Here is a 55,809-nt window from a genome sequence, read left to right as displayed (position 1 = left end):
AGGCGTTCGATGCACCGGACGGCTTCGGCGAAGCGGCTCAGGCCGTGTTCGAGCGGGCGCCGGGCTTGTCGGATGTCGCCGCGCCTCCGCAGGCGGATGTCCGCCCGGCGCCCGAGGTGGGGGACGCGATCGACCACCCGCTCGGTGCCGCACGGGCCCAGATCCACGAGACCTACATCCTGGCCCAGACCCGGGACGGCCTCGTGATCGTCGACCAGCACGCCGCGCACGAGCGCCTTGTCTACGAGCGGATGAAGGCCGAGCGGGCGCGCGGCGGCATCGCCCGGCAAGGCCTGCTGATCCCGGACGTGGTCGAGATGAGCCCGGACGCAGCCGAGCGGCTCGTCGCCGCCGCTCCGGACCTGGAACGGCTCGGCCTCACGATCGAGGCGTTCGGCAGTGGCGCCGTGCTGGTCCGCGAGATGCCGGCCGCCCTGATCGGCGCCTCGATGCGCGATCTCGTGACCGACATCCTCGACGCGCTGGACGCGAGCGGAGACGAGGAGGGTGGCGGATCCGCCACCGAGGGCGGCCCGCTCGGCCGGCGCCTCGACGCGGTCCTCTCGCGCATGAGCTGCCACGGTTCGGTTCGCGCAGGGCGGCGCCTGCGGCCGGAGGAGATGAACGCGCTCCTGCGCGAGATGGAGGCGACCCCGAATTCCGGCCAGTGCAACCACGGCCGCCCGACCTCGATCGAGCTGAAGCTCTCCGACATCGAGCGGCTGTTCGGCCGCCGGTAGATGAGCCATGCAGCCTGACCTGGGACAGCCGGTCCCGAAACCGTCTCTCAGCGACGTCAGTCACAATGGACCCCGCCGCACGGGAACCGGGTTCGGTTGGGGTGCGGATCGGACGGCGGCCGAGCCAAGGGATCACGACCTAGCCGCCCATCTGCGGGACCAGCCGATCGCGGAGGCTCCCGAGGCATCATCGGGCGTGCCGGTGTGACAGCCCTCGGCGCAAGACACCCGTGGGACTTCGTTTCACCTTGCGGTTGCCTCCGCCGCCCTCGATCGTGGACAGACGGTGACAGAGCACGCGCTTCCATCCTGAAAGATACCGGTCCCCCACCGTCCACAGGCACCTGCCGGAGCCCGCGACCATGGATTTCACGATTTCTCCCCGCGTCGAGGATTACCGCGCGCGGATTACGGCCTTCGTGGATGCGCATATCCTGCCGCTTGAGGCGGACCCGGCAGCCTATGACGGCCACGGCAACATCGGCCTGAAGGAGCTCGCCCGGTTGCGCGGCCTCGCCCGGGAGGAGGGGCTGTGGTGCCTCCAGTTGAAGCCCGAGACTGGCGGCGGCGGCCTCGACAAGGTCGGCATGGCTGTCTGTTACGAGGCGATGAACCGCTCGATCTTCGGGCCGGTCGTGTTCAATTCGGCCGCCCCGGACGACGGTAACATGATGGTGCTGGAGCGCGTCGCCACGCCCGCCCAGAAGGAGCGCTGGCTCGCCCCGATCGTGCGCGGCGAGGTCCGCTCCGCCTTCGCCATGACCGAGCCGCATCCCGGCGGCGGCTCAGATCCGGGCATGATTCAGACCCGGGCGGAGCGGCGTGGCGACACCTATGTGGTCACCGGTCGCAAGTGGTACATCACCGGCGCAGAGGAGGCCGCCCACTTTATCCTGATGGCGCGCACCTCCGACGACGCGCGGAAGGGCCTGACCGCCTTCCTGTTCCACAAGGACCAGCCCGGCTGGGAGATCCTGCGCCGCATCCCGATCATGGGACCAGAGGAGCATGGCGGCCATTGCGAGCTGCTGTTCGACGGCCTGGAGATCCCGGCCGAGAACGTCCTGATGAACGAGGGCGACGGGCTGAAGCTGACTCAGATCCGGCTGGGGCCGGCGCGGCTGACCCACTGCATGCGCTGGCTCGGCCTGTCGAAGCGCTGCGTCGAGATCGCCCGGGCCTACGCGGCCGAGCGGCACGGCTTCGGCGTCCGGCTCGCCGACCGCGAGAGCATCCAGCTCATGCTCGGCGACCTCGCCATGCGGATCGAGATCGGCCGCCTGCTGGTGATGAAGGCCGCCTGGGCGCTGGACCAGGGCAGCTTCGCCCGCAAGGAGGTCTCGATGGCCAAGGTGCACGTGGCCAACCTCATTCACGCGGCCGCCGACATCGCCATCCAGATCAACGGAGCACGGGGCTATTCCACCGACACGCCGCTCGAATGGATCTACCGCTACGCGCGGCAGGCCCGGCTGGTGGACGGAGCCGACGAGGTCCACAAGATGGTGCTCAACCGCAATCTCGAGGCCGAGGGCGATTCCTTCTGGACTTGGGATGTCGGGGCGTGACGTCGGTCTCGGACGTTGGACTTCGCTCTGGGTGGTTTCCCGCCCTTGGCTTCGTCCCGAAGCCGGCCGGCACCGCGGGATGAGGCCACGACGCGCAGGACCGTGTGTCGCGTCCGGCACCTTACGCAGTAGACAGACCCTCGAACCCCGGCAGCGGCGAGGAGCCCCGAAAACATGACGGATGTCGTAATCACAGGCGCGGTGCGCACCGCGATCGGCACTTTCGGCGGTGCGCTCGCGGCGGTCCCGCCCTCGGAATTGGCGGCGCGCTGCGTCGCCGAGGCTCTGAAACGGTCCGGGACGGCGCCCGAGGCTGTCGGGCACGTGGTGTTCGGCCATGTCATCCCCACCGAGCCGCGCGACGCCTACATGGCCCGCGTCGCCGCGATGGAAGGCGGCGTGCCCAAGGAAGTCCCGGCGCTCACGGTCAACCGCCTGTGCGGCAGCGGATTGCAGGCGATCGTCTCCGCCGCGCAGGCGATCATGCTGGGCGACGCGGAGATCGCGGTTGCCGGCGGCGCGGAGAGCATGAGCCGGTCGCCGCACCTCCTGAAGGCCGGACGCACCGGCCAGCGCATGGGTGATGTCGCCCTGGTCGACTACATGGTCGGCGTGCTGAGCGACCCGTTCGGCAACGGCCACATGGGCATCACCGCCGAGAACGTGGCCGAGCGCTATGCCGTATCCCGGGAGGCGCAGGATGCCTTCGCGGCGGAGAGCCAGGCGCGGGCCGCCCGGGCGATCCGCGAGGGCCGGTTCCGCGAGCAGATCCTGGCCATCGAGGTTCAGCGCAAGCGTGAGACGGTGGCGTTCGACACCGATGAGCACCCAAAGCCGACGAGCGCCGAAGACCTCGCCAAGCTGCGCCCGGCCTTCTCCAAAACCGGCAGCGTCACGGCCGGCAACGCGTCGGGCCTCAATGACGGTGCTGCGGCTCTCGTGCTCGCCAGTGCCGCCAGGGCGGAGCGTGACGGGTCGCGGCCGCTGGCCCGCATCGTTGGCTACGCCCACGCGGGCGTCGACCCGTCCGAGATGGGCATGGGGCCGCGGCCGGCGGTGCAGCGCCTGCTCGAGCGTACCGGCCTGCGCGCCTCCGACTTCGACGTGATCGAATCGAACGAGGCTTTCGCGGCCCAGGCCTGCGCAGTCTCCCGCGCGCTCGACCTCGATCCCGGCAAGGTCAACCCGAACGGCGGCGCCATCGCGCTCGGGCACCCGATCGGCGCCACCGGCGCGATCATCACCGTGAAGGCGGTCTACGAGCTGGCCCGAACCGGCGGCCGGTACGGTCTCGTGACCATGTGCATCGGCGGCGGCCAGGGTATCGCCATGGCTATCGAGCGGCTGCACTGAGATGGCCGACCTGTTCGATCTCACCGGCCGGCACGTCTTGGTGACGGGCGCCTCGAGCGGCCTCGGCCGTCACTTCGCCGGTACGCTCGCGCGCGCCGGCGCGCGCCTGTCCCTGGCTGCGCGCCGCGCCGAGGCGCTCGCCGAAACGGTCGCCCGCGTCGAGCGGGATGGCGGTGAGGCTCACGCGGTCGTCATGGACGTGACCGATTCCGCGAGCGTCGAGTCGGCACTCGACGCTGCCGAGGCGCGCTTCGGCCCGGTGGCGGTGCTCGTCAACAATGCCGGCGTCACCGCGACGAAGCCGGCCCTCGACCTCGATGAGGCCGAGTGGGACTCGGTCCTGGACACGAATCTCAAGGGCGTCTGGCTCGTCGCGCAGGCGACCGCACGACGCATGGTCCGGGACGGATCGGGCGGCAGCATCGTCAACATCGCGTCTATCCTCGGGCTGCGGGTCACCGGCGGCCTCGCCCCCTACGCCGCCTCGAAGGCCGGCGTGGTGCAGCTCACCAAGAGCCTTGCGCTGGAATGGGCGCGCCACGGGATCCGGGTGAACGCCCTGGCCCCCGGCTACATCAAGACCGAACTCAACGACGCGTTCTTCGAGTCGGAGCCGGGCAGGGCGCTGATCAAGCGCGTGCCGCAGCGGCGGCTCGGCGAGGCGTCGGAGTTGGACGGGCCGCTCCTGCTGCTCGCCTCGGAGGCCGGCTCGTACATGACCGGCAGTGTCGTCGCGGTCGATGGCGGCCACCTGGTCTCGGGGCTTTAGCTGATGCAACAGGCGCGGCTGCGCGACTGGATCGCCGGGCATCTCGGCTGTCCCGACCTCGTCATCGAGGAGACTCGCCCCCTGGGCGGCGGTTCGATCCAGGAGAACCGGCTTGTCCGCTGCCGGATCGGCGATGCGGCGCGCGCCTTCGTGCTGCGCATGGATGCCGCCGCGACGATCGCGTCCAGCCGAACTCGGGCGGAAGAGTTCCGCATCCTGGAGGCGGTGTGGAAGGCGGGCGTGCGGGTTCCCGAGCCGGTCGGCTTCTGCGCCGACCCGGCCGTGGTCGGCGCGCCCTTCGCGTTGATGGGACTGGTCGAGGGTGTGGGCCTCGGGCCGCGCATCGCCAAGGATCCGACCCTCGGCGGCGATCGGGAGCGCCTGGCCGAGAGCCTGGGTCGCGAACTCGCCAAGATCCACTCCGTGCTCGACCCGCGCGATCCGGTGCCCGCACCGTTGGCGTTCCTCGGGACGCCCGAGCCAGATCCGGCGCTCGCAGAGATCGGCCGCCTGCGCGCGAGCCTCGACGGCATCGGTGCCCGACGCCCGGCGATCGAGTGGGGCCTGCGCTGGGGCGAGGTTCGCGCGCCCGCCTGTGCGGCGCCGACCCTCGTGCACCGGGATTTCCGCACCGGCAACTACATGGTCGACGAGAGCGGCCTCACGGCGGTGCTCGATTGGGAGTTCGCCGGCTGGGGCGATCCCGCGCAGGATCTCGGCTGGTTCTGTGCCGCCTGCTGGCGGTTCGGCAGGCCTGACCTGGAGGCCGGCGGCATCGGGTCCCGGGCTGCCTTCTATCGCGGCTACACGGCCGAGAGCGGGCGCGCCGTCGACCCGGCGCGCGTCGCCTATTGGGAGGTGATGGCGCATCTGCGCTGGGCGGTAATCGCCCTGGAGCAGGGCGCCCGCCACGTCTCCGGACGGGAGTTCTCGCTGGAGCTGGCGCTGACCGGCCGGATGGTGCCGGACTTGGAGCGTGCGATCCTGCGGGCGACCGCCCCCGAGACCTGGAGATGAGCATGCAGGACGACCCCTCCGGCGCCGCCCTCCTCGACGCCGCCCGCCGTGCGCTGACTGAGGAGGTCGCCCCCGGGCTGACCGGCCGGCCGCGCTACGTCGCCCTGATGGTCGCCAACGCGATCGGCATCGCAGCCCGTGAGATCGAGCGGGCGGACCGACTGCGCGAAACCGGCGCGCGCGTCCTCGACGGGGCTGACGGATCCGGCGATCCGCTGGCCGGTCTCGTCCGGGCGATCCGTGCAGGCGCGCGCGACGCCGACACGGATCTCCATGCCGCCCTGAGCAACGCCGCGGAGGCTGCCGCCGAAGTCTGGAAGCCGACCGCCCGCGGCGCGTGACGGGTCAGAGCGCCCGGGCCTGATCGCGCAGCACGAATTTCTGGATCTTGCCCGTCGAGGTCTTCGGAAGAGGTCCGAACACCACGGTCCTGGGCACCTTGAACCGGGCCATCCGCTCCCGGCAGAAGTCGATCACCTCCCGGTCCGATGGCGCCAGGGCCCCGGGCTTGATCTCCAGGAACGCGCAGGGGCTTTCGCCCCAGGTCGGATCCGGCCGCGCCACCACGGCCGCCAGCATCACCGAAGGATGGCGCATCAGCACCTCTTCCACCTCGAGGCTCGAGATGTTCTCGCCGCCCGAGATGATGATGTCCTTCGCCCGGTCCTTGATCTCCACGGAACCATCCGGGTGCCAGACTGCGAGGTCTCCGGTGCGGTACCACCCGCCGGCGAGCGCCTGCCCGGTGGCGTGTGGGTTGCCGAGATAGCCCTTCATCACCGTGTTTCCGCGCAGCCGGATCTCGCCGACCGCAACGCCGTCCCGCGGCACCGGCCGGTCCGTCTCGGGATCGGCCACGACGACGCCGTCGAGGGTCGTCAGCGGGACGCCCTGGCGGGCCATGCGGGCGTAGCGGTCCGCATCGGGCAGCTCCGCCCAGTCCGGCTGGGCGAGGCAGACTGTGGCGGGGCCGTAGCTCTCGGTGGCGCCGTAGAGATGCGTCACCTGGAAGCCCAGCTCCTCCATGGTGCGGATGATCGTCGAGGACGGCGCCGCCCCACCCACCGCGCAGCGCACACGCTGTGGAAAGGACACCCGGTCGGCGACTGGCGCGTGGGCGATCATCGAGAGCACGATCGGCGCGCCGCAGAGATGCGTGACGCCGTGCTCGGCGATCAGCCGGAAGATCGCCGCCGGCTCGACCTTGCGCAGGCAGATCTGGGTCGCACAGGCCGCGACGCTCGCCCACGGGTAGGACCAACCGCTGCAATGGAACATGGGTAGCGTCCAGAGATAGACGCTCTCCTCGGTGAGCCCGAACGTGACCGCATTGCCGAGCGCCTGGAGGTAGGCGCCGCGATGGCTGTAGACCGCTCCCTTCGGATCCCCCGTGGTGCCCGACGTATAGAGCAGGCACAGGGACTGCCACTCGTCCTCGGGGCCAGGCCAGGCGTAGTTCGGGTCGCCCTCGGCGAGCAGGGTCTCGTAGGGGATCCCACCCGCGATGCCGCTTGCGCCGATCTCCACCACCAGAATCGGCCGCGCGGCGTCGGCCAGCGCCCGCGCGGCCAGTGCGCCGTATTCCGCCTCGACCACCAGCACCTTGGCGCCACCGTGATCCAGAGAGAACGCGATGGTTGGCGGATCGAGGCGGGTGTTGAGGGGGTTCAGCACGGCGCCCAGCATCGGCATGGCGAAATGCGCCTCAATCATCTCCAGCACGTTCGGCGCGAGGATCGCCACGGTATCGAGGCGCCCGATTCCGCGCCGCGCCAGACCGGAGGCGAAGCGCCGGCAGCGCGCGTACAGGTCCGCATAGGTCAGGTGTCGTACGCCGTCGATTACGGCGATCCGTGTGCCGACCGACGCGGCGGCGCGGGCCAGCAAGCTGGCGGGCGTCAGCGGGACATAGTTGGCCGGCGTCCGGTCGAGCCCGGTCTCGAACGGGTGACGGCCTGACTCCCGGGCCCGCACGGGGGGCGGATCTGTCTCCGTCATCGTTCTGCCTTCTGATCGGGCGGCGGGCGTGGCGTTCGCTCCGGCAGGAGAAGATTTCGCGTCTGCACGGGCTGTCAATCGGCAGGACGGTTACAGGTCGCTCCGGCCATCGTCCCGTCGACGCGGCGGCGAAGGCTGTGACGGCCGGTCGAGGCGCGGTCCCGGGGCTGTTCCGCCACCGTGCTCTGTTGACGGGGGCGCGCCTCTGACGGATGCCCGTCCGGCGACCCATCGGGACGGGCCCATCGGTCAGCGCTCGGGAGACGCTTGTGGAGAACGACAACCTGCCGACTTTCCCGACGCAGGCCGGGCGCGAGATGGCCGAGGCCGGCGTGGCGCGGGCGCGCGAGGCCTACGAACGCTTCGCCGAGGCCGGGGAAATGGCGCTGAACGCCTTCGAGGCCTCAATGGCGCAGACCTTCGAGGGCTGGCGCTCGGTCATGGGCTCCAGCCGCGAGACGGCGCACCAGCTCTCCGACAGCACCGTCGCGGGGGCCCGCAAGATGCGCGAGCAATGGGATGCCGCCGGCGCTCGGCTCTACAACGCCTGCGAGGACAATGCCGGCCACGCCATGGCGGCCATGCGCGAGATAGCCCACCGCATGCTGGTCGCGTCGGACACGAATGTCCGCGCCTCCCTGGACTTCGCGGAGCATCTGGCGAAGGCGGCCGACGCGCGGGAGATGGCGGCCCTGCACGTCGCCTTCATGCAGGCCCAGTCGCGGCGCCTCACCGACCAGATGGTGGACCTCCACCAGACGACCAGCCGCCTGGCGCGCGAAGCCGCCGCGCGCACGGAAACCCCGTGATCCCGCTTGCAGCCGGCCGGACGGTGCACTGTGCGGCCGAGCCGATGCCGCGGCTCGACGATCTCGGGCGCGCCGACGTGCCGTTCCGGACGGGCCACTTCTCGGCCTACGCGCCGCATGACTTCCACCGCATCGCCTATGTCGAGTGGGGCGACGCGGACAGCCCGCACGTGGTCATCTGCGTCCACGGCCTGAGCCGGCAGGGTCGGGATTTCGATCCGCTCGGCTATCGGCTGGCGAAGATGGGCTACCGGGTCGTCTGCCCGGATCTGCCCGGCCGGGGCATGAGCGGATGGCTTAAGGACCCGGAGCTCTACGGCCTGCCGCAATACGCCGCCGACATGGCCGCGCTGATCGGGCATCTGCGGATCGCCGGCAAGGTCGACTGGGTCGGCACGTCCCTGGGCGGCCTCACCGGCATGGTGCTGGCCGCCTCGGCCAACACGCCGATCGGCCGCATGGTCATCAACGATATCGGCCCGTTCCTGCCCTGGGCGCCGATCCGCCACATCGGCTCGCGGCTGCGCGACGCGCCCCGGCTCCACCACAACCTCGCCTCGGGTGAGTCGCGGCTGCGCACCGTTCTGGCGCCATTCGGGTCGCTGACCGACGAGCAGTGGCGCCACATCGCCAAGCACAGCTTCTTTCCCGAGCCGAACGGCGGCTGGCGGCCCCACTACGACCCTGGAATCGGCGACGCCTTCCGGCCCGGCCGGGTCTACAGCGTCAGCATGTGGCGCGACTGGGACGCGATCACCTGTCCGGTCCTGCTGCTGCGTGGCGCGCACTCGGAACTGCTTCTCGCCTCGACGGCGGACGAGATGACCCGGCGCGGTCCGCCCACGGAGCGCGTCGAGATACCCGAATGCGGTCATGCGCCCGCGCTTTTGGACGACTCGCAACTCCGGATCGTCACCGATTGGCTCGGCCCGGCAGCATGAGCGCCGCGTCGGTGATACGGGGAGGCTTCGACAGGGGTCCGGCCAGACCGGATCAGGATCGGCGCACGGGCCGCCAGATCAGGCTCCGTCGCATCACTGCAGCGGCAGGCAATCGCTCGACCTCAACACAGGTGCGAAAGCTCCCGTTCGCTGGGAGCCGATCACCTGGATCTGACGAATCCCGATTTCCTTACCGATTTGACCGCATCCACCGCCGAAATGCTGCGGCAATGCTAACGCGCAGGATCGCGGAAGCGTGACCATACGTTGCGCGCACGGCTAAGCTGTGGCAATAACATGCGTCACGTCTGGACCTCAGCCGGGCGATGCTGCACCTATGAGTTGTGAGCGGCGGCTGAGATCCGCACGGATCACGCCTGACGCAATCGAAGAGATCCGGACTTTCCCTCATGTCGACTCCCACCCCCAAGCCGAAGCAGACCACGGCCATCGATCACGGGGTCGGCAGCCGCATCGCGTTCCTGCGTGCGGCCAACGGGTTGAGCCAATCCGCGCTGGCCAGCGCCCTGGGCGTCAGCTTCCAGCAGGTTCAGAAATACGAGACCGGTAAGAACCGGGTCGGGGCCGGTCGCCTCCAGGCGATCGCCGAGCGGCTCGGCGTGCCGGTGTCGAGCTTCTTCGAGCCAGAGCCGGAGGCCGCGACGGAGAACGGCCCGGCTCTGCTCCGGGTCGCGGGCGCCGTGGAGCTGCTGCGTGCCTACAACCAGATCTCGGACGACCAGATGCGCCGGGACGTCATCGCGCTCGTGAAGTCCGCCGCGCGGATCGGGCACAACGCCGCATCGGCGGAGAAGGCACCGGAGCGGTCCACGACCAATGGTGCCGCAACGGCGAAGCCCTGAGGCCGGAATGGATTGACCGGCTCCGCCGCGCGGCTCACACGGCGTCGCTCGCTTCTGAACAGGCGGGAGGACGCCGATGACCGCGCCACGACCGACGAACCTCTTCGCCGACCTGCCGCTCGACGTGCCCGACGAGGTTGTTTCCGTGCTGCACGCGGCGCCGGGGTTGCGGATCGAGCGCATCGTCTCGAACGGACAGGCGAGCCCGCCGGGCTTCAATTATGATCAGCCGCATGCCGAGTGGGTGGCGGTGCTGGTGGGCTCGGCCGATCTGCGCTTCGCCGACGAGTCGACATCGCGCCGGCTCTCGGCTGGCGACACCGTTCTGATCGAGCCAAACCGCCTGCACCGGGTCGAGCGCACCGACTCGCCCACGATCTGGCTGGCGATTCATTTCGGGCCGACGGTCGAGGCGGCGGATTCGGGCTGAACCGGAGTCAGCCGCCGAAGCGCGCCAGGGTGACGGCGGTGTCGCCGTAGACGCGCCGTTCCAGCTCGGTGAAGCCTTCGGGCAACGCCAGTTGAACGCTCTCGGCTTCCTCCACGACAGCCAGGGCGCCCGGCACCAGCCAAGCCCCCTCGGCCGCACTCGCAAGCGCCTTCGGCGCCAGTCCGCGATTGTAGGGCGGATCGCAGAAAACCACGGAGAAGGCCCCGGTCGTGCCAGAGGGCCCCAGGCGCGTCGCGTCCCGGCGGAAAAGCCGAGTCACACCCTCGGCGCCCAGCGTTTCGATGTTGGACCGGATCACGGCGCGGGCCTCGGCGCCCTCGTCGACGAGGACTGCATAGGTCGCGCCGCGCGATAACGCCTCGAAGCCGAGCGCGCCGGTGCCCGCGAACAGGTCGAGCACGCGGGCCCCGACGACGGCGTCGTCGTAAGCGTGCGTCAGCACATTGAACAGCGATTCGCGCAGTCTGTCGGATGTCGGACGGATCGCGTCGGTGCGCGGCGTGGCGAGCTTACGGCCACGCCACGCACCGCCGACGACCCTCATCGGCCTCTGGACGGCGGACGGCCCCCGCCGGGCTTCGCGCCGCCCCGGAAGCCGCCGGGCCGACCGCCCGGCTTGGCTCCGGCTCCCTTGCCGGCGAACCCGCCCGGCTTGCCGCCTGGTCGTGCCCCCGGACGGGATCCGCCCCCGGGCTTCTGGCCGCCGAATGCCGGCTTGCCGCCGGCTGCTGGCTTTTGTCCCCGGAAGCCGCCTTTACCCCGCGGTGCGCCCTCCGCCGCAGTCCCTTCGAACGGACGGTCACGACGCCCGCCCGGCTTGCCGTCTCGGCGGTCGTCACGTCGCGCCTCGCCGCGCGGCCCGGCCGCAGCCCAGGTCGCTTCGCGGGGGGCAGACCGCTCGCCAGCCCCTCGCTCACCGCGGGAGGATGGCGCGCGGCCACCGGAGGACTCACGGTCCTGACGTCCCATGGGGCCCCGTTGCGATCCCTCGGGCGCGCCGCGATCGGCGTAGCGGCGGCGCGGCTTCTCCTCCGCCACCGGCTCGACCGGGCTCGCGGATAGGCGCTCGACCACGACCCTGCGCTCGCCGGCACGGATCGAACCGACCCGCTCGTGTCCGCGCTCGGCCGCGGCGGCCTGCGCCGCACGCGGATCGGCGCCGCGGCGCGGAACGCGCGACGCCCTCGGCTTGCCGGCATCCTCATCCGCCCGCCAGGCGGAGCGGCGCGGTCCGGAGCCGGCTCCGCCCGTCGAGACCCGCGGGGCGGGTGCGGGCCGGGCAGCATTGCGTCCCCCGGATGGCGCAGAGGTATGGCTGGTGTCGCGCTCGGCCTTCTTGGGGGATCCGAAGGCCCCGATTGGCTCACGAACCGGGCTCTCGAAATCGACACCGGCCTGCTCGGCCAGCGCCTTGCCGAGCTGATCCTTCAGGACGCGCATGCGCACCTCCTCGACCAGTCCCACTTCCAGGTCGCCGAGCTGGAACGGTCCGAAGGACAGCCGGATGAGCCGATTCACCGACAGGCCGAGATGTTCGAGGATGCGCTTGACCTCGCGGTTCTTGCCCTCCCGCAGTCCCAGCGTCAGCCAGAGATTGTCGCCCTGCACGCGGTCCAGGGTCGCCTCCACCGGGCCGTACTCCATCCCGTCGACCGTCACGCCCTTGGCGAGCCTGTCGAGCTGGGCTTGATCTGTGTCGCCATGTGCGCGGACGCGATAACGCCGCAGCCAGCCGGTGTCGGGATGAGCGATGACCTTCGCGAGGCCGCCGTCGTTCGTGAGAAGCAGCAGGCCCTCGGTGTTGATGTCGAGCCGCCCCACCGCGACCACCCGCGGCATGTCCTCGGGCAGGACGTCGAAGACCGTCTGGCGGCCTTCCGGATCACGGGCAGTGGTGACGAGGCCGCGCGGCTTGTGAAAGATCCACAGGCGGCTTCGCTCGCGCGCCGGCATCGGCTCGCCGTCGATGAGGATCCGGTCATCGTCGGTGACGTTGCGGGCCGGCGAGGTCAGCATCTCGCCGTTGACGCTCACGCGACCGGCCAGGATCATCGCCTCGGCATCGCGCCGGGAGGCAATGCCGGCCCGTGCCATCGCCTTGGCGATGCGCTCGCCAGGCGGGGTCGGCGCCTCGGCATCGGTCGGTGCGGAGACCTCGGCGATCGGCCTGGGCGCAGCTTCCGTCCGCGACCGATTCTTTCCGTCCGCGGAGGACTTCGCGGCCCGGCCGTCCCGCTCGCGTTCGCTGCCCGCATCCGTGGCGGGGACCCAGTGCTCGGATCGTGTGGTCTCTGCGTCCGGAAGGGCATGCCCCCCCGGCGCGTCGTCTTTCGGCAAGTCGCTCATCTGCCGGCCTTACCAGAGCCGGCCCTGACAGGCGAGACGGGTTGTGAGCGAAGCCGAGCGGGCGGCCTCGTGTCGGTAGGGACTTGGCCCGAACGAAACGGGGCGGCCCTGATGGACCGCCCCCGGTAGATTCTCTTGAACCGTGCCGTCAGAGCCTCGGGGAGCGCCCGCGCATCACCCCGAACACCGCGGAGATCAGGAAGAGGGCGATCGCCACGAAGAAAACGATCTTGGCCGCCTCGACGGCCGTACCGGCGATGCCGCCGAAACCGAGAAGAGCCGCCACGAGAGCGACGACGAGAAACGTGATAGCCCAACCGATCATGGCACCCTCGCGAAATTCGGGTCGGTTCAACTTGGGAACCCGCCAGCGGCAGGTCCCGTTCCGGTCAGTTCAGCGAGATCAGAGCTTGTCGGTCGCCGACTTCACGGCGCTCTTGGCGTCGCCGACGGTGGCCTGGGCCTTGCCCTTCAGCTCCTGGGCCGCGCCTTCGGCCTTCATCTTGTCGTTGCCAGTTACGTCGCCGAGACCCTGCTTGGCCTTGCCCATCGCCTCGTTGGCGGCGCCCTTGATCTTGTCGGTGGTGCTGCTCATGGCGTTTTCCTTTATCCGAATTCTTGCGGCCAGACTGTTGTTGTCGATGCCGCATTCGTTATGGCAACGGTTTCCGGGGCTGGAATGTTCCAGGCTTTAACATTGACTTCGAGCAATTTCCGACGCCGGCCCGTGCCAGATCCGGCGATGGGATGAGAACACCGTGACGGCCGATCCGATCCAGCGCGCCGGCCATGAATCTTCGGTCGGGCTCGGCGCCTTCGACCAGGCTTTCGCGGCCGCGCGCTCGGCCGCGGCCGCCGGGGAAGTCCCGGTCGGCGCCGCCGTGGTCCGCCACGGCCGGGTGCTGGCGGTCGCCCATAACCGGCCGCGGGCACTGCACGACCCGACTGCCCATGCGGAGATCCTGGCGATCCGCGCGGCCTGCGCGGCGATCGGCGACGAGCGGCTGACCGGTTGCGATCTCTACGTCACCCTGGAACCCTGCCCGATGTGCGCGGGCGCGATCTCGTTCGCGCGGATCCGTCGGCTCTACTACGGTGCGGCCGATCCGAAGGGTGGCGGCGTCGAGCACGGACCACGCGTCTTCAACCAGCCGACCTGCCACCACGCGCCGGAGGTCTATGGCGGATTCCGGGAAGTCGAGGCGGCGGCGCTGCTGCGCGACTTCTTCGCCGACAGGCGGGCGTGAGGACGCCGTCGCACGGCTCAAGCATCGGCCGCCCGCGGATGGGCGATCCGCTCAGGGATTGACCCGAAGGCCGAGCAGGAAGGTATTCTCGCGGAAGCTCGACCCGGCCACCGTACTGTCGATCTGCTGGTAGATGTAAGTACCCCGCAGGGTCAGCCAGCGGGTGAAGCGGTAATCCAGCCGTGCGGTGGCGGAGAAGCCGCTCTCGCGGATCGTGCTGCCCTGGTAGTCGTTTCTGAGGAACGAGCCGCCGACCACGATCGACAGGTTTCGCAGCAGATCATGCTGCACTTCCAGTGTCGCCACGTCCGTGAGGATGCCGCTCGAGCCCACGACGGTGGTCTCGGTGACGCCGGTCGCGGCGGTCAGTCGGACGGTCGTGAGCGGGCTCATTGACCAGACCAGGGCAGCGTTGACCAGCGGGGCGTTGATGTCGCGCAGTGTCGGATCGACGTAGGAGCGGTGCTGGATGCCGGCCGAAATCTCGCCGGTAACGGAGCGCGCGAGCCCGAAACTCGCGCCCAGCATGAATGCGATGCCGTCGGAATCGCGCCGGACGCCACTCGCGTCGCGCCGCATATCGTAGACCCGCGTATCGCCCAGGATGTCGACGAAGGGGCTGAGATCGGGCGTGATCTCGTAGGCGGTGCGCAACTGCAGACTATACTGGTTCAGGTTTCGGTCGGACTGGTTGATGATCGTGCCGTCCGAGAGCCGGGCGTTGTCGAATTCCGAGCGGTCGACGGAGCCGCGCAGGGTCACCGAGAGCCGGTTGAACGTCTCCGTGGCGCCGAGCGAAGCGCCGTAGACGGCCAGCAGCGGCCGGCTCGTCGCGGAGGCGGCCTGAAGGTTCGGGCTCGACGTACGCTGCGTATCGACCAGGAAGCGGCCTTCCGCGTCGATGTGCAGGTCGCGGTTCGCATCGATACGCAGCCGGACGGTACCGTCCGCGGCGGGCCGGCTGGCGGCCTCGTTCTGGGGCGTCTCCAGGTAAGAGCCGCGGAGCGCGCCCTGGAACGAGCTGGAGGACCAGTCGCTCTGGAAGTCGACGGCGGCCTCGGTGCGGAGCGCTGCCGATCCCTTCGCGAGCTGCCGGCTAGTCTGGTCGGGATTCGAATCGTAGCCGACGCTCTGTGCGAAGCTCGGCAGCACCGTGAAGGTGCCGATCCGATAGCCGAGCGGGGCGTAGGCCGGATCCGTCGGGATCGGTCGTGCGAGGTCCGTGCCGAGGATGAAGCCGGGCGTGAGCAGGCCGAGGGCGGGGGAGATCGCCAGAAAGGGTAGGATCGGACGCACCGGCCCGGTGGCCGGCTGCACCGGCACGCCGACCACCGCCTGCCGGACTATGGGCGTCAGGCGCAGGGCCGGGGGCGGGACCTGCGTCACCTCCTGGGTGACCTTGCGGGTCGCCGAGCCGATGCGCCGGGGCGGCGCGGCCCGCGAGCGCAAGAGGATCGTCGGTGCCAGATTGTTCGGCGCCGTGGTCGATCCGCCGGTACGCTGGCCGCCGGTGGTGACGCGCGTGTTGAGCTGCGAGAGCCCCGGCTGAGTCTGGGCGGGGATCGGCGGTGACAGCGGCGACCGCAGGCTGTCGCCACCGGTCTGCTCTCCGCTGGTGGCGTCACCGCCGGGGGAGCCGCGGCTATTGTCGCGCGACAGACCGTCCGGAATGCGACGCCGCAAGGCCGGCAGGCCGTTAGGCGCCGTGTCCTGGCCGATCCCGGGATTGTCGGGCTGGCCGGTGACCGGGCTGGTCGCGTCGAAGCGCTGGGCCTCGGATGGCGATGCGGTGACGGCCAGGGTCAGCGCCGCGATGGCGAGCCGCATCGCCTGCCGTCCCCGCCGGTCAGCGTCCGCCGTCCGCACTTTATACCGGCCTCCGTCCAAGTCCCGGGTGCCTGAGGCCGGGAACTACAGAACACGCCGCCGCCACGGGGGTCGCCGGTATGGTTAATCCTAGCTAGCGGCGACGTGGTTAATGCTGCGTCAACGCCGTTCCAGCCCGGCTCCCCGGCAGCCGTTGCAGTGGCGTCTAAAAGCTCTACGTCGCTCAAACGTTGCGATTGAGATATTTCGAATGATCTGCTAGCGTCATCGAGAATTGGATGATATCCGAGTGGTTATGACCGTATCGGATAGTTGTAACGACAGAGGATCAACATGAGTGAGATCGCTGAAGCTGAGCAGGCCGAGCATATCGAACTCGCGGTCGATATCGTTGCGGCCTACGTATCGAACAATTCCGTTCCGTCATCGGAACTCCCGGGGCTGATCAGCGGCATTCATGCGGCGTTGAACAGCCTCTCGGCTTCGGGAGCTTCGTCGAAGCCCGCCGTCGAAAAGTTGAGCCCGGCGCAGATTCGGAAATCGATCACTCCGGATCACATCGTCAGCTTCGAGGACGGCAAACCCTACAAGACCCTGCGTCGGCACCTCACCCTGCGCGGGCTGAGCCCGGAAGCCTACCGGGAGAAATGGGGCCTCCCGCGGGACTATCCGATGACGGCAGCGAGCTACTCGGCCCAGCGCTCGGAACTCGCCCGCGCCCTCGGCCTCGGCCAGCAGCGCCGCAAAAGCCGTGGATCGGTGGCGCCGCCCGTACAGGAGACGCCGGCGGCCGCCGCTCCGAAGAGCCGCGGGCGGAAGAAGACGCCGGCCGAATAGGCGCCGCACCGGAAGGCCGCCGGCGTTTGCTGCGCGGACGGATCCTGCCCGCTACGGGTGCCCGGGACGGGTGCGGTCTGGCCGGCCACCACAGGGGCCGTCGCGGATCGAGGCCGCGTCCGCGATGCGTCCCCGAAGGTCCGCGGAAGCAGTGGCCATGGGACCGTGGCGGCCCGGTACCGCTCTGAGCGTGGGAAGTTTCCGCGCGAGACAGCGGCTGTACGGTGGTGAGCTTGCACACCGCGCAACCGTGCAGCGCGTGTGCAGAGCTTGGCGAAGGACGTCGAAGCGCCATCCTCGGCCATGCTGCGTCGCACAATGCGATGCGGGTCGCCCGAAGGACGTCGCCTTGCTTCCTCTGCCGATCCTCGCTCTCGCCGTCGCCTCGTTCGGGATCGGCACCACCGAATTCGTAATCATGGGCCTGCTGCCGCAGGTGGCGCAGGGTTTCGGCGTCACGATCCCGCAGGCGGGCTACCTCGTCTCGGGCTACGCCATGGGCGTAGTCGTCGGCGCGCCCATCGTGGCGATCGCCACCGCGGGCCTTCCCCGCAAGACGGCTCTGCTCGCGCTGATGGGCGTCTTCCTAGTCGGCAATCTCGGCTGCGCCCTCGCGCCGAGCTACGGCCTCCTGATGGTGGCGCGGGTCGTCACCGCCTTCGCGCACGGTGCGTTCTTCGGCATTGGCGCCGTGGTGGCCCGCGATCTGGTGCCGCGCGAGAAGCGGACCCAGGCGGTGTCTCTGATGTTCGCCGGGCTCACCCTGGCCAACGTGCTCGGCGTGCCGCTCGGGACCGCGCTCGGGCAGGCTGCCGGATGGCGTTCGACCTTCTGGGCGGTGGTCGCCATCGGGCTCGCCGCTGGTCTCGCGATCCAGCTCTGCGTACCCGCTGGGCTCCCTGGAACCCGGGGCAGCCTCGTGAAGGAATTCCGGGCGCTGGGCCGCTGGCCCGTGCTCCGGCCGATGCTGATCTCGACCCTGTCGTCGGTGAGCTTCTTCACGGTGTTCACCTACATCACGCCGTTCCTGACCGACGTCACCGGGTTCTCGCCGCAGGGTGTGACCGGCGTGCTGTTCGCCGCGGGGGTCGGCCTCACCATCGGCAACCTCGCGGGCGGCCATTTCGCCGACCGGGGCCTGATGGCGACGATCGTCGGCGGCTTCCTGGGCATCGTCGTGGTTCTGCTGGTCCTGGCGGCCTGCGCCCACAACGCTGCGCTGACGGTGGCGGTGCTGCTGCTCTGGGCAGGTCTGGCCTTCGCGCTGGTCTCGCCGCTCCAGATCTGGGTCGTCGAGGCGGCCAGCGATGCGCCGAACCTCGCCTCCACGTTGAACCAGGGCGCCTTCAACCTCGGCAACGCCACGGGCGCCTGGGTCGGCGGCGCGGCCCTGACGTTCGGTGCCGGCTACAGCCAGCTTCCGCTGATCGCCGCCGCCGTTTCCCTGCTCGGTCTCGGCCTCACCGTCACCGCGGTCAGCCGCGCCGGCCGTCGGATCTTCTCGGCCTCGGCGCCCGGCGCCTGAAGGCCGCAGGCCGGCGGCGCGCGATCCGTCAGTCGGCTCTGACGAGGTCGCCGAGCAGGCTCGCCGCCACGGTCGCCTTGGAGACCGTCAGGCCCGAGGCGCTGATCGCATCAACCGCGCCGCGGATGCGCGCGAGCGGTGCGCCGCGGGCCCGGGACCAGGCTTCCACCGCCTCCTGACCCGCGCCCAGGTCGGCCACGACCTCGGCGGTGAGCTTGCGATGGGCAGCGGCGATGCCCGCCACGGCCCGCTCCAGAGCCACCCGGTCGAAAGTATCGGCCACCGGCACGGTCCGCGCCGCCGCCGCCAGTTCGTCCAGGCGGAAGGCGTGCTCCAGCGCGAAGTGGGTCGCCGCCACCTCCTGTACCGGTCGGCCGCTGGCCTCGGCCACGCGTACAATGTCGGGCGCGGAGATGAGCGCGGTCAGGGAGGCGAGCCGCCGGGCCTGATCCGGGGGCATCCCGTAATCGGCCAGTTCCGTCGCGCGGTCCGTGATCGCCGCCAAGGCCTCCGCGCCCAGCACCTTCGGGAGCGCCGCCTCGACCGCTGCGACCCCGTCGCGATAGCGCGCGACGACCGGCGAGAGGCCGCCGGTCAGGTCGAGGTTGCGGATGAACCAGACGATGCGGTTGGCCAGCAGGTCCTGTACTTCGGCGTAGAGGCCGAGCTGGCCCTCGCCCGAGATCCTGCCGGCGAGCCCGTCGATGGCGAGGTTCAGCTCCATCAGCCCGAAGGCGTCTCGCGTCACCGCGTAGGCCTTCGCGATGGTCGCCGCATCGGCGCCGGTGCCGTCGACGAGGCGCGTCACCAGCGACGGGCCGCCGCGGTTGACGATGATGTTGGCGAGCGCGGTGGCGATGATCTCCCGGCGCAGCCGATGCCCCTTCACGGCGTCCGGGAACTGTTCGCGCAGGGCCTTCGGGAAGTAGCGCTGCAATTCGCGGTCGAAATAGGGATCGTTCGGCACGGCGCTCGCCAGGATCGCGTCGTGCAGCGACAGCTTGGCGTAGGCCAGCAGCACCGCGTATTCCGGCCGGGTCAGCCCCTCGCCGCGGCGCATGCGCTCCGCGATCGCACCGTCGTCCGGCAGGAACTCGACCGCGCGGTCGAGGCGCCCTTCCGCCTCCAGCGCCTGCATGGTCCGCATCGCGAAGCCGGTCTCACCGAGGCCGCCGCGCTGGGCGAGTGACAGACTGAGCGTCTGCAATTCGTTGTTGCGCAGGACGAGGCGACCGACCTCGTCGGTCATCGCCGCGAGCAACTGGTTGCGCGCAGCGTAGTCGAGCCGCCCGTCGCGCTCGGGGATCATCAGGGCGATCTTGATGTTTACCTCGACGTCCGAGGTGTTCACGCCGGCCGAGTTGTCGATGGCATCGGTGTTGAGCCGCACGCCCGCACGGGCCGCCTCGATGCGCCCGCGCTGGGTCAGGCCGAGATTGGCGCCCTCGCCGATCGCCTTCACCCGCAGCTCCGGCCCGGTGATGCGCACGGCATCGTTGGCCCGGTCGCCGGCGTCCTCGTCGGTCTCCGTGGTTGCGCGGACATAGGTGCCGATTCCGCCGAACCACAGCAGGTCGGCCGGGGCCTTCAGGATCGCCTGCATCAGCTCGGTCGGCGTCGCCTCCGGGCGGTCGAATCCGAGGGCCGCGCGGACAGGCTCCGAGAGCGGGATCGTCTTCAGGCTGCGCGAGAACACCCCGCCGCCTTCGGAGATGAGGGAACGGTCGTAATCCGCCCAGGAGGAGCGTCCGAGATCGAACAGACGCCGGCGCTCGGCAAAGCTGCGGGCCGCATCGGGATTCGGGTCGAGGAAGATGTCGCGGTGGTCGAAGGCCGCAAGCAGGCGGATGCTCTCGGACAGAAGCATGCCGTTGCCGAACACATCGCCCGACATGTCGCCGACCCCGACCACCGTGATCGGGTCGGTCTGCACGTCCACATCGATCTCTCGGAAATGGCGGCGCACCGCCTCCCAGGCGCCCCGGGCGGTGATGCCCATGCCCTTGTGGTCGTAGCCCTGGCTGCCTCCGGACGCGAAGGCGTCGCCGAGCCAGTGGCCCTTCTCCAGGGAGAGCGCGTTGGCGATGTCGGAGAAGGTGGCTGTACCCTTGTCGGCCGCCACCACCAGGTAAGCGTCGTCGGAATCGTGCCGCACCGTGTCCGGCGGTGGCACGATCGCCTGGTCGACGATGTTGTCGGTGAGTTCCAAGAGCGTGCGGATGAAGATCCGGTAGCTCTCGGTCCCCTCCTGCAGCCAGGCCGAGCGGTCGGAGGCCGGGGGCAACCGCTTGGGATAGAAGCCGCCCTTGGCGCCCACCGGGACGATCACGGCGTTCTTCACCTGCTGCGCCTTCACGAGGCCCAGGATCTCGGTACGGAAATCCTCCGGCCGGTCCGACCAGCGGAGGCCGCCGCGGGCGACGTAGCCGAAGCGCAGGTGCACGCCCTCCACCCGGGGTGAATAGACGAAGATTTCGAAGAGCGGCCGCGGAAGCGGCATCGCCGTCACCTTGGCGCAGGCGAATTTGAAGCTGATCGTCTCCCGGGGGCCGCCGCCCTCGGCCTTCTGGAAGAAGTTGGTCCGCACCGCCGCCTCGACGAGGTTGACGAACCGACGCAGGATCCGGTCGTCGTCAAGGCTGGTTACGTCCGCGAGCGCCGACTCGATGCCGGCACGGACCTCCGCCTCCCGTGCCGCGCGATTTCCGTCCGCCTCCGGGTCGAAGCGTACCCGGAACAGGGTGACGATCGCCCGGGCGATCTCGGGATGACGGCTGAGCGTGCCGGCCAGGTAATCCTGCCCGTAGCGGATGCGCAGCTGGCGCAGGTAGCGGCCGAGCGCCCGCAAGAGGGCCGCATCACGCCAGGCGAGTGCCGCTTCGAGGACCAGCCGGTTGTAGCCGTCGGATTCCGCGGCTCCGTCGGCGATCGCCAGCATCGCGGCCTCGAGAGGGCGCTCCAGCGCCGCCAGATCGATGTCGGCCCCGGTGGCACGCTCGATCAGCATGTCATGCAGCCAGATCCGGGCGGCCTCGTCCGATCCGGCGGGCATGACGCGATAGGTGCGCTCGTTGATCACCCGGAAGCCGAGATTCTCGAGCCCCGGCACGCGATCGGACAGGGTGATCGCGGTGCCGCGGGAGAACACCTTCAGGCGGACCTGCGCGGCGGGATCCGAGACCCGGCGTCCCAGTTGCACGGCGCGCGGCTGTGCCTCGCTCAGCGCTTCGAGGATGGCCACATCCGCGACCGCCGTGTCGGGCTGGAAATTGTCCCGGTAGGCGGCCGTGAACGCGTCGGCGTAGCGGGCGGCGAGGAGGCGGGCCCGGTCGCCGTCATGGGCCTCGGCGAGCGCCGCGCGCAGGCCGTCGCCCCAGGTGCGGACCAGGGATGCGATGCCGGTTTCGAGGACGGCGGGATCCTGCTGCGGCCTGACCTGATCGGGCAGGCCGATAATGAAGTGGGTGCGGGCCAGCGGCCCTTCCGGGAAGTCGGGATAGGCCGCGGCGAGGCTGCCGGCATAGACCTCGGCCAGATAGGCGCCGATCCGGGCGCGCACGGTCGAATCGTAGCGGTCCTTCGGGACGTAGACGAGCAGCGAGACGAAGCGGCCGAACCGGTCCGGGCGCGAAAGCACGCGGATCCGCGGCCTGTCGGCGAGGTTGGCGATGGCCAGGGTGAACCGGAAGAGCCGATCGACTTCGATCTGGAACAGCTCGTCGCGCGGGTAGGTCTCCAGGACCGCGAGCAGGCTGCGCCCGGCATGGCTCGTCGGGTCGAGGCCCGCCCGTTCCGACACCGCCTCGACCTTGCGGCGCAGGACCGGCACCTCCCGCGCGGGGCTGGTATAGGCCGAGGCGGTGAACAGGCCGACGATCCGAACTTCGCCCGAGAGCTTGCCGACCCCGGAGAAGAGCTTGACGCCGACGTAGTCGAGATAGGCGGCCCGGTGGACGCGGGACTTCACGCTCGCCTTGGTGATGATGAGCGCCTGCGGCTCCTCCAGGAAGGTGAGGATCTCCGGCGTGTAGTCGACCGGTGTCCCTCCCCGGCGCAGGGGCGTCGCCTCGGGGTCACGCAGCACCCCGAGGCTCGAGCCCTCGATCAGCGGGTGCGTATCGCCGGCGATGCCGTGCTCGCGCATCCCGAGCAGCAGGAACTGCCCGTCCCTCAGCCATTCCAGGAACGCGCGGGCCTCGGCCGTCTCGGCCTCCGGCAGCGGGGAGGGTGCGCGGCCCAGGCTCTCGGCGAGGTCCGAGAGGCGGCCCAGCATGGCTTGGTAGTCGTCGGTCGCCAGCGCCACGTCGCGGTAGACCTGGGCGAGAGCGTCGACGAGACGCTCGCGGGCGTCGATGTCGACATGGTCGAGATGGATGTGGATGAAGCTCTCGCGCGCGAGGCTGCCCTGGGCGTCCGCCGTCGTCTCGCCGACCACCCGGACCAGCGTCCCATCCGGGTCGCGCTCGACCCCAAGGATCGGGTGGGCGACGAGGTCCGGCGACAGGCCCTGCTCGGTCAGCTCGGCCAGGGTTGAATCCAGAAGGAACGGTCGGTTGTCGTTGACGACCTGCAGGATCGTGATCTCGCACGGCCGGCCGTCCCGGACGACCTCGGCATCGCTCAGGCGCACCCGCGCCCTGTCGCCGGGCTTGCGCGGTTCGGACAGGAGCGCCCGGGCCCGGGCCGCGAGATCGGCCAGCGCGCCGGCCGGGTAGGGGGCGAGGTCCTCGGGGGTCACGCGCCCGTACAGGTCGCGCACGAAGCCGCCGGGGCCGCCCTGCTCGGCGACGATTTCGGCGGCCGCCTCGATGAGCCCGGTGCGGGCCGACTTCTCTTCCGAGGATGACAACGCCGTGGCGGTTTCGAGTGTCATCGCGCCTCTCCCGGACCGGGTGCCTTCCCTGCAGCGATAGCAGGGTGATCCGCCATGTCGATGACAGCCCGGCGCATTTGCCGGCCTTCGCATGTCGAACGCGACGAACCGTCAGGACCGGCTTGTGCGCGTCGAAATCCGTGCATATACACGTATCGTGACGACCGATTCTCCCAATGAACCCTGCACCTGCTCGGCGCTTCGCCGCGCAACGCGGGCCGTGACCACGGCCTATGACGCGGCCCTGCGCCCGGCGGGGCTGCGGGTCACGCAGTTCGCGATCCTGCGTCTCCTGGACCGGCTGGGGCCGACCCCGGTGACGCGGCTGGCCGCGGAGGCGGCCCTGGAGCGCACCACCATGGGGCGCAACCTGGATCCGCTGGAGCGGCGCGGCCTCGTGTCGATCGCCGCCGGGGTGGCGGATGCGCGCGCGCGCGTCGTCACCCTCACCGATCCGGGCCGTGAGGCTCTGGCGCGGGCGATGCCCTATTGGCGGGCCGCGCAGGCGCGCATCAACGCGAAGATCGAGCCTCGTGCCGTCGCTGCCCTGGCTAAGGCCCTGATCTCCGCCTCCTGACCGATTCGAATCAGGCCGTCTCATCCCCCGGAGCCCGAACATGTCCGTCCCCATCGAGACGCGCCTCGCGCCGCGCATGCACTATGCGTGGATCGTCGCGGCGGTGACCTTCCTGGTGCTGCTCGTGGGAGCCGGCGTGCGGGCCACGCCGAGCGTGCTGATCGTGCCGTGGGAGCGGGAATTCGGCTGGACCGCGGCGACGATCGGGGTCGGGATCGCGCTCAATATCTTCCTGTACGGGATGATCGGGCCGTTCGCTGTTGCGATCATCGAACGCTTCGGCCTGCGGCGGTCGGTCTGCGGAGCGCTCCTCATCCTGGCGGTCGGGACCGCGGCCACGAGCCTGATGACCGCGCCGTGGCAGATGGTTCTGCTGTGGGGCATCGTGGTCGGCTCCGGCTCGGGCATGGTCGCCAACGTGCTGGGCGCCACCGTGGCCGGGCGCTGGTTCGCCAAGCGCCGGGGCCTGGTGCTCGGGATGCTCACGGCGAGCAGCGCGACGGGGCAGCTGGTCTTCCTGCCAATGCTGGCGTCGCTGGCGGTCGGGCAGGGCTGGCGCTCGGTCTCGCTGGTGGTCGCCGCCGCGACTCTGGTGCTGATCCCGGTGGCCGCCCTGCTGCTGCGCGATCGGCCGGCGGATCTCGGCCTGCCCCGCTACGGCGAGACCGCGGTGACGCCGACGCCGGTCCTCACCGAGAACCCGGCCCGGCGGGCGCTGCGCGGCCTGCAGGTGGGCCTGCGCTCCCGGGACTTCTGGCTGCTGGCCGGGACGTTCTTCATCTGCGGCGCCTCGACCAACGGGCTGATCGGGACACACCTGATCCCCGCCTGCATCGACCACGGCATCGCCGAGGTGACGGCCGCCGGCCTGCTCGCGCTGATGGGCATCTGCGACCTCATCGGCACCACGGCCTCGGGCTGGCTTACCGACCGGTTCGATTCACGCAAGCTGCTCGCGTGGTATTACGGACTGCGGGGCCTGTCGCTGATCTTCCTGCCCTACTCGTTCGACTACAGCTTCTACGGGTTGTCGCTGTTCGCGGTCTTCTACGGGCTCGACTGGATCGCCACGGTCCCTCCCACCGTGCAGCTCGCGGGAAAATCCTTCGGCGAGGAGAATGCCGCGCTGATGTTCGGCTGGATCGCGGCCGCCCACCAGATCGGCGCCGCCTCGGCCGCCTGGCTCGCCGGCTACGTCCGGACCGACACGGGCAGCTATCTCGGCGCCTTCGTGTCGGCGGGGCTGCTCTGCCTCGTGGCGGCGCTGATGGCGTCCTTCGTGGGCCGGCGCGAGCCGCGCGAGCCGGCCCTGCGTCCGCTGCCGGCCTGAGCTGCACGCAACGGGAGCGCCCGTCACACGTGTGCCGCGATGGGCGCGCCCTGATCGGGCGACCCCATCGCATCCCGAGAGTGCGCCGTGACAGTCGCGACCCGGCCGATACCGCCGGTCCAGCCGGTTCGTGCCCCGCGCCCATGGTCGGGGCCGGGCTTCACCGAATTCGTCGCCATCGTCGCGCTGATGATGGCGGTGACCGCGATCTCGATCGACAACCTGCTGCCGGCCTTCCCGGCGATCGAGGCGCGGTTCTCCGTGCCCGATCCGAACCGGCTGCAGCTCCTCGTCTACGTCTACATGATCGGGTTCGGCCTCGCGCAGATCGTGTACGGGCCGGTCTCGGATACGTTCGGCCGGCGCCCTGTGCTGCTGGCGAGTCTTGCGGTCTACGTCGTCGGCTGCGCGCTCGCCATGGTGGCGCCGAGCTTCGGCTGGCTGCTGGCGGCCCGGATCGTCCAGGGCATGGGCGCGGCCGGCGGGCGCGTGCTCTCGGTGGCAATCGTACGCGACCGCTTCTCGGGACGCGAGATGGCGAGCGTGATGTCGCTCACCATGATGGTGTTCCTGATCGTCCCGATGATCGCTCCGGCGATCGGCGGGATGATGCTGGCGCTGGGCTCCTGGGTCTACGTCTTCGTCTCGATGCTGGTCCTGGCCTTCTGGCTGGCGCTCTGGTTCTCCATTCGCATGCCGGAGACGCTGCATCCGGAATACCGCCGCCCGCTCTCCCTGGCGGCGACCTGGGATGCGGTCCGCATGACCCTCAGGACCCGCGTCGCCGTCGGCTATGCCACGGCGCTCGGCCTGCTGACCGGCTGCATCATGGGCTATGTCGGATCGGCCCAGCAGGTGTTCGACACCGGGCTCTATCACCTCGGCCCGCTTTTCCCGCTGGCATTCGGCCTCGTGGCGGGCGCCATGGGGACGGCCACGCTGATCAACGCCCGTATCGTCCGGCGGCTCGGGATGCGGATGTTGTCGCAATTGGGCGTCGCCGCCTTCACGGTGGTCGGCCTGTGCCAGGTCGGCGTCGGCCTCGCCTTTCACGGCCATCCGCCGCTGGGGCTGTACCTGTCACTCCTGGCGCTCAATCAGTTCCTGATCAGCTTCGCGATGCCCAACTTCAACGCGCTCGCGCTGGAGCCGCTCGGCGCCATCGCCGGCACGGCCTCCTCGTTCCTGGGCTTCTACACGACGATCCTCGGCGCGTTCTGCGGCTACCTGATCGGCCAGTCCTTCGACGGCACCGTATTGCCGGTCGCGATCGGCTACGCCGGGCTCGGCGGCCTCGCGCTCCTGGCGGTGGCCTGGACCGAGCGCGGCCGGCTGTTGCGAGGTGGCGCATCCACCTGAATTCGCGCGGGCTTAACGCGGTCTTCAACGGAAGCCGCCAGCCTCCGGGCAGCCCTCCAGCCGACCGGACCCGCACATGATCGCCCGCGCCCAGGACGGAACCCTTCTCGCCGCGCGCCTGCTGCTGGCGGCCGCACTCCTCCCCACCGGGATCGCGCGGGCACTGAACGTCTCCGGCTTCGCGCTGACCCTGGCGGGCAGCGGCATGCCGTTCCCGAACGCCACGGCCACGGCCGCAGTGGTCGTGCAGGTGTTCGGCCCGCTGGCGCTGCTGCTCGGCGTGCTCCCGCGGCTGACCGGGCTGGCGCTCGCCGCCTTCGCGGCGGTGACGGCCGTCGTTCTTCACGCGTTCTGGCAATATGCCGGCCCCGCCGCGGTCGCCGAGCGGACGCTGATGCTGGCCGATCTCGGGCTGGCGGGCGGCTTCCTGATCTACGCCCTGACCGGTCCCGGCGCCTGGAGCTGGCAGGGTTGGCGCGCCGGCCAGACGGCCGAACGGCCGAGCCCCAAGCGCGCCCCCGCCCAATCCACCGGCAAGGGCTCCACGGCGCGCGGGGGCGCCAAGAAGGCCGCCGGACGCTCGGCCGCCCGGGCGGCAGCCTGATCAGAAGTGCCGCGGCTTCATCGCGGCGGCCGCGGGCGCCGGCGCAGCCACCACCCTGCGGCCGGAGATCTCGGCGCCGGCATCCGGCGTCAGCTTGCGGAAGGCCAACACGGAGGCCGCCGAGAGCACCGCCACGGCGAAGAAGGCCGGCCCGAAATCGGTGGCCTCGATCCGGGTTCGGCCATGCAGGCTGGCGGTTCCCTCCAGGGCCATCGCCCCGAGCGTGACGCCGAGGCTGAGCGAGAGCTGCTGGCAGACGCTGGCGAAGCCCGTGGCCGCGCTCATCTCGCGCGATTCGAGGTCGGCATACGCGATGGCGTTGACGCAGGTGAACTGGATCGAGCGCGAGCAGCCGCCGAAGAACAGCAGGCCGATCATGACCCAATGAGACGTGCCGGCGGTGTAGAGCCCATTCACCGCCAGAAAGGCCGAGGCGAGCACCGCGTTCCAGACCATCAGCCGGCGGAAGCCGAGGTGGCGCAGGATCCTGGGGGCCAGGGTCTTCACGAACATGGCTCCGGCCGCGGCCGCGAAGGTGATCAGCCCGGAATGCAGGGCGTCGAGCCCGAAGCCGACCTGCAGCATCAGCGGCAGCAGGAACGGGATCGCCCCGGTGCCGACCCGGAACAGGCTGCCGCCGAGGATCGCGACCCGGAAGGTCGGGCGATCCATCAGGTCGAGACGCACGATCGGGTGGGGGACATGCCGGGCATGAGCGAAGTAGAGCGGCAACAGGATCGCGCCGCCGGCGAGGCAGCCCCAGGACAGCGCCGCCGGCAGGAGATGGCGGCCCATAGAGGCGAGACCGAGCATCAGCGCGGCGAGACCGGTGCCCAGCAGTACGAAGCCGAACAGATCCAGCGGCGGCCGTTCTGTCTCGCGGACATCCTCGAAGTACAGGCTCGCCAGCACGATCCCGGCACAGCCGATCGGCAGGTTGATGAAGAAGATCCAGCGCCAGTCGAACCACGTGGTGATCAGGCCGCCGAGCGGCGGCCCGATCACCGGGCCGACGAGCGCGGGAAAAGTCAGATAGGCGAGCGCCGTCACGAGTTGCGACTTCGGCACGCTGCGCAGGACCACGAGGCGCCCGACCGGCACCATCATGGCGCCGCCCATGCCCTGGAGAAACCGCGCGGCGACGAATCCCGCCAGCCCGTTTGCGGCCGCGCAGGCCAGCGACCCCACCATGAACACGACGAGCGCGGCACGGAACACGGTCCGGGAACCGTAGCGGTCGGCCATCCAGCCGCTCACCGGAATGAAGATCGCGAGGCTGACCAGATAGGAGGTCACGGCGAGCTTCAGAGCGATCGGGTCTTCGTGCAGGCTCGCCGCGATGCTCGGCAGTGCCGTGGCGATCACCGTCGAATCGGTGTTCTCCATGAACAGGGCGGTGGCGACCGTCAGAGGGACGATCCAGAGCGGTCTTTGGGTCGGGGCGGGCATCGGACAGCAGACGCGCATCGCGTCGCGGCGGTTGCATGGCAGGGGGACCAAGTCGCACCCTGGTGTTTCGCGATTGTATCCGCCGCGCAACACAGGTTGCGCGGCGGCGGCGCGCCACCTTTTATGCGGGTGGTCCCATGGCTACGTTTGCCTCATTCGGCCGTCCGGTCGTCCAGACCGGCATGGGGCCGGGCCACGAGGAGACCGATGCTTCCCAGCCCCAGCAAGCGCCGCGCCGCATCGCGGATCGCCGCCGGCGTCGCTCTCCTGACGATGGTCGCGGCTTGCGGCACCGTGCTCTTGAACGACCGCGGCTCGCTGACGCGATACGATCGCCTCAAGGCGAGCGACCAAGTGGCTTCTGCCTCGCGGATCTACGTGGACCAGCCGGCGCTGGCCAAGGCCCGCACGGTGCGCATCATCCCGACGGCGTTCCATGGCGACGTCGCGGGCGCCGCGCCGCTTACGCAGGCCGAGCGCCGACTGATCGCGAACGCCGCCGACAGGGCGCTCTGCTACGACCTGTCGCTGCGCTACGATGTGGTTTCGGGGCGCGACGCGGACCTGACCGTTCGGGCGCAGGTCACCCGGGTCGATCCCACAGACCTGATCGGTGCTGGCGCGACCATCGCGGGGTCGGCCGGCGTGACGGTCGCCTCGCAGCTCGGGCTCAGCGTCGCCGAGGGCGTAGGCCGCGTGCCGATCCCGCGAGTGCCGATCGGGCTCGGCAGCCTCACCGTCGAGGCCGAGGCCCTGGACCGCAGGCGCGAGCAGCGCGCCGCGATGGTCTGGGGCGGGGCAGCCAACTCGTTCACCAGCCAGCCGCGATTCTCCCGGGCGAGCGACGCCTACGATCTCGCCGGCGAGTTCGGCCAGGATTTCGGCTTCATGCTCGCCACCGGCGAGGATCCTTTTACGGCACCCAACACGCTTCCGACCTGGGACCGCATCCGTGTCACCACGCTCGGCGAAGCGCCCCTGGACCCCGATTGCGAGGCCTTCGGCCGGGCGCCCGGGATCGACGGTATCCTGGCCGACTACATCGGCCTGCCGCCGGAATACACCGACAAGGGTCCGGCCAGGGGTCCGGCTAAGGGTCCGGCGATGCGCTGAACCGAGCCGCCGGCTCCGATCAGCCCGTCAAAAAAAGCGGGGAGCCATGCGTGTTTTCCCGCTGCACCGCGGCGACGGCGCATTGGCGCCGTCGATGACCCCGTGATACTGCCACTTGCCAACCCGATCCCGCTGCGCGACGCGCGCCGCCGTCCGAGGAAAGTTGGCATATGGCCCGAGTAGACTCCGCATCGATCATCGAGGGCCTGACCTTCGACGACGTGCTCCTGAGGCCAGCCGCGTCCTCCGTGATGCCGACCGAGGTAAACGTCGCCTCGCGGCTCACCCGCACGATCCCGCTGAACCTGCCGATCGTCGCCTCGGCGATGGACACCGTAACCGAGGCGCCGATGGCCATCGCCATGGCGGCCAATGGCGGTATGGGGGTGATCCACCGCAACCTGGAGCCTGCCGAGCAGGCCGAGCAGGTCCGCCTCGTCAAGAAATACGAATCCGGCATGGTGATGAACCCCATCACCATCCACCCGGACGAGACGCTCGCCGACGCCTTCGAGGTGATGAAGCGCAACCGCATCTCCGGGATCCCGGTTGTCGAGCGGGGCCCGAACGGCTCGCGCGGCAAGCTCGTCGGCATCCTGACCAACCGGGACGTGCGCTTCGCCACCAACTCCGCCCAGCCGGTGGCCGAGCTTATGACCCGCGACCGCCTGATCACGGTCCGCGAGGGCGTGACGCAGGACGAGGCCAAGCGCCTGCTGCATCAGTTCCGGATCGAGAAGCTGCTGGTGGTCGATGACCATTACCGCTGCATCGGCCTGATCACCGTCAAGGACATCGAGAAGCGGGTCGCCTACCCGAACGCCGTGAAGGACGAGCAGGGCCGCCTGCGGGTCGCCGCCGCCACCACCACGGGGGATAGCGGTTTCGAGCGGGCCGAGCGCCTGATCGACGTCGGCTGCGACGTGATCGTCGTCGACACCGCCCATGGCCACTCGATCAAAGTGCTCGACGCCGTCGCCCGGGTGAAGCAGCTCTCGAACGCCGTTCAGGTGGTGGCCGGCAACGTCGCCACACGCGAGGGCGCCCAGGCGCTGATCGACGCGGGCGCCGACGCCATCAAGGTCGGCATCGGCCCGGGCTCGATCTGCACCACCCGCATCGTGGCAGGTGTCGGCGTGCCTCAGCTCACCGCCCTGATGGAGGCCGTGGAGGCCGCCGCCGAGGCCGGCATCCCGGTCATCGCCGATGGCGGCATCAAGTATTCCGGCGATCTCGCCAAGGCGATCGCAGCCGGCGCCTCCGTGGCGATGCTCGGCTCCCTGCTGGCCGGCACCGACGAGGCTCCGGGCGACGTTTTCCTGTACCAGGGCCGCTCGTACAAGTCGTACCGGGGCATGGGCTCGGTGGGCGCCATGGCCCGCGGCTCGGCCGACCGCTACTTCCAGGCGGAGGTCAACGATACCCACAAGCTCGTGCCGGAGGGCATCGAGGGGCAGGTTCCCTACAAGGGGCCGGTGGGCAACGTGCTGCACCAGCTGGCCGGCGGCCTGCGCGCCGCCATGGGTTATGTCGGCGGCGCGACCATCCCGGAATTTCAGGAGCGGGCGAAGTTCATCCGCATCACCAACGCCGGGTTGCGCGAGAGCCATGTTCACGACGTGACGATCACCCGCGAGAGCCCGAACTATCCATCCCGAACCTGAGGATCCTGATGCGCACCTTGATCGTCGGGGCCGGCGCGACCGGCGGATATTACGGAGCCCGGCTCGCTGAGTCGGGTGCCGACGTAACCTTCCTGGTCCGGCCGGCCCGGGCGGAGAAGCTCGCCGCGAAGGGGCTCGTGGTGCGCTCTCCGCTCGGTGACCTGACTCTCTCGGACCCGCCGACCGTCACGGCCGACCGCCTGGCACAGTCGGGGGCGTTCGACCTCGTCCTTCTGTCCTGCAAGGCCTACGACCTCGCCAGCGCCCTCGATGACTTGGCGCCCGCGGTGGGGTCGGACACCGCGATCCTGCCGGTGCTGAACGGCATGTGCCATCTCGACGCGCTCGACGCCCGCTTCGGCCCGGAACGCGTGCTGGGCGGCTCCTGCGCCATCGCGGCGACGGTCACGGCGGACGGCGCGATCCGGCACATGAGCGAGCTGTGCAGCATCACCTACGGCGAGCGGGACGGGTCGCGTTCGACCCGGATCGAGGCGATCGACGGGCTGATGCGCGGCCTGAAGTTCCAGCCCCGGCTCAGCGACGTGGTCCTGCTGGAGATGTGGGAAAAGTGGGTGTTCCTCGCGACACTCGCGGGCGCGACGACCCTGATGCGGGCCGCGATCGGCGACATCGTGGGGTCGCCGGGCGGGGCCGCCTTCATCGCCGACCTCCACACCGAGTGCACGGCGGTCGCGACGGCGAGCGGCTTCCCGCCGCGCAGCGTGGTCGCCGAGCGGGCGCGCGCCCAGCTCACGGCGGCGGGCTCCACGTTCACCGCCTCGATGCTGCGCGATATCGAGAACGGCGGCCGGATCGAGGCAGACCACGTGATCGGCGACCTGATCGCCCGCGGCCGCCGGCTCGTGCCCGAGGCGACGTTCCCTATTCTCGATCAGGTCTACACCGCGCTCAAGGCCTACGAGGCGCGGCGGGCGCGGGAGGCGGCCTGAGCCGCGCCCCGCATCCGGCGCGATCCGCGTCGGGGACCAACCGACCCAACCCCCTCATCCTGAGGCGCCCGCGTCAGCGGGCCTCGGAGGAGGCGTCCGGTCTGCTCGCGGTCCCTGGAAGGCCCCATCGGGGGCTCCGCTGCGCGTCGCCGCCTCGGGACGAGGTCGAGGATGGGACGAACGCGCTTCCGCGCGCGTCAGCCGAGACGGCCCTCAGTAACGGCCGGGCGGCGGCGGCGGCGGGTTGCCGTATTCGAGCTGCGTCTTGGCATCGACGGGCCGACGCGGCGGCGGGGTGAGATCGGGGGCCGCAGGAGCACTGGCGCACGCGGCGAGCGTGGCGGCGGCCAGTCCGGCCAGGGTTACACGAACGAGCGAGGACATGGTCTGAGGCACTCCCAGGCATACCCGGCGGCGGACCACACTGGTCTGCGGCCGAAGGATGCCATACGACACGCGGCCGGCCCGCGCGGCGGGACCGCCCGCCGCAGGGTCTGATCCGTGATCGTGCTGGAAGCTCGGCCGTATCGTGGCGGCATCGGGGCCAAGCGTGGCCGTTTCACGTCTTCGTCGACGCAGTCTGAAGGATTCGAACCCTGACCCCCGCCGCCCGCTGCTCCGCCGCCATCGAGGTCCTGACTGATATCGCCGAGCGGCGCCGGCCGGCGGCCGACGCCCTCAAGGATTGGGGACTCGCGCACCGCTTCGCCGGTTCGGGCGACCGGGCCGGGATCGCCAGCCTGGTCTACGACGCCCTGCGCCGGCGGGCCTCCGCAGCCTGGATCATGGGGGCGGACGCCCCGCGCGCCGTGCTGATCGGTTCGCTGCGCCTCCAGCAGGGACTCGCCAGCGCCTCGGTGGCGTCCCTGTTCTCGGGCGAGCGCTTCGCGCCCGAGCCGCTGAGCGATGACGAGCGCGCGCGCCTCGACGCAGGGACCCTGGAGGGCGCCCCGCCGGAGGTGGCGGGCGACGTCCCGGCCTTCGCGCTGCCCGAGCTGACGGCTGCGCTGGGCGACGACCTGATCCCAGAGTTGAAGGCGCTGGCCCGGCGTGCGCCGCTCGACGTCCGGGTCAACACCCTGCGCGGCAGCCGCGACGACCTCATGCCGGCGCTCGCCGCATTCGGTGCCGTCCCGACGCCGCACGCGCCCCAGGGCCTGCGCATCCCGATCGGCGCCGACGGGCGCGGCCCGGCGCTCCACGTCGAGGCCGAATTCCTGGACGGCTGGTACGAGATCCAGGACGAGGGCTCGCAGCTCGCCGCGCTGCTGGCGGATCCGCGCCCGGCCGAGACCATCGTCGATCTCTGCGCTGGCGGAGGCGGCAAGACCCTGGCGATGGCGGCCCAGACCCGCAACGGCGCCCGCCTCATCGCCACCGACGGCGATCCGCGCCGTCTCGCGCCGATCCACGAGCGCCTGCGCCGGTCCGGGGCCGTCGCCGAAGTGCGCACGCCCCGGGGCGGCAAGGCCCGGGCCGACGTGCTGGAGGATCTCGACGGCTCCGTCGACCGGGTCCTGGTCGACGCGCCCTGCACCGGGTCGGGGACATGGCGGCGCAACCCCGACGCGAAGTGGCGGCTGCGGCCCGGGAGCCTCGCGCTGCGGACCGCCGAGCAGACCCAGGTCCTCGACCGCGCAGCGCGGCTGGTGCGGCCCGGGGGCCGGATCGTCTACGTCACCTGCTCGCTGCTGCCTGCGGAGAACGATGCGGCCGTGTCCGGCCTTCTCTCGCGCTGGCGCGGACGGTTCGAGGCGGTACCGGCAGAAACCGTGTTGGCGGCGGGTCCGGCCACCCTGCCGGATGCGGTGCGGCTGACCGCCCACGGGATTCAGATGAGCCCCCTGCGGACCGGGACCGACGGATTCTACGTGGCGGTGATCGCCCGGCGCGGCTGAGGGCGCCCGCGGTCCCGGAACCGGGCCCGTGTCCTCCGACATTGGTCGGTGACCGTTTCAGGAGACCGACATGTCCGCATCCGTCGACTCTGCGAAGGCTCGGCACCGGCCCGTCGCTTCTCGCGGCGGAGCCAGCCTCGATGGCACGGACGTCCGGCTGCGGCCCTGAGCGTCCCCGGGACCCGGCCCATGCGCCTCGACCGCCGCCTTCTCCTCGCCGGGCTGGGCAGCGCCCTCGGCCTGCGCTCGGCCAAAGCCCAGGAGGCCCCCCCGGAGCCGGCGGCCCATGAGGCGATCCGTGCGCTGCCGCGCTCGCTGCCCGGCGCGGACCTGCAGGTGATCGATCTCTGGCCTGGCGATCCACCGGGCGGCGGGAGCGGGCCCGACGCCGACGGATACCGCTACGTCGAAGGCACCACCGGCGACATCACCCGGGTGGCGAAGCCCTGCCTCCTGGCGATGCGGCCTGCCAATCCCAGCGGCGCCGCGATGATCGTCGCGGCGGGTGGCGGCTATGAGTACATCGCCCTCGGCAACGAGGGCGTTCCGGTCGGCAAGGTCCTGAACGCGGCCGGCATCACGGTCTTCCTGCTGATCTACCGCCTGCCCGCGGAAGGCTGGGGCGCGGGCCCCGACGCGCCGCGGCAGGACGCGCAACGCGCCCTCCGGCTGGTGCGGGCGCGGGGTCCGGAACTCGGTGTCGATCCGGGCCGTGTCGGCGTCCTCGGCTTTTCGGCGGGGGGACACCTGATGGGCGAGACCGCGGTCGGCAGCGCCCAGGACCTCTACGGAGCCGTGGACGCGGTGGATTCCCAGCCGGTAAGACCGGTCCTGGCCGGGCTGATCTACCCGGTGATCACCATGCGCAAGCCGTTCGACCGGACGCGGACGCGCCGGATCATGGTGGGCGACGAGGTCACCCCCACGGAGATGAAGACCTACTCGGTGGACCTGCAGGTCGGACCCGAGACGCCCCCGACATTCCTGGTCCAGGCGATCGACGATCCGATCGCGGTGGCCGACCATCCGCTGCTCATGTTCTCGGCCCTGCGCAAGGCGCGGGTGCCGGCCGAGCTGCACCTGTTCGAGCGCGGCGGACACGGGTTCGGACTGGGCGCACCCGGTACGCCGGCCGCCGCGTGGCCCGGTCTGTTCCTGGCGTGGATCCGGCTGCACGGGTTCCTGCGGAGCTGAGCCTCCGCGCGTCCTCAGGTCTCCCGGAGGCGGTGCAGCTTGGCGACCTTGGGACGGCTCGTGCGGAACTGGCCGCGCTCCACCGCCACGAACACCACGATGGCGATGGCCAGCGCGCTCAGCCACCAGATCGCCGTGAGGCCGACGCCGAGGCAGGCCACCGTGAAGGCGGTGGCGAAGCCGCCCATCGCGCCCGGGATCAGGGCCGGGACGTCGCGGCCCGCCCGGCGGATCGATGCGTAGAGCGCGAAGGCCGCCGCTAGCGCACCGACGATGCCGAGCTCGTACCAGAACTCGAAGAGGGCGGTGGTCGGAGCGTTCAGAGGCAGCAGGCCGACCAGGCGGCCGCGCAGGGCGGTCTCGAGGCCGTGGCCGGTGATGAGACGCACAGGCTCTGTGGTCACGACCTTCTGCCAGCTCTTCAGCGACAGCACGGCGGGGGCCAGTGGCCCGAACAGGGCTGCGCCCACGGGCCGGGCCAGGAACGGCAGCAGTGGCGCCACCGCCAGCAGGGCGACGGACAGGCTCGCCGTCAGGATGACGCCCAGCTTCGGCCGATAGCTCGTCACCGCGAAGGCGAGGGTGCCGGTGGCGAGGGCTGCGATCTGCGTTGCGTCCGGCTGGACGGTCAGCGCCATGGCGACCAGCAGGGCGAGCCCGAGTGCCTCGCGGTCGCGGCGCCGGGACCGGAGCCATGCGAGCGCCGGCCAGACCAGCAGGATCAGCAAGATCAGGCCGCGGTCCAGCGCCCCGTCGTCGTCGATCCCGGGGGGCGCCATGTGGGCGCCGAACACCCCGAGGACGATCGCCACGATGGCGCCCGCGACGACGCCGAGGGGCAACAGGTAGAGGTTCGCCGAGCGCATCCGGTCGGGCAGGGCGAAATAGCCGAGCAGGGCCAGCCCGATCGTGGCCGAAAGATTGGCCAGCCGCTCCACCGCGGGCCCGAGGAACGGCGTCCAGGTCAGCGAGAGCGCGGACCAGAGGACCACCAGCATCCCGGCCAGGAAGGCCGGGGCAGTCAGGAGCCGGGACACCGCCGGGCGGACCGGACGCTGCCGCCGGTCGATCGCGCTGGCAATGATCAGGAGAACCACGGCGATCGGCGCCAGGATCACGGAGGCGCGGCGGGCGACCTGCGCCAGCACCGGCAGCATCACGAACAGGCCGAAGAAGCCGATGCGCCGCAGCAGCGCGGCGGCGTCGAGTGCCGGATCGATGGTGGTGGAGTTCGACGCACGCGGCATCTTGCGCCTTCTCCCGGACCGGGGCGGCCGGATCTACGCTAGGTACGCAAGGCTCACGCAAGTCGCTGTAGACGTTGGGCCACACCCCCGACCGCGCTCGCCGTAATACCGGGGCAGCGCACCTGCGCGCTGCCTACGGTTTGTGCAATCCAGCGCGTCAGGCCACGGTCGCGGTCTGGCGCGGCCGCCGGCGGACCATCCGCAGCCCGACATCCGACATCACGCGCCAGCCTCCCCAGGCGGCCAGGAAGCCGATCAGCGCGGCCGCGAGACCATCGGCTGTGGTCGGCACCGCGGGGCTGAAGTCGTGATAGGCGGCCTCGGCCACCGGCACGTCCGGGTCGCGCAGCATCGCCACGACCCGGCCCAGGGGACTCGTCCCCGAGGCGAGGGCCTGCTGCTGGGCGCTCAGGCGGGCGAGCCGCGCGATGTCGGCCTGGGCGGCGTCGCCGCGCCGCGCCACGAGCTGATCCGGATTGGTGCGCAGCCGATCGACCGCACCGTCCCGCGTGGTGCCGCTGGCCTGCGCGTCGGATTCGAGCACCGCGACCTGCCGGCGCAGCTCGTCCACGGCCCCGCCGAGCCGCTGACCGTATTGCTGCGCGAACTCGGGCGCCTGCGCCGCGACCACGCCGCCGAGCAGGCCCAGCGCGAGGCCGAGAGTGCGGATGACGCGGAACACTTCTGGCCTCCGGCGCGCGAATCGACCTCCGACAAAGAGCACGGCGGCTGCCGCGGTTCCAGCCGGGTTCAGGCGGGCAGCGTCAGCAGGCCGGCCTTCCCGTCGGCACAGCCGAACAGCATCCGGCCGTCGCGCCCGTCCCAGGCCAAAGCCGTGACCGCGCTGCCCTGGACGGCCGGACGCACCAGCAGCTCGGACGCGTCGGTGAAGCGGACCAGCAGGATGCAGCCGTCCTCGTAGCCCACGGCGAGCACCGGCGCCTTCGGGTGGAACGCCACGCGCGAGACCCGGGCGGGACGGACGCCGCATTCCCGCGGGGCCTTCCCGGTCGGCCCTTCCTTCGAGTCGAACGGCCAGACGATCGCCGCCTCCGCGCCCCCGGTGGCGAGCCATTGCCCGTCCGACGACCACGACACCGAGCGGACCTTGCCGGGATAGCCCGACATCCGCATGTGGCCGCGATCCGGTTGGAGGCGCCAGCCGTGCAGGGCGTTCTCCTGCATGGTCGAGACCACGAAGCGGCCGTCGGGCGACCAGGTCACGTCGATATGCGAGCCCTTCCAGCTGATCGCCTCGGCCGGCGTCTCGAGGTTCGGGTACCAGAGGCTGACGGCGTTGTAGTGGGCGATGGCGAGCCGGTAGCCCTTCGGGGCGAAGACGAGGCCGCGGGCCGTGGAGGGCGCCGTGAAGGTGCGCTCCCGGCCCTTGGCGTCCCGCGCGACGACCGCACGCCCGGCGGACCAGGCGACGGCGCCGTCCGGGTGGAGCGCCAGCGCGTCGATCCAGGCGCCTCCCTTGGCGAGGCCGAGCTGCGCCATCCCGCCGCCGGCGCGGATCTCGACCACGCGGCCGTCGTCGCCGCCGGTGACCAAGCGGTCGCTGCCGCAAGCGGCCACCAGGATCCCGCCGTCGGGATGGGCGGCCAGGCGGTCGAGAGCCTCGCCCCGCACCAGCGCCACGGAGCCGTCGCTCAGCGCTAAGGCCGGCTCCTCCTTGAGGAAATGCGCCGCGACCACGTGGGCGCCGGGCTCCAGCGGGGTGACGTGGCTCGTGAGGGAAGGGTTGCTCAAGGGGCTGCTCATATCGACTCAACCTTCACGGCCGGAGGGCCAGCACGCATGACCAGGATCTTGGTGACCAGCGACATCCCGCCCGCGAGCGCCGCCGGCGCGATCAGGGCGTAGAGGGCGAACGCCTGATAGGCGAGCCCTCCCAGGAAGGCACCGAGCAACAGGGACAGCCAGACCACCCCGTCGCCGATCCATCCGAACGGATCACCCGTGCGGGTCAGCGCCTGGGCGATCTTCTGGCCCAGGCTGAACAGGGCCCCGGTGACGAAGGTGGTTCCGGCGCGGAAACCCCGCACCTGTGCCAGGACGGCGTTCTGCGAGCCCATCGCGACCGCGACGAAGAAGGCGGCCAGCCCCAGCTCAGGGGATTCGAGGCCCAGGCCCAGCCCGCCGAGGATCAGCAGGGACTCGTAGGCGAGCACCGCCGGCGTCGCCCACCGGTGCGGCACCAGGATCGACAGCCCGCTGCCGAGGACCGAGCCCATCAGGAAGGCCAGGATCAGGATCGCCGGGAGCACCATGCGGTGCAACTCGCCCTCCGAGCCGAAGACCGCGAGCTGCGTGGTGTTGCCGCTCATGAACGAGGTGTAGAGCCCGCCGAGCCGCACGAACCCCAGCGCGTCGACGTATCCGGCGAGACCGGTGAGGAGCAGACCGGTGCCCAGCTGCCAGCTGCGGTTCACGAATCCGCCCTCTTGCGGCATTCCGGTAACGCCCCGTTAACCATTTGGGCGGCTCCGTTCATGGATGCCGGGGTGGGGTTAACGAGCCGCTCACCAAGTCCGGGCAATTCGATGCAAACACGGCGAACGCCGCGGCGGAGGGGCCCGTTGCTCCTTCGATCCGGCACGGGGACCCCGCGCCCCCGCCGGGTGAGTGGGAGTTGCGTCATGATTCCGTTCGCCGCCGCCTTCGCCTGCCCGTCCATGCCAGCCCTGGACCCGGCCGCCGCCACCATCCTGGTGGTCGAGGACGAGCCGACCGTCTGCGAACTGGCCGCGGAGGCGCTCCTCGAGGAGGGCTATCGGGTGCTCACCGCCGCGGATGCCTGGGAGGCGGAGGCGATCCTGGCCCGCGAGAGCGTCGACATGCTCTTCACCGATATCGATCTCGCCCGCAACACGAATGGGCTCTCCCTGGCCCGCCGGGCGCGCAGCCAATCCCCGGGGCTGCCTGTCGTCTACACGTCGGGCGGGCGCGCCTGCCTGTCGCCATGCGATGCCGTCCCGGAATCAGTCTTCGTGCCGAAGCCTTACCGTCCGAGCCAACTCGTGGCGCTCACGAACGACATCCTGCGCACCACGCACCCGCATCACGCCTGACCCTGGATCTTTGAGGATATCCGCCATGCGGCCGCCCCTTCTCGCAACCGGCCTCGCCCTCGCCCTCGCGGCGAACGTTCTCCCGGCCCGGGCCGCCTGCGACGTGAAGGGCGCCCAGATCGAGGAAGCCATCGCGAACAAGAAGGAACTGCGCGAGGACGCCAACGCCCAGACGGTGCGCGACCTGCGCACGCTGCGCGATGCGGCGATCGTGCTGGAGACCTACAAGTTTCCCGGTGAATGCGAGGTCCTGCTCGGGATCGCGAAGTCGCTGCTCGCCAATCCCGACAAGACGATCGAACAGGGCGGCGATACCGACGAGGACAAGGCCGAGAGCCTGGTCGAGGCCCGCGAGCCCAAGGCCAAGGCACCCGCAGACGAGAAGGTGTCCGCACCCGCCAAGGCGCCCGCCAGACCCAAGGCGAATTGAGGTCGGAGGCGCGCCGGATCTCGTCGGCGCCCTCACATCTGGCGAACGTCTATCGATCCTCCCCGACGCTCGCCCCGATCTTGGCACGAGCCAGCGCCCGGCCGAGCTTGGCGGCGATCTGCTCGCGCAGGATTTCCGCCATCTCGATATCGACGAGCCGCCAGCTGAGACCGCGCAGGCGGAGCCGGATCCGCGTGCGCTCGGCGCGGGGGGCCTCGGGCGGTACCGGGATCACCACGGCGCGGAAGCCGCGCATCTCCAGTGCCGTGTAGTAGGGTACCAGCCGCCCGAGGTTGCGGATCGCCAGCCCTTCCGGGCGCAGGGCGGCGGGACGCTCGATGTCGAGCTTGTCGGGCCAGCCGTTGTCGAGCAGGTCCATCACGGTCTCGGGCGTGACCAGCGTCTCGGCGAGCGCCAGGGCGAGTCCGTAGGCGACATCATTGAGGCGCTGACGGTCCCGGGGCTCCAGCTCCAGGTCGGTGTCGGAAGCCGAGCGCACGGCGGCGGTGATCTGGCGCACCAGGGACAGCCGCAGAGTCCGAAAATTCACGTGGGTCTCGATGTAGGCCACGTCGTGCCGGCGAACGGCCTGCGCCAGATCGTAGAGCGACCAGAGCGGGCTCACCGTGAAGGCGAGCCAGGCCAGCGCAAGGCAGAGCGGGATCGCGAGCCAGCGCACCCCCTTAGGACCCCTGCGGCGGCGTCACGGCCGCGTCGCCCAGCTCTCGAGGTCCGCGAAGGCGGCGACGACGCTCTCGTAGACCGGGCGTTTGAACGGCACGATCAGCTCGGGCAGCTCGGAGAACCGCGCCCACCGCCACGCATCGAACTCGGGCTTGTGCGCACCGCCGCCGGGGCTGAGCACGTCGATCTGGTGCTCGCTGCCCAGGAAGCCGTAGGCGAACCATTTCTGCGACTGGCCGCGATAGCGCCCCTTCCAGGCCTGCTTCATCACGGCCGGAGGCAGGTCGTAGGCGAGCCAGTCGGGGACCTCGCCGAGCAGCCGGACGGCGTCGGCCGGCACGTTCGTCTCCTCGAAGAGCTCCCGGCGCGCGGCCATCTCGGGATCCTCGCCGGGATCGATGCCGCCTTGGGGCATCTGCCACATATGCGGGCCCGCCACGTGCTCCGGGCCGGCATCCTTGCTGCGACGCCCGACGAAGACGCCTCCGGACGGCGCGATCAGCGCGACGCCCACACAGGGGCGGTAGGGCAGCGCGCCGCCCGATTCAGGATCCATGGTCATCGCGCAGGACCATAGGTCAGGGGCAAGTGGCGCGGCAACGCCGTCGGGCCGAATGCGGGGCCGGAGGCAGGGTCAATTGGCCGTGCTGACTCGGTTCTCGGCCGAACCGCGCAGGGCCACGCTCGCCGGGACGAGGCGGAGGCCGCGGGTATCGAGGTCCCGGACCCAGCGGGCAATCCGATCGACGGTGAGCGCCGCGCCGCTGGCGGAAACGAGGGCGAATCCGTTCGCGCGTGCCCGGGCCTCGGCCTGGCTGAGCGCCGCGTCGATGGCCTCGGCGCGCGGCACGGCGTCGAGGACGATCTCGGCCCGGGCGACCGGCGTGCGGCTCTTGTTGACGAGCGCAGGCTTCGGGCCCGTGCCATCGTCGAGGAAGCCGAGGCCGCGCGCCCCGATCTCGCGCAGCGCCGGCTCGAAGGTCGGGTCGGCCATCATCTTGGAACCCATGAAGTTCGCGACCCCCACGTAGCCGGGGAAGCGGGCCATCGACCAGGCGAGCCGATCGGCGTTCTCCGGGCCCTTCAGGGCGGTAAGCAGAGCCTGCGGACCGGGATCGCTGTCGGGATAGTCGAACGGCTCCATCGGCAGCTGAAGGAAGACCTCATGACCGGCGTCGCGGGCCCGGGCCGCGGCGCGCTCCGCCTCTCCGCCGTAGGGCAGGAAAGCGAGGCTCACCGCGGGCGGCAGCCGGACCGTGGCGCCGGCGGTGGCCGCCTGGCCGACCCCCAGCCCGGTCACGAGGATCGCGATGCGCGGACCTATGCCGGGCTCCTCGGGCCGGGCGTAGACATCCAGGGCGCGGACGCGGCCCTCGCCGAGCTTCGGCATCAGGCCATGCCGGCCCTGCTCGCTGATGCGCGGATCCGGAGCCGGGGCGAGGCGTGGTGCGTTCGGCGGGGGCACGCGGATCACCACGGCCTCGCTCGGGCCGGAGCCCGGCGGCCGCACGACCGTCACGCCGGACGCGGTCTCGATCTCATCGGCGCTCCGCTGCAGGGAATTCCCTGCCTGGACGACCGGGGCGACCGGACGCTCGGGCACGACTGCTACCGGCGCGGCAGCCTGGCGGGCCAGCGGCTCGCGCTGGGCGATGGCGACCTCCACGCGGGGCTCGCCACCGTGGGGATCGCCGAGGGCCAGCACCAGCCCGGTCGCCGCGACGAGGGTGGCCAGTATGGCGCCCGCCGCGACCTTGGGCCGGCGCAGCGGCGCGACGAGGCGCCCGAACCGGCCCGTGGGCCGCTCCGGCGCTCCGGCCTCCGGCACCCCGAGGGGGCGCGTGAGGATATCGTCGGTTGACTCGGTCAAGCGGCACTCGATGCGGGATCGCGTCCCACGCGCCGAAAGGGGCGGCGCGCATCCTCACAACCATAGCCGTCCAGTATGGTTAATCTTCCGCTAACGCCCCGATGCCCCATGAAAAACCCCGCCCGGCAGATTGGCCGGGCGGGGTTGTTGGGTCGCTGTCCGAGGCCTGCGCCGGTCAGTTCGGCAGGCTGGGCTTCTGCTGCTGCGGGGCGGCCGTGCCGTTGGCGGCGCCCTTCTGTATGCCATGCAGGAAATCGACCGCCGAGAGGAGCTGCTTGTCCTTGGCCGGATCCGGCGGGATGTAGGCGGAGGAGCCGCCGCGCTCGTCGGTATCCTTCTGCTTCAGGTGGCCCTTCAGCCCGGCCTCGCCCTTGGTCTCGTCCTTGCCCTTCAGCTCGTCCGGCACGTCCTGCGTGACCTCGACGTCGGGCTCGATGCCCTTCGCCTGGATCGATCGGCCCGACGGCGTGTAGTAGCGCGCCGTGGTGAGACGCAGGGCGCCTGAGCCGCCGAGCGGGATGATCGACTGTACCGAGCCCTTGCCGAAGGAGCGCGTGCCGAGGATCGTCGCGCGCTTGTGATCCTGCAGGGCGCCGGCCACGATCTCGGAGGCCGAGGCCGAGCCGCCGTTCACCAGGACGACGATCGGCTTACCCTTGGTCAGGTCGCCGGACTTGGCCGAGAAGCGCTGGGTCTCGTCAGGGTTGCGGCCGCGGGTCGAGACGATCTCGCCGCGATCCAGGAAGGCATCCGACACCATCACGGCCTGATCGAGCAGGCCGCCCGGGTTGTTGCGCAGGTCGATGACGTAGCCCTTGAGCTTGTCGGCGCCGATCTCGCTCGACAGCTTGTCGATCGCCGCCCGCATGCCGTCGAAGGTCTGCTCGTTGAACTGGGTCAGGCGGATATAGGCGACGTCGCCGCCCTCGACCTTCGAGCGCACCGGCTTGATCTTGATCACGTCGCGGGTGAGCGTGACGTCGATCGGGTCCTTCGACTCCTTGCGGGAGATCTTGAGCTTCACGGCCGAGTTCACCGGGCCGCGCATCTTGTCGACCGCCTGGTTCAGGGTCAGGCCCTGGACCTGGTCGTCGTCGATCTGGGTGATGATGTCGTTGGCCAGCAGGCCCGCCTTGGCGGCCGGCGTGTCGTCGATCGGGGTAACGACCTTGATCAGGCCGTCCTCCATGGTGACCTCAATGCCCAGCCCGCCGAACTCGCCGCGGGTGGTGGTCTGCATGTCACGGAACGCCTTGGCGTCCATGTAGCTCGAATGCGGGTCGAGCGAGGTCAGCATGCCATTGACGGCCGCCTCGATCATCTTCGACTCGTCGGGCTTCTCGACGTAATCGGTTCGGACCTTCTCGAACACGTCGCCGAACAGGCTGAGCTGGCGATAAGTCTCGGCCGAGGCGGCGACGGCCCGGGGCCCCGACAGGAAGTCGGTCTGGGTCGCCACCATGGAGGTGCCGGCGCCCAGGAAGGCGCCGAGCATGATCAGGGACGTCTTGCGCATCAGCCGCGAACCTTCTCGCCAAGTATCTTGTCACTGGGGCTCTTCGCCCACCACGGCTCCGGATCGATGGAGCCGCCATCCTTCTTGAACTCGACGTACAGGGTCGGATCGCCCTCAGACCCGGACGGGCCTGCGCTTCCCTCACCCATGCTGCCAACCGGCTCGCCCGCGAGCACGAACTGGCCGACCTCGACGTTGATCTGATCCATCCCCGCGAGCAAAAGATAGTAGCCGTCGCCCGCGTTGATGATCAAGAGACGCCCATAGGACCGGAACGGCCCCGCGAATTGAACCCAGCCGTCGGCCGGAGACGACACTGACGCCTTCGGCCGCGTCGTGAAAGAGACCCCGCGCGTGGTCCCGCCGTTGCCGTCGGGCTGGTTGAAGGCCCGCGCCATCCGCCCGCTCACCGGCCGCGGCACATCGCCCCGCGCCTCCGCGAAATGCACTTTCGGGGCCAGCCGCGCCGGATCCCGGAAGCCCGCGGCGGCGAAGCGCTCCTGGGTGACGCGGCTCTCGCGCTCGGCCGCGGCCTTCGCCTCCTCCACGGATTTCCTGGCGGCGGCGACCTCCGCCTCGGTGCGGTCGAGCAGATCCTTCAGCGATTTGGCCTGGGCGCCGAGTTCGGCCGCGCGGCGCCGCTCCGCGCCGAGGCCGCTCTCGATCTCGGCCTGGCGGGCTCGGCGGGCGGCGACGAGGGCCTGGAGCCGCTGCTGCTCGCGCGCCCAGCCGGCGAGGTCGTGGGCAAGGCCTTCCTTGTCCTGCGCGATCAAGCCGCGCAGGCGGATCATCTCGGTGAGATCGGCCGCCAGCGTGTCGACCTCGCCGCGCAGCTCCGGCACCACGGCCCCGAGCAACATCGAGGTGCGGATCACCGCCAGCACGTCCTCCGGGCTCACCAGAACCGCCGGCGGCGGCCGCCGACCCATCCGCTGAAGGGCCGCGAGGATCTCGGCGACGATCCCGCGGCGGGCCTGCAGCGAGTGCCGGATCGCGGCCTCGCTCTCACCCATCGCCTTCAGGCGCTCTTCCAGGCGGCTCAATCGATCCTCGGTGGCCCGCGCCTGCCGGCCGGCATCGATCAGCGCGGCGTCGAGCTTCGCCCGGTCGGAGCCGATGGCGGCGATCTCGGATTCGAATTGCGTGCGCTGGCCGGCGCTGGCGGCCAGCGCGTCCTGGACCCGCTTCAGGTTCTCGGCCCGGCGCTCGCGCTCCTCGTTGGCACGCTGGATCTTCTCGGCCTCCGCGCCGGGCGCCGGATCCTCGGCCCACGATGGAACGGCCGCGCAGGCGACGACGACGAGGAGGAGGGCACGCAGCACGCTCGGGCGCCTTCGCTTCGGGCCGCGACCGGATCGCCGGATCGGGCGGGGCGTGCCGATTTTGCGCGTCCTCACGGCGTCTCAGCCCGGATCGCCGCGATGATACGGATGGCCGGCAAGGATGGTCAGGCTGCGGTAGATCTGTTCGAGGGCGAGCACGCGCACGAGTCCGTGGGGCAGGGTGGCGGCCCCGAAGGAGAGGATCAGCTCCGCCTGGGTCCGAATTGAGGCGTCCAAGCCATCCGGGCCGCCGATTGCCACCACCAGCGCCGGCCGCCCGGCGTCCCGCCATCCGGCGACACGTCCGGCCAGGGCCTCGCTGCGGATGTCGGACCGTCCCCGCTCATCGTAGGCTACCAGGATTCCGCCTGGCGGGAGATGGGCGAGGAGCGAGGCTGCCTCCTCGGAACAGCGATCCGGCGCCCGGCGGGCCCGGGATTCAGCGATCTCCACGCTGTCGCAGGCTGTAAAGCCGAGGCCGCGACCCAACTGTGCGGCGCGGTCGCGATATCGTGATGCGAGTTCACGCTCCGGGCCGGCCTTCAGCCGTCCGATCGCTGCCAGGACGAGGCGCAATTCCTAGGACGCTAGCCGGCCGCGAGCCCCACCGGACGATCGGCGCCCCACATCTTCTCGAGATTGTAGAAGCCGCGCACCTCCGGACGGAAGATGTGCACGAGCACGTCGCCAGCATCGATCAGAACCCAGTCACAGGCCGGCAGGCCCTCGACCCGAGCGTTGCCGAAGCCGCGGCTTTTCATCTCCTGGATGATCTTGTCGGCGATCGAGCCGACGTGACGCTGCGACCGGCCCGACGCGATGATCATGGTGTCGGCGAGCGAGGTCTTGCCGGCGAGGTCGATCGCGATGGTCTCCTCGGCCTTCATCTCGTCGAGACAGCCGAGGGCGAGAGCCTTCAGGTCGTCCGAGCGGGCAAAGCCGGCATCGTCCGGAGCGGGGGCAGTGGTGCGGATGGTCTCCGTGCGAATGGTCTCGGGCAGCGTCCTGATTCCTCGTGATGTCGCGACGACCGGTCAGGCCTCGCGAACCAGTATGAAATTGGCGACATCGTGCGTCGATTGCAACTGCATGGGGTCCGGCCGGAGACGCGTTCCGCGCTGACCGTTGCGGATCGCCGTCGAGGACAGGGGTGATCGGGGCCCGTGCAGGAACGTCCACGCCGGCGGTGCGCGCGTCGCCAGAGCCCGGGCGCCCGATTCGGCAACCCTCGCCCCTGCCAGCCGGTGGGCGGCCCGGGCGCTCAGCGGCGCCATCGTGAAGCCGGGCCGGTCGATGACCGCGATCGGCAGGAGACGGGCGATCTCGGCGAAGCCTTTCCAGCGGTGGAAATTGTCGAGGGAGTCAGCCCCCATGATCCAGACGAATCGCACGCCGGGGCAGCGCCTCGTCAGGTAGCGCAGGGTCTGGACCGTGAAGCGCACGCCCAGCGCCGCCTCGACGCCGGTGACGGCGATGCGGGGGTGACGGGCGATTTCCCGGGCCTGGGCGCAGCGCGCCTCCACGGGCGGCAGCGCGCTCCGGCTCTTGAGCGGATTGCCCGGGCTCACGAGCCACCATACCCGATCCAGCCCGAGCCGCCGCAGCGCCGTCAGGGTGACGTGCCGGTGGCCGAGATGGGCGGGATTGAAGGATCCGCCGTAGAGGCCGATCCGCATGCCGGGGGCGCTCGGCGGCAGGATCAGCCGCACGCCGGGACTTTGGCAACGTTCACGGACGGATCTGGCCGCTGCCGTGGACGCGGTACTTGAAAGTGGTCAGCTGCTCGACCCCTACGGGCCCGCGGGCGTGCATACGCCCCGTGGCGATGCCGATCTCGGACCCGAAGCCGAACTCACCGCCATCGGCGAACTGGGTCGAGGCGTTGTGGGTGACGATCGCCGAATCGACCTCCGCGAGGAAGCGCGACGCCTCCGCCCGATTCGCCGTGATGATCGCATCAGTGTGATGCGAGCCGTAGGTCTCGATATGCTCGATCGCCGCATCGATCCCGTCGACGACGCGCACCGCAATGACCGCGTCGAGATACTCGGTGTGCCAATCGGCCTCCGAGGCAGGGGTCACCCGCGGGTCGACCGCCCGGGTCGAGGCGTCGCCGCGCACGGCGCAGCCGGCATCGAGCAGCGCGTGGACCAGGGGCGCCAAGTGCGTCGCCGCGCAGGCGCGGTCGACCAGCAGAGTCTCGGCGGCGCCGCAGACGCTGGTCCTGCGCATCTTGCTGTTGAGCAGCACGCGGCGCGCCATATCAAGCTCCGCCCCGGCCGCGACATAGACGTGGTTGATGCCGTCGAGATGGGCGAAGACCGGGATCCGGGCCTCGGCCTGGACGCGCTCGACCAAGCCGCGCCCGCCCCGGGGCACGATCACGTCGACGCAGCCGTCGAGGCCCGTCAGCATCAATCCGACCGCAGCCCGGTCCCGGGTCGGCACCAGCTGGATCGCGTCGGCCGGAAGGCCCGCCTCCACCAGACCCTCGCTCATCGCCTTGGCGATGGCCAGGGCGCTGCGGTGGCTGTCGGATCCGGCCCGCAGGATCGCGGCGTTTCCGGCCTTGAGGCAGAGCGCACCGGCATCCGCGGTGACGTTGGGGCGGGACTCGAAGATCACGCCGATCACGCCGAGCGGCACCGCGATGCGCTCGATCAGCAGGCCGTTCGGACGCTCCAGAGCGGCGAGCTGTCGGCCGACCGGGTCGGCCAGCGAACCGACCTTGTCGACGGCGTCGGCCATAGCGGCGAGGCGGCCGGGATCGAGCGTGAGCCGATCGACCAACGCGGCGGTCTGGCCGGCCTGACCGGCAGCCGCGACGTCGCGCGCGTTCGCGCTCAGAATCTCGTCGGCATTCGCCCGCAGGCGTTCAGCGATCAGCCGGAGGGCCTTGTCCTTGGTCTGAGCCGAGGCGATGGCCATGCGGCGCGCGGCCGAGCGGGCGCGGCGGCCGATCGCCGCCATCTGCTCCGGCAGGGTCTCGGCCTCGGCGAAGTCGGATCTCAGGTTCAGGACGGGCACGCTGGCGTCCTCGGATTCTCGGGGGCCACTGGTCCGGCCCGACATGGGTGTGAGCGGTATTTGCACATCGTGCGACGAGACGACAAGCGTGGCCGCCCGCGGCTCGTGACAAAGATCGCGTCCTGCGAGATCTCGAAACAATTGATGAGAATCGATTCTGGCTAAAGCATTGCCAGATCATCGCGGTGCACCATCCAGGCCCGACCCGGATAGTTAAGCAATTCGGGTATACGGGCGCTCGGGTGGCCGATGATCAGCGCAGCTTCGGCGCTGTCGTAGGCGACCAGGCCGCGGCCGAGCACGCGGCCGTCGGGATCGCGGATCATCACCGCGTCCCCCCGCGAGAAGCTGCCTTCGATCGCCCGCACGCCGACCGGCAACAGGCTGGCGCCCCCGAGCAGGGCCTTCGCGGCCCCGGAATCGATCGTCAGCGTCCCGCGCGGCTCCAGGGAGCCGGCGATCCAGGTCTTGCGGGCGGCGGTCGGCGTCGAGCCGGAAAGGAACCACGTGCAGCGTGCACCCTCGCGCACGGCCTTCAGCGGATTCTTGCCGCGCCCGTCCGCGATCACGAGGTGGGTCCCCCCGGAGGCGGCGATCTTGGCGGCCTCGACCTTGGTGCGCATGCCGCCCCGGGACAATTCCGAGGCGGGGCCACCGGCCATCGCCTCGATCTCCGGGGTGATGCGCTCGACCACGGCCAGGTGGCGCGCGTCCGGGTCGGACTTGGGCGGCGCGGTGTACAAGCCGTCGATGTCGGAGAACAGCACCAGCACGTCGGCGTCGATCATCGTGGCGACGCGGGCGGCGAGCCGGTCGTTGTCGCCGTAGCGGATCTCGGAGGTCGCCACCGTGTCGTTCTCGTTGACGACCGGCACGGCGCGCATCTCCAGGAGCTTCAGCACAGTCGCCCGGGCGTTGAGGTAGCGGCGGCGCTCCTCGGTATCCTGCGGCGTCACCAGGATCTGCCCGGCGACGATGCCGTGATGGCCGAGCGCCTCGGCCCAGTGCCGGGCCAGGGTGATCTGCCCGACCGAGGCGGCGCCCTGGCTCTCCTCCAGCCTGAGCACACCCGGCGGAAGGCCGAGCACCGTGCGGCCGAGCGCGATGCTACCCGATGAAACGACCAGCACGTCGACGCCCCGGCCGTGCAGTTCGGCGATGTCCTCAGCCAAGGCGGCCAGCCAAGCATGGCGCAGCCGGCCGGCGCCGCGGTCGACCAGCAGCGCCGATCCGACCTTGATGACGACGCGACGGAATTCTTCGAGGGCTGGGATCATGGTTCTTCGAATGAATCGCTTCCCGACGGGGTTTGGACGAAGACCGCGCCCTTGAACAGCGGCCGAATCGCATGCACGCGAGCCTCGGCTCCAAAGAGGTTGGCGCGCCGTTCCGAAGGCGGCTTTGCATGTCCGGGCAGGCGCGCCGATCACGGCCTCCGACGCGATCACGCGTCAGGATCGCATGGCGGGCTCCCCGTTGCTGATCCTGAAACACAGGCCTCGATGTTCAGACTGCGTCATGAACACTCAAAGATAGAGACCATGACACAGTGTCCTTGAAGGAGCCTCATGCTCGAAAAGGACCTACCGGAACGGCGCGGTAAGCGCGCGCGGAGACGGCGCAACAAGCGGCCGCCCCGTCGCTCAAGGCTGCCAGGCGGCCACAGGGCGCGCTTCCGCCCGCGCGCTGGCGTCGATCTCGGCCAGGATCGCCCGGAGCACCTCCGGGACGCCCTTGCGGCTGGCCGAAGAGAGGACCAGCGGCGCACGGCCGGCGGCACGCTTCAGCTTGGCCACCTGGCTCTTCAGGGTGCCGGCATCGAGCGCGTCCGCCTTCGAGAGCGCCACGATCTCCGGCTTCTCGGCCAGCCCGTTGCCGTAGGCCTCAATCTCCCCGCGGACCAGCTTGTAAGTCTTCCCGGCATGTTCGCTCGTGCCGTCGACGAGGTGCAGCAGCACCCGGCAGCGCTCGACATGGGCGAGGAACTTGTCGCCAAGCCCGACGCCCTCGTGAGCCCCCTCGATCAGACCCGGGATGTCGGCGAGCACGAACTCGCGCCCGTCCGAGCGCACGACGCCGAGGCCCGGATGCAGGGTGGTGAAGGGATAATCGGCGATTTTCGGCTTCGCGGCGGTGACGCTCGCCAGGAAGGTCGACTTGCCGGCATTCGGCAGCCCCACGAGGCCGGCATCGGCGATCAGCTTGAGCCGCAGCCAGATCCACATCTCCCGGCCTTCCAGGCCGGGATTGGCGTGCTTCGGGGCGCGGTTGGTGGATGTGGTGAAGTAGGCGTTGCCGAAGCCGCCGTTGCCGCCCTTGGCCAGCCGGATCCTCTGGCCGACCTCGGTGAGATCGGCGATCAGGGTCTCGCCGTCCTCGGCGAAGATCTGCGTGCCGGCCGGCACCTTCAGCACCACGTCGGAACCGTTGGCGCCGTGGCAGTTCGAGCCCATGCCGTGCTCGCCCTTCTTCGCCTTGAAGTGCTGCTGGTAGCGATAGTCGATGAGGGTGTTGAGGCCCTCCACGCACTCGACCCACACGTCGCCGCCGCGTCCGCCGTCGCCCCCGTTCGGGCCGCCGAACTCGATGAACTTCTCCCGCCGGAACGAGACGCAGCCGGGGCCGCCGTCACCGGAGCGGACATAGACCTTGGCTTCGTCGAGGAATTTCACGGCTCGTCTCGTCGTTCGCTGGCATCGGCAACCCGGGGTCGCCGAAGTAGACATATGGTACGCCGGGGCAGCCGGCGCCGCGAAGGGCCCCTCTCCGTCTGGAGAGGAGCCGGCCGGTCATGGTTTACCAAACAGCCGCGAGTTCCGGTTCAGGCACAAGTGCCGCAGCCGCCGCCGCCCAGGCGCCGCGCTCGAGGCCGAAGCGATCCATCTCCCGGTCGCCGCCGCGAGCCGGGCAGGCTTGCGGCCCGCGTCCGGTCCACGCGAAGCCGGCCTTCTCCAGGACACGACGCGAAGCCGGGTTCGACGGTAGCGCCGAGGCTTCGATCCGTTCCCCGCCCGCATAGGCGAAGTAGGCGTGGACGAGGGCCCGCGCCGCCTCACTCATCAATCCGGCGCCCCACCAGGGCCGACCGAGCCAGTAGCCCAGTCGCGGTGCCCCGTCGTGGCCTGAGATCTCGACGAGACCGATCAGGCTCGTCGGGGCCGCCCGCTGGGCGAGCGCCAAGGTCAGGCCGGTGCCGGTGCTGTTGGCGCTCCGCAGCCGTAGCACGAAAGCGTCGACGGCGTGCCGCTCGAGGGGATGGGGGATCCGGTCGGTCATCTCGGCCACGTCTCGCTCGCCCGCGAGCTTCGTGATGGCCGGAGCATCCTTGGCGGTCGGCCAGCGCAGCCAGAGCCGGCGCGTCTCGATCCGGAAGACGTCGTCACGGGTGAGATCGGGGAACATCGTGCCCTCGCAGGGCGACGCACCCGTCTCGCGGGGCGACGCCTCAAGACGACGAAGGGGAGGATGGTGTCCCATCCTCCCCGGCGTTCCGTCCGATCCGTCCCGTCAGGGGCTCGGCATCGACGTCTCCGGTCCGGTGTGGGACACCGGGCGGGACGCCAGCTTCGCCGCTCGGGCGCCCGCCTTTTATTCCGCGGCCTCGGCCAGCGGGGTCACTGCTACGAAGTCGCGCCCGCGGCGCGTCTCGAAGCGGACGTGGCCCGGTACCAGCGCGAACAGCGTGTGGTCCTTGCCCATGCCGACATTGGTGCCGGGATGCCATTTGGTGCCGCGCTGGCGCACGATGATGTTGCCCGGGATCACAGCCTCCGAGCCGAACTTCTTGACGCCGAGGCGACGGCCTGCCGAGTCGCGGCCGTTCCGGGACGAGCCGCCTGCTTTCTTGTGTGCCATGGGATCTGCTCCGAATGCGTGTGTGTCGCGCGGATCGCGGGCCTCGCTGGGGGCCCGCGCTCGATCACGCGGTGATGCCGGTGATACGCACCACGGTGTGGTGCTGGCGGTGGCCGCGCTTGCGGCGCGAGTTCTGGCGGCGGCGCTTCTTGAAGGCGATCACCTTCTTGTCGCGGCCGTGGCTCACGATCTCGCCCGTGACGCTGATGCCGGACAGGGTCGGCGCGCCGACCTGCGTCGCGCCCGCACCATCGGCGAACAGCAGGACCTCGCCGAAGGTCACGGATTCACCGGCCTCGCCGGCCAGGGAGGCGATGGTGATGGTGTCGTTGGCGGCGACGCGGTACTGCTTGCCGCCCGTCTTGATGACTGCGAACATCGTTGCTCTCGTGTTCTCGAACGGCCTCCGGGGCGGCTGCCCCTGGACCGGCTTCTTGTTTGAAGTCATTGAACGGGTCGGAGCCCGGACAACGCGAAACGCGCGGACCTCATCGTGGAGGCCGCGCGCCATAGCGGGTCAGTAGGGGCCGTGTCGTCCGGTGTCAATCCTGGACGGCTCAGCGGATCGGTGCGCCGGTCGCCAGGATGCCCTTCGCGACGCTTCCCTGCGGCCCGAAGGCGGCGAGGGCCTGCGCGCACCACGCCTCCCGCCCGTCCGCGGCGAGCTGCTGCCGGACCTGGGAAGCCCGGGTCCGCAGCTTCTCCTGCAGGATGGCCTCCTGCGCCGCACCGACCCGGGCGGCGAGCCGCAGGGTCGTGAGCTGCCCGGCCTTCACCTGGATGCCGGGGCAGGACTGCTCGGCGATGATCGTGGTCGCCGCCGCCTCAGCATAGCCGTCCAGCGCCGTCGTCGGTACCGCCGGGGCCGGAACCTGCGCGCAGGCCGGTCCGGTCAGGACCAGCGTCCAAATCATCCTAAGACCGCGCAATGCTCAGACCTCCACGGTGGCGCCGGTCTGCGCCGTGATGCGCCCGTAATGCTCCGGGCGGCGGTGACGGGCGAAATCGAAGATCGTGCTCTTGCCGAAAGCGCAGGCGGCGAAGTCGCACGGCGCCGCGATCAACTCGTCGTCCTCTGTCTCGGCGCGGGCGAGAACGACGCCGTCGGGATCGACGATGATCGAGCCGCCCATCAGCCGGTGCCCGTCTTCGATCCCGGCCTTGGCAACGCCGACCACGTAGGTTGCGTTCTGGTACGCGCCCGCCTGCAGGGACAGGTCCGAATGGAACATCCGCCTTTCGAGGCCTTCCGACCCCTTCAGGCTGTTCACGGACGGGGTGTTGTAGCCGATCACGACCAGTTCGACGCCCTGCAAGCCGAGGCAGCGGTAGGTCTCGGGCCAGCGCCGGTCGTTGCAGATCGCCATGCCCATCACGACGCCCGCGTTGCGCCAGACCGGGAAGCCGAGGTCGCCCGGCTCGAAGTAGCGCTTCTCGAGATGCTGGTGACTGCGCTCCGGGTCGTACTCGCTGTGACCCGGCAGGTGGATCTTGCGGTACTTGCCGACGATTCGGCCGGCCCGGTCGGTGAGGATCGCGGTGTTGAAGCGCCGGCCCTCCGGGGTCAGCTCGGCGTAGCCGAAGCTGATCGCGATTCGAAGCTCCCGGGCCCGGGCGAAGAGCGGCGCGGTGGCGGCGTTCGGCATCTCGCGCTCGAAGAACGCGTCGGCTTCGACGGGATCCGCCATGTACCAGCGCGGGAAGAAGGTGGTGAGCGCCAGTTCCGGGTAGATCAGCATCTCGACACCCGCGGCCGCGGCGCGCTCCAGCAGCGCGATCATCCGGGCCACCACGATCGCTCGGCTGTCGGCTCGCTGGACCGGTCCCATCTGGGCGCCCCCGACGACGAGTTCGGCCATGCCTGGCGATCTTTCCGGTACGACGCAGCGACCGCAGCTGCGTACACCGGTGATGGGCGGTCCGTCATCTCGTGGATGTAGGCTCCTGCGCGGCCTTGAACTCACCCTCGATGCGCAGGCTCACCTCGTCACCCAGAGCCGGCAGGAAGGCGTTGACGCCGTAATCCGAGCGCTTGAGCACGGCCAGCCCGTCGAAGCCCACGGTGTAGCGCTGGTCCACGGGGTGGATGCCCGCCTGATTGAAGGTGGCGTCGATCGCCAGCGGCCGGCTGATGCCGCGCAGGTTCAGGTCTCCGGTGATCCGGGCGGTGGTCGGGCTCGTCGCCTCCACCGCGGTGGCGGTGAAGGTCGCGGTCGGGAACTTGGCCGTGTCGAAGAAATCCGGGGTGGCCAGATGCTCGTTCAGCCGCGCGCTGCCGGTGACGACGCCGTTCAGCGCCACGCTGACAGCGAGACGGCTTTTCTCCGGAGCCTTCGGATCGAGTTCGAGCGTGCCGGTCAGGCCAGCGAACTGGCCGTAATAGGTCGAGTAGCCGAGATGGCTCACCGACCATGTGACCTTGCCGTGGTCCGGATCCAGAACATAGGTGCCGGCTCGGACCTGGGTCGGATCCTTGCTCGGCGCGGCCGCGGCCAGCGGATCGTCCGCCGCTCGGGCGGAGCCGAGGCACAGCAGGCCGATCAGGGCGAGAATGGGCGCGCGCATGGTCGGTTCCCCGCTCGTCCGGCCTAGCCCGGCCGTCGCTGCGGCCCTGATTTCACGAAGCGCATCCGGGCTCAAGCGCGTCTGGCGGAGCCGCCCACGCTTCTATAGGCATCCCCGCGACAGCGGGCGGGCGTGGCATGATCGGCAAGCTCAGAGGCGTGGTGGATTCGTTCGGCGAGGATTTCGTGATCCTTGACGTCTCCGGCGTCGGCTACATCGCGCATTGCTCGGCGCGGACGCTCCAGCGCATGCCCAAGGTCGGCGAGCCGGCGGAACTCTCCATCGAGACGCATGTCCGCGAGGACATGATTCGGCTCTACGGCTTCCGCTCGGATCCCGAGCGGGAGTGGTTCCGCCTCCTGCAGACCGTCCAGGGGGTGGGCGCGCGCGTGGCGCTGGGGGTCCTCTCGGTGCTGGAGCCCGACGCGCTCGCCACCGCCATCGCCACGGGCGACAAGGGCGCGATCAGCCGGGCGCCCGGCGTCGGGCCGCGCCTGGCGGCCCGGTTGGCCGCGGAACTCAAGGACAAGGCCCCCGCCTTCTCGCCGATGGATCCGGCCCTCGCCGCCCTCGCCGGCGCGGGAGAGGAGGGCGCCGCGCCCCAACCGGTTGCCGACGCGATCTCGGCGCTGGTGAATCTCGGATACCCGCAGGTGCAGGCCGCCGCCGCCATCTCGGCGGCCCTGAAGGGCGCCGGGGAAGCCGCCGAGGCCAAGGTGCTCATTCGGCTGGGCCTGCGTGAACTCGCGCGCTGACACAGGATTCTTCGCCGCCGGATCCGGTCGATCGGGGCCGCCGATCGGATGTGGGCGACCTAATCGAGCCGTCTTGATTGGTGTTCACTTGACCCGGCGCGGCGGCGGTGCCATCTCCGCTCCGCCAGTAAGGCATTGAAAAGCCATCTACTTTTCAGT

At 70.5% G+C, this 55,809-nt stretch carries 55 protein-coding genes (1 of these 55 only partly in view); 25 read left to right on the top strand and 30 right to left on the bottom strand.

Features of this window, described 5'->3' with window-relative positions; genetic code table 11:
* From mutL to Q8W67_RS02150, 6 genes are all read left to right on the top strand, one after another.
* On the top strand, positions 1-740 hold the final stretch of the coding sequence (mutL, locus tag Q8W67_RS02175; RefSeq protein WP_305540020.1) for a DNA mismatch repair endonuclease MutL. Its footprint begins 1,240 nt before the window's first position; only the last 740 of its 1,980 coding nucleotides appear in the window; its start codon lies beyond the left edge, outside the window; the stop codon is at positions 738-740.
* Positions 741-1,102: 362 nt separating this feature from the next.
* The gene (locus Q8W67_RS02170; protein WP_305540017.1) at positions 1,103-2,308 is read left to right on the top strand and encodes an acyl-CoA dehydrogenase family protein; all 1,206 of its coding nucleotides are present in this window, start codon (positions 1,103-1,105) and stop codon (positions 2,306-2,308) included.
* 174 nt (positions 2,309-2,482) lie between these two features.
* Entirely contained in the window at positions 2,483-3,661 is a 1,179-nt protein-coding gene (gene bktB, locus Q8W67_RS02165; RefSeq protein ID WP_305540015.1) for a beta-ketothiolase BktB, read from the top strand.
* 1 nt (position 3,662) lies between these two features.
* Positions 3,663-4,430, top strand: a complete 768-nt coding sequence (locus Q8W67_RS02160; RefSeq protein ID WP_305540013.1) for an SDR family NAD(P)-dependent oxidoreductase — start codon at positions 3,663-3,665, stop codon at positions 4,428-4,430.
* Between the two features lie 3 nt (positions 4,431-4,433).
* On the top strand, positions 4,434-5,447 hold the full coding sequence (locus Q8W67_RS02155; protein WP_305540011.1) for a phosphotransferase family protein: 1,014 nt from the start codon (positions 4,434-4,436) through the stop codon (positions 5,445-5,447).
* Positions 5,448-5,449: 2 nt separating this feature from the next.
* Complete coding sequence (locus tag Q8W67_RS02150; RefSeq protein ID WP_305540009.1) at positions 5,450-5,788, top strand: DUF6285 domain-containing protein; 339 nt, start codon at positions 5,450-5,452, stop codon at positions 5,786-5,788.
* Positions 5,789-5,792: 4 nt separating this feature from the next.
* Here Q8W67_RS02150 and Q8W67_RS02145 read toward each other — a convergent pair whose 3' ends face one another.
* Entirely contained in the window at positions 5,793-7,445 is a 1,653-nt protein-coding gene (locus tag Q8W67_RS02145) for an AMP-binding protein (protein ID WP_305540006.1), read from the bottom strand.
* Positions 7,446-7,714: 269 nt separating this feature from the next.
* On the opposite strand from Q8W67_RS02145, the gene Q8W67_RS02140 reads away from it, so the two are divergent.
* The 4 genes from Q8W67_RS02140 (at position 7,715) to Q8W67_RS02125 (ending at position 10,488) form a co-directional block, all read left to right on the top strand.
* Positions 7,715-8,254, top strand: coding sequence for a phasin family protein (locus tag Q8W67_RS02140; RefSeq protein ID WP_305540003.1), 540 nt, complete (start codon positions 7,715-7,717; stop codon positions 8,252-8,254).
* Positions 8,251-9,195 (top strand): alpha/beta fold hydrolase, encoded by a 945-nt coding sequence (locus Q8W67_RS02135; protein ID WP_305540001.1) that lies wholly within the window; start codon positions 8,251-8,253, stop codon positions 9,193-9,195. Before Q8W67_RS02140 ends, Q8W67_RS02135 begins: the two co-directional genes overlap by 4 nt.
* 410 nt (positions 9,196-9,605) lie before the next feature.
* Positions 9,606-10,058, top strand: coding sequence for a helix-turn-helix domain-containing protein (locus tag Q8W67_RS02130; protein ID WP_305539998.1), 453 nt, complete (start codon positions 9,606-9,608; stop codon positions 10,056-10,058).
* Between the two features lie 76 nt (positions 10,059-10,134).
* Positions 10,135-10,488 carry a cupin gene (locus Q8W67_RS02125; protein ID WP_305539996.1) on the top strand — a complete coding sequence of 118 codons (354 nt, stop codon included), beginning with the start codon at positions 10,135-10,137 and terminating at the stop codon, positions 10,486-10,488.
* 7 nt (positions 10,489-10,495) lie between these two features.
* Here Q8W67_RS02125 and rsmD read toward each other — a convergent pair whose 3' ends face one another.
* The 4 genes from rsmD to Q8W67_RS02105 all read right to left on the bottom strand — a co-directional run bounded on the left by rsmD (position 10,496) and on the right by Q8W67_RS02105 (position 13,450).
* Positions 10,496-11,053: a 16S rRNA (guanine(966)-N(2))-methyltransferase RsmD gene (rsmD, locus tag Q8W67_RS02120; RefSeq protein WP_305539993.1), complete on the bottom strand. Its 558-nt coding sequence runs from the start codon at positions 11,051-11,053 to the stop codon at positions 10,496-10,498.
* A complete protein-coding gene (locus Q8W67_RS02115) occupies positions 11,050-12,855 on the bottom strand; it encodes a pseudouridine synthase (protein ID WP_305539991.1) in 1,806 nt (601 codons plus the stop codon). Before Q8W67_RS02115 ends, rsmD begins: the two co-directional genes overlap by 4 nt.
* Positions 12,856-13,003: 148 nt before the next feature.
* Positions 13,004-13,180, bottom strand: a complete 177-nt coding sequence (locus tag Q8W67_RS02110; protein ID WP_007558816.1) for a DUF1328 domain-containing protein — start codon at positions 13,178-13,180, stop codon at positions 13,004-13,006.
* 78 nt (positions 13,181-13,258) lie between these two features.
* Positions 13,259-13,450: a CsbD family protein gene (locus tag Q8W67_RS02105; RefSeq protein WP_305539985.1), complete on the bottom strand. Its 192-nt coding sequence runs from the start codon at positions 13,448-13,450 to the stop codon at positions 13,259-13,261.
* A 163-nt stretch (positions 13,451-13,613) separates the two neighbouring features.
* Here Q8W67_RS02105 and Q8W67_RS02100 point away from each other — a divergent pair, with 163 nt between their 5' ends.
* On the top strand, positions 13,614-14,102 hold the full coding sequence (locus Q8W67_RS02100) for a nucleoside deaminase (protein ID WP_305539983.1): 489 nt from the start codon (positions 13,614-13,616) through the stop codon (positions 14,100-14,102).
* Positions 14,103-14,153: 51 nt separating this feature from the next.
* Here the strand turns inward: Q8W67_RS02100 and Q8W67_RS02095 are convergent, their stop codons facing one another.
* Entirely contained in the window at positions 14,154-15,929 is a 1,776-nt protein-coding gene (locus Q8W67_RS02095; RefSeq protein ID WP_305539973.1) for an outer membrane beta-barrel protein, read from the bottom strand.
* Positions 15,930-16,262: 333 nt separating this feature from the next.
* Between Q8W67_RS02095 and Q8W67_RS02090 the strand changes: the two genes are divergently transcribed.
* Together Q8W67_RS02090 and Q8W67_RS02085 are read left to right on the top strand one after the other, a co-directional pair.
* Positions 16,263-16,766, top strand: coding sequence for a MucR family transcriptional regulator (locus tag Q8W67_RS02090; RefSeq protein ID WP_305539970.1), 504 nt, complete (start codon positions 16,263-16,265; stop codon positions 16,764-16,766).
* A gap of 349 nt (positions 16,767-17,115) precedes the next feature.
* Positions 17,116-18,291, top strand: coding sequence for an MFS transporter (locus tag Q8W67_RS02085; RefSeq protein ID WP_305539968.1), 1,176 nt, complete (start codon positions 17,116-17,118; stop codon positions 18,289-18,291).
* A gap of 28 nt (positions 18,292-18,319) precedes the next feature.
* Here the strand turns inward: Q8W67_RS02085 and Q8W67_RS02080 are convergent, their stop codons facing one another.
* Positions 18,320-23,164 (bottom strand): NAD-glutamate dehydrogenase, encoded by a 4,845-nt coding sequence (locus Q8W67_RS02080; protein WP_305539965.1) that lies wholly within the window; start codon positions 23,162-23,164, stop codon positions 18,320-18,322.
* Between the two features lie 220 nt (positions 23,165-23,384).
* Here Q8W67_RS02080 and Q8W67_RS02075 point away from each other — a divergent pair, with 220 nt between their 5' ends.
* The 4 genes from Q8W67_RS02075 to Q8W67_RS02060 all read left to right on the top strand — a co-directional run bounded on the left by Q8W67_RS02075 (position 23,385) and on the right by Q8W67_RS02060 (position 27,034).
* Positions 23,385-23,741 carry a MarR family winged helix-turn-helix transcriptional regulator gene (locus Q8W67_RS02075; protein WP_305539962.1) on the top strand — a complete coding sequence of 119 codons (357 nt, stop codon included), beginning with the start codon at positions 23,385-23,387 and terminating at the stop codon, positions 23,739-23,741.
* Positions 23,742-23,781: 40 nt separating this feature from the next.
* Positions 23,782-25,071, top strand: a complete 1,290-nt coding sequence (locus tag Q8W67_RS02070; RefSeq protein ID WP_305539959.1) for an MFS transporter — start codon at positions 23,782-23,784, stop codon at positions 25,069-25,071.
* A 192-nt stretch (positions 25,072-25,263) separates the two neighbouring features.
* On the top strand, positions 25,264-26,430 hold the full coding sequence (locus Q8W67_RS02065) for a multidrug effflux MFS transporter (protein WP_305540582.1): 1,167 nt from the start codon (positions 25,264-25,266) through the stop codon (positions 26,428-26,430).
* 76 nt (positions 26,431-26,506) lie between these two features.
* Positions 26,507-27,034 carry a DoxX family protein gene (locus tag Q8W67_RS02060; RefSeq protein ID WP_305539956.1) on the top strand — a complete coding sequence of 176 codons (528 nt, stop codon included), beginning with the start codon at positions 26,507-26,509 and terminating at the stop codon, positions 27,032-27,034.
* Here the strand turns inward: Q8W67_RS02060 and Q8W67_RS02055 are convergent, their stop codons facing one another.
* Positions 27,035-28,483 carry an MFS transporter gene (locus Q8W67_RS02055; RefSeq protein ID WP_305539954.1) on the bottom strand — a complete coding sequence of 483 codons (1,449 nt, stop codon included), beginning with the start codon at positions 28,481-28,483 and terminating at the stop codon, positions 27,035-27,037.
* A 207-nt stretch (positions 28,484-28,690) separates the two neighbouring features.
* Here Q8W67_RS02055 and Q8W67_RS02050 point away from each other — a divergent pair, with 207 nt between their 5' ends.
* The 3 genes from Q8W67_RS02050 (at position 28,691) to panE (ending at position 32,213) form a co-directional block, all read left to right on the top strand.
* The gene (locus tag Q8W67_RS02050) at positions 28,691-29,596 is read left to right on the top strand and encodes a DUF3313 domain-containing protein (protein WP_305539951.1); all 906 of its coding nucleotides are present in this window, start codon (positions 28,691-28,693) and stop codon (positions 29,594-29,596) included.
* A gap of 170 nt (positions 29,597-29,766) precedes the next feature.
* Entirely contained in the window at positions 29,767-31,260 is a 1,494-nt protein-coding gene (gene guaB, locus Q8W67_RS02045) for an IMP dehydrogenase (RefSeq protein ID WP_305539948.1), read from the top strand.
* A gap of 8 nt (positions 31,261-31,268) precedes the next feature.
* Positions 31,269-32,213 (top strand): 2-dehydropantoate 2-reductase, encoded by a 945-nt coding sequence (panE, locus tag Q8W67_RS02040; protein WP_305539946.1) that lies wholly within the window; start codon positions 31,269-31,271, stop codon positions 32,211-32,213.
* Between the two features lie 213 nt (positions 32,214-32,426).
* Here panE and Q8W67_RS02035 read toward each other — a convergent pair whose 3' ends face one another.
* The gene (locus Q8W67_RS02035; protein ID WP_305539943.1) at positions 32,427-32,597 is read right to left on the bottom strand and encodes a hypothetical protein; all 171 of its coding nucleotides are present in this window, start codon (positions 32,595-32,597) and stop codon (positions 32,427-32,429) included.
* Positions 32,598-32,809: 212 nt separating this feature from the next.
* Here Q8W67_RS02035 and Q8W67_RS02030 point away from each other — a divergent pair, with 212 nt between their 5' ends.
* Positions 32,810-34,111 carry an RsmB/NOP family class I SAM-dependent RNA methyltransferase gene (locus tag Q8W67_RS02030; protein WP_305540580.1) on the top strand — a complete coding sequence of 434 codons (1,302 nt, stop codon included), beginning with the start codon at positions 32,810-32,812 and terminating at the stop codon, positions 34,109-34,111.
* Positions 34,112-34,300: 189 nt separating this feature from the next.
* Entirely contained in the window at positions 34,301-35,305 is a 1,005-nt protein-coding gene (locus Q8W67_RS02025) for an alpha/beta hydrolase (RefSeq protein ID WP_305539940.1), read from the top strand.
* A gap of 14 nt (positions 35,306-35,319) precedes the next feature.
* Here Q8W67_RS02025 and Q8W67_RS02020 read toward each other — a convergent pair whose 3' ends face one another.
* From Q8W67_RS02020 to Q8W67_RS02005, 4 genes are all read right to left on the bottom strand, one after another.
* Positions 35,320-36,552, bottom strand: coding sequence for a peptide ABC transporter permease (locus Q8W67_RS02020; protein WP_305539937.1), 1,233 nt, complete (start codon positions 36,550-36,552; stop codon positions 35,320-35,322).
* Between the two features lie 157 nt (positions 36,553-36,709).
* On the bottom strand, positions 36,710-37,234 hold the full coding sequence (locus Q8W67_RS02015; protein ID WP_305539934.1) for a DUF2937 family protein: 525 nt from the start codon (positions 37,232-37,234) through the stop codon (positions 36,710-36,712).
* A 68-nt stretch (positions 37,235-37,302) separates the two neighbouring features.
* On the bottom strand, positions 37,303-38,316 hold the full coding sequence (locus Q8W67_RS02010) for a WD40 repeat domain-containing protein (RefSeq protein WP_305539930.1): 1,014 nt from the start codon (positions 38,314-38,316) through the stop codon (positions 37,303-37,305).
* Positions 38,313-38,987 (bottom strand): YoaK family protein, encoded by a 675-nt coding sequence (locus tag Q8W67_RS02005; RefSeq protein ID WP_305539927.1) that lies wholly within the window; start codon positions 38,985-38,987, stop codon positions 38,313-38,315. The genes Q8W67_RS02010 and Q8W67_RS02005 overlap by 4 nt, the downstream gene beginning before the upstream one ends.
* A gap of 207 nt (positions 38,988-39,194) precedes the next feature.
* Here Q8W67_RS02005 and Q8W67_RS02000 point away from each other — a divergent pair, with 207 nt between their 5' ends.
* Together Q8W67_RS02000 and Q8W67_RS01995 are read left to right on the top strand one after the other, a co-directional pair.
* Entirely contained in the window at positions 39,195-39,626 is a 432-nt protein-coding gene (locus tag Q8W67_RS02000; protein ID WP_305539924.1) for a response regulator, read from the top strand.
* A gap of 25 nt (positions 39,627-39,651) precedes the next feature.
* A complete protein-coding gene (locus tag Q8W67_RS01995; protein ID WP_305539921.1) occupies positions 39,652-40,056 on the top strand; it encodes a photosystem reaction center subunit H in 405 nt (134 codons plus the stop codon).
* A gap of 49 nt (positions 40,057-40,105) precedes the next feature.
* Here Q8W67_RS01995 and Q8W67_RS01990 read toward each other — a convergent pair whose 3' ends face one another.
* From Q8W67_RS01990 to Q8W67_RS01910, 17 genes are all read right to left on the bottom strand, one after another.
* Positions 40,106-40,735 (bottom strand): DUF2939 domain-containing protein, encoded by a 630-nt coding sequence (locus tag Q8W67_RS01990; protein WP_305539918.1) that lies wholly within the window; start codon positions 40,733-40,735, stop codon positions 40,106-40,108.
* 24 nt (positions 40,736-40,759) lie between these two features.
* Entirely contained in the window at positions 40,760-41,296 is a 537-nt protein-coding gene (locus tag Q8W67_RS01985) for an RNA pyrophosphohydrolase (RefSeq protein WP_370693797.1), read from the bottom strand.
* 78 nt (positions 41,297-41,374) lie between these two features.
* A complete protein-coding gene (locus Q8W67_RS01980; protein WP_305539912.1) occupies positions 41,375-42,610 on the bottom strand; it encodes a divergent polysaccharide deacetylase family protein in 1,236 nt (411 codons plus the stop codon).
* Positions 42,611-42,785: 175 nt separating this feature from the next.
* Positions 42,786-44,126 carry a S41 family peptidase gene (locus Q8W67_RS01975; RefSeq protein ID WP_305539908.1) on the bottom strand — a complete coding sequence of 447 codons (1,341 nt, stop codon included), beginning with the start codon at positions 44,124-44,126 and terminating at the stop codon, positions 42,786-42,788.
* Positions 44,126-45,448 carry a murein hydrolase activator EnvC gene (locus Q8W67_RS01970; RefSeq protein WP_305539906.1) on the bottom strand — a complete coding sequence of 441 codons (1,323 nt, stop codon included), beginning with the start codon at positions 45,446-45,448 and terminating at the stop codon, positions 44,126-44,128. The genes Q8W67_RS01975 and Q8W67_RS01970 overlap by 1 nt, the downstream gene beginning before the upstream one ends.
* Positions 45,449-45,529: 81 nt before the next feature.
* Positions 45,530-46,024 (bottom strand): 23S rRNA (pseudouridine(1915)-N(3))-methyltransferase RlmH, encoded by a 495-nt coding sequence (rlmH, locus tag Q8W67_RS01965; protein WP_305539904.1) that lies wholly within the window; start codon positions 46,022-46,024, stop codon positions 45,530-45,532.
* Positions 46,025-46,035: 11 nt separating this feature from the next.
* On the bottom strand, positions 46,036-46,335 hold the full coding sequence (gene rsfS / locus Q8W67_RS01960) for a ribosome silencing factor (RefSeq protein WP_370693796.1): 300 nt from the start codon (positions 46,333-46,335) through the stop codon (positions 46,036-46,038).
* A gap of 147 nt (positions 46,336-46,482) precedes the next feature.
* Positions 46,483-47,157, bottom strand: a complete 675-nt coding sequence (locus Q8W67_RS01955) for a nicotinate-nucleotide adenylyltransferase (protein ID WP_305539902.1) — start codon at positions 47,155-47,157, stop codon at positions 46,483-46,485.
* A 19-nt stretch (positions 47,158-47,176) separates the two neighbouring features.
* A complete protein-coding gene (locus Q8W67_RS01950) occupies positions 47,177-48,475 on the bottom strand; it encodes a glutamate-5-semialdehyde dehydrogenase (protein WP_305539900.1) in 1,299 nt (432 codons plus the stop codon).
* 161 nt (positions 48,476-48,636) lie between these two features.
* Complete coding sequence (proB, locus tag Q8W67_RS01945) at positions 48,637-49,752, bottom strand: glutamate 5-kinase (protein ID WP_305539898.1); 1,116 nt, start codon at positions 49,750-49,752, stop codon at positions 48,637-48,639.
* Between the two features lie 366 nt (positions 49,753-50,118).
* The gene (obgE, locus tag Q8W67_RS01940; RefSeq protein ID WP_305539896.1) at positions 50,119-51,147 is read right to left on the bottom strand and encodes a GTPase ObgE; all 1,029 of its coding nucleotides are present in this window, start codon (positions 51,145-51,147) and stop codon (positions 50,119-50,121) included.
* 124 nt (positions 51,148-51,271) lie between these two features.
* Positions 51,272-51,877, bottom strand: a complete 606-nt coding sequence (locus Q8W67_RS01935; RefSeq protein ID WP_305539894.1) for a GNAT family N-acetyltransferase — start codon at positions 51,875-51,877, stop codon at positions 51,272-51,274.
* Between the two features lie 186 nt (positions 51,878-52,063).
* A complete protein-coding gene (gene rpmA / locus Q8W67_RS01930) occupies positions 52,064-52,330 on the bottom strand; it encodes a 50S ribosomal protein L27 (RefSeq protein ID WP_243965695.1) in 267 nt (88 codons plus the stop codon).
* Positions 52,331-52,394: 64 nt separating this feature from the next.
* Positions 52,395-52,709, bottom strand: coding sequence for a 50S ribosomal protein L21 (rplU, locus tag Q8W67_RS01925; protein ID WP_305539890.1), 315 nt, complete (start codon positions 52,707-52,709; stop codon positions 52,395-52,397).
* Positions 52,710-52,887: 178 nt separating this feature from the next.
* Positions 52,888-53,244 carry a hypothetical protein gene (locus Q8W67_RS01920; protein WP_305539888.1) on the bottom strand — a complete coding sequence of 119 codons (357 nt, stop codon included), beginning with the start codon at positions 53,242-53,244 and terminating at the stop codon, positions 52,888-52,890.
* Positions 53,245-53,262: 18 nt separating this feature from the next.
* Positions 53,263-54,189 carry an N-carbamoyl-D-amino-acid hydrolase gene (locus Q8W67_RS01915; RefSeq protein WP_305539885.1) on the bottom strand — a complete coding sequence of 309 codons (927 nt, stop codon included), beginning with the start codon at positions 54,187-54,189 and terminating at the stop codon, positions 53,263-53,265.
* 64 nt (positions 54,190-54,253) lie between these two features.
* On the bottom strand, positions 54,254-54,895 hold the full coding sequence (locus Q8W67_RS01910; RefSeq protein WP_305539882.1) for a YceI family protein: 642 nt from the start codon (positions 54,893-54,895) through the stop codon (positions 54,254-54,256).
* A gap of 137 nt (positions 54,896-55,032) precedes the next feature.
* On the opposite strand from Q8W67_RS01910, the gene ruvA reads away from it, so the two are divergent.
* Positions 55,033-55,650, top strand: coding sequence for a Holliday junction branch migration protein RuvA (gene ruvA / locus Q8W67_RS01905; protein ID WP_305539879.1), 618 nt, complete (start codon positions 55,033-55,035; stop codon positions 55,648-55,650).
* The last annotated feature ends 159 nt before the right edge of the window (positions 55,651-55,809 follow it).

Origin of the sequence: Methylobacterium sp. NEAU K, from assembly GCF_030700285.1 — a bacterium.
Taxonomy (GTDB): Bacteria; Pseudomonadota; Alphaproteobacteria; order Rhizobiales; family Beijerinckiaceae; genus Methylobacterium.
The sequence above is the reverse complement of the archived record's forward strand: the minus strand, read 5'-3'. Positions and strand labels throughout refer to the sequence as shown.

Excerpts from the sequence above, each read along its gene's own strand:
- Q8W67_RS02080 (WP_305539965.1), bottom strand. The coding sequence starts at position 23,164 with ATGACACTCGAAACCGCCACGGCGTTGTCATCCTCGGAAGAGAAGTCG.
- rpmA (WP_243965695.1), bottom strand. The coding sequence starts at position 52,330 with ATGGCACACAAGAAAGCAGGCGGCTCGTCCCGGAACGGCCGCGACTCG.
- Q8W67_RS02090 (WP_305539970.1), top strand. The coding sequence starts at position 16,263 with ATGAGTGAGATCGCTGAAGCTGAGCAGGCCGAGCATATCGAACTCGCG.
- Q8W67_RS02070 (WP_305539959.1), top strand. The coding sequence starts at position 23,782 with ATGTCCGTCCCCATCGAGACGCGCCTCGCGCCGCGCATGCACTATGCG.
- Q8W67_RS02065 (WP_305540582.1), top strand. The coding sequence starts at position 25,264 with ATGGCGGTGACCGCGATCTCGATCGACAACCTGCTGCCGGCCTTCCCG.
- Q8W67_RS01915 (WP_305539885.1), bottom strand. The coding sequence starts at position 54,189 with ATGGCCGAACTCGTCGTCGGGGGCGCCCAGATGGGACCGGTCCAGCGA.
- Q8W67_RS01935 (WP_305539894.1), bottom strand. The coding sequence starts at position 51,877 with ATGTTCCCCGATCTCACCCGTGACGACGTCTTCCGGATCGAGACGCGC.
- Q8W67_RS02145 (WP_305540006.1), bottom strand. The coding sequence starts at position 7,445 with ATGACGGAGACAGATCCGCCCCCCGTGCGGGCCCGGGAGTCAGGCCGT.
- Q8W67_RS01910 (WP_305539882.1), bottom strand. The coding sequence starts at position 54,895 with ATGCGCGCGCCCATTCTCGCCCTGATCGGCCTGCTGTGCCTCGGCTCC.
- Q8W67_RS02050 (WP_305539951.1), top strand. The coding sequence starts at position 28,691 with ATGCTTCCCAGCCCCAGCAAGCGCCGCGCCGCATCGCGGATCGCCGCC.
- Q8W67_RS02160 (WP_305540013.1), top strand. The coding sequence starts at position 3,663 with ATGGCCGACCTGTTCGATCTCACCGGCCGGCACGTCTTGGTGACGGGC.
- Q8W67_RS01995 (WP_305539921.1), top strand. The coding sequence starts at position 39,652 with ATGCGGCCGCCCCTTCTCGCAACCGGCCTCGCCCTCGCCCTCGCGGCG.
- Q8W67_RS02010 (WP_305539930.1), bottom strand. The coding sequence starts at position 38,316 with ATGAGCAGCCCCTTGAGCAACCCTTCCCTCACGAGCCACGTCACCCCG.
- Q8W67_RS02025 (WP_305539940.1), top strand. The coding sequence starts at position 34,301 with ATGCGCCTCGACCGCCGCCTTCTCCTCGCCGGGCTGGGCAGCGCCCTC.
- Q8W67_RS02105 (WP_305539985.1), bottom strand. The coding sequence starts at position 13,450 with ATGAGCAGCACCACCGACAAGATCAAGGGCGCCGCCAACGAGGCGATG.
- Q8W67_RS02130 (WP_305539998.1), top strand. The coding sequence starts at position 9,606 with ATGTCGACTCCCACCCCCAAGCCGAAGCAGACCACGGCCATCGATCAC.
- Q8W67_RS02170 (WP_305540017.1), top strand. The coding sequence starts at position 1,103 with ATGGATTTCACGATTTCTCCCCGCGTCGAGGATTACCGCGCGCGGATT.
- Q8W67_RS02060 (WP_305539956.1), top strand. The coding sequence starts at position 26,507 with ATGATCGCCCGCGCCCAGGACGGAACCCTTCTCGCCGCGCGCCTGCTG.
- ruvA (WP_305539879.1), top strand. The coding sequence starts at position 55,033 with ATGATCGGCAAGCTCAGAGGCGTGGTGGATTCGTTCGGCGAGGATTTC.
- proB (WP_305539898.1), bottom strand. The coding sequence starts at position 49,752 with ATGATCCCAGCCCTCGAAGAATTCCGTCGCGTCGTCATCAAGGTCGGA.
- rsfS (WP_370693796.1), bottom strand. The coding sequence starts at position 46,335 with ATGAAGGCCGAGGAGACCATCGCGATCGACCTCGCCGGCAAGACCTCG.
- Q8W67_RS02155 (WP_305540011.1), top strand. The coding sequence starts at position 4,434 with ATGCAACAGGCGCGGCTGCGCGACTGGATCGCCGGGCATCTCGGCTGT.
- guaB (WP_305539948.1), top strand. The coding sequence starts at position 29,767 with ATGGCCCGAGTAGACTCCGCATCGATCATCGAGGGCCTGACCTTCGAC.
- Q8W67_RS02055 (WP_305539954.1), bottom strand. The coding sequence starts at position 28,483 with ATGCCCGCCCCGACCCAAAGACCGCTCTGGATCGTCCCTCTGACGGTC.
- Q8W67_RS02000 (WP_305539924.1), top strand. The coding sequence starts at position 39,195 with ATGATTCCGTTCGCCGCCGCCTTCGCCTGCCCGTCCATGCCAGCCCTG.
- Q8W67_RS01985 (WP_370693797.1), bottom strand. The coding sequence starts at position 41,296 with ATGGATCCTGAATCGGGCGGCGCGCTGCCCTACCGCCCCTGTGTGGGC.
- Q8W67_RS02035 (WP_305539943.1), bottom strand. The coding sequence starts at position 32,597 with ATGTCCTCGCTCGTTCGTGTAACCCTGGCCGGACTGGCCGCCGCCACG.
- Q8W67_RS02095 (WP_305539973.1), bottom strand. The coding sequence starts at position 15,929 with ATGCGGCTCGCCATCGCGGCGCTGACCCTGGCCGTCACCGCATCGCCA.
- panE (WP_305539946.1), top strand. The coding sequence starts at position 31,269 with ATGCGCACCTTGATCGTCGGGGCCGGCGCGACCGGCGGATATTACGGA.
- Q8W67_RS02125 (WP_305539996.1), top strand. The coding sequence starts at position 10,135 with ATGACCGCGCCACGACCGACGAACCTCTTCGCCGACCTGCCGCTCGAC.
- bktB (WP_305540015.1), top strand. The coding sequence starts at position 2,483 with ATGACGGATGTCGTAATCACAGGCGCGGTGCGCACCGCGATCGGCACT.
- Q8W67_RS02020 (WP_305539937.1), bottom strand. The coding sequence starts at position 36,552 with ATGCCGCGTGCGTCGAACTCCACCACCATCGATCCGGCACTCGACGCC.
- rsmD (WP_305539993.1), bottom strand. The coding sequence starts at position 11,053 with ATGAGGGTCGTCGGCGGTGCGTGGCGTGGCCGTAAGCTCGCCACGCCG.
- Q8W67_RS02150 (WP_305540009.1), top strand. The coding sequence starts at position 5,450 with ATGCAGGACGACCCCTCCGGCGCCGCCCTCCTCGACGCCGCCCGCCGT.
- rplU (WP_305539890.1), bottom strand. The coding sequence starts at position 52,709 with ATGTTCGCAGTCATCAAGACGGGCGGCAAGCAGTACCGCGTCGCCGCC.
- Q8W67_RS01975 (WP_305539908.1), bottom strand. The coding sequence starts at position 44,126 with ATGCGCAAGACGTCCCTGATCATGCTCGGCGCCTTCCTGGGCGCCGGC.
- Q8W67_RS02110 (WP_007558816.1), bottom strand. The coding sequence starts at position 13,180 with ATGATCGGTTGGGCTATCACGTTTCTCGTCGTCGCTCTCGTGGCGGCT.
- Q8W67_RS01920 (WP_305539888.1), bottom strand. The coding sequence starts at position 53,244 with ATGATTTGGACGCTGGTCCTGACCGGACCGGCCTGCGCGCAGGTTCCG.
- Q8W67_RS02115 (WP_305539991.1), bottom strand. The coding sequence starts at position 12,855 with ATGAGCGACTTGCCGAAAGACGACGCGCCGGGGGGGCATGCCCTTCCG.